This is a genomic window from Paenarthrobacter sp. OM7 (assembly GCF_029873575.1).
GTDB lineage: Bacteria > Actinomycetota > Actinomycetes > Actinomycetales > Micrococcaceae > Arthrobacter.
Map to the genome: position 1 here is coordinate 397,102 of NZ_CP123579.1, position 54,829 is coordinate 451,930.

At 63.8% G+C, this 54,829-nt stretch carries 60 protein-coding genes (2 of these 60 running past the window's edge); 29 read left to right on the forward strand and 31 right to left on the reverse strand.

Annotated elements, in window-relative coordinates:
• Positions 1-45: the 3' end of a hypothetical protein gene (locus QEH68_RS01925; protein ID WP_207595925.1), read on the forward strand. Its footprint begins 411 nt before the window's first position; 45 of the gene's 456 nt are visible here — the last part of the coding sequence; its start codon lies off the left edge, out of view; it ends in the stop codon at positions 43-45.
• A gap of 37 nt (positions 46-82) precedes the next feature.
• Positions 83-1,261: a glutamate--cysteine ligase gene (locus QEH68_RS01930; protein WP_280626060.1), complete on the forward strand. Its 1,179-nt coding sequence runs from the start codon at positions 83-85 to the stop codon at positions 1,259-1,261.
• Between the two features lie 63 nt (positions 1,262-1,324).
• Here QEH68_RS01930 and QEH68_RS01935 read toward each other — a convergent pair whose 3' ends face one another.
• Both QEH68_RS01935 and QEH68_RS01940 read right to left on the reverse strand, forming a co-directional pair.
• Positions 1,325-1,726: a VOC family protein gene (locus QEH68_RS01935; RefSeq protein WP_207595927.1), complete on the reverse strand. Its 402-nt coding sequence runs from the start codon at positions 1,724-1,726 to the stop codon at positions 1,325-1,327.
• Between the two features lie 10 nt (positions 1,727-1,736).
• Entirely contained in the window at positions 1,737-2,204 is a 468-nt protein-coding gene (locus QEH68_RS01940; RefSeq protein ID WP_280626063.1) for a helix-turn-helix transcriptional regulator, read from the reverse strand.
• Between the two features lie 26 nt (positions 2,205-2,230).
• Between QEH68_RS01940 and QEH68_RS01945 the strand changes: the two genes are divergently transcribed.
• The 4 genes from QEH68_RS01945 to QEH68_RS01960 all read left to right on the forward strand — a co-directional run bounded on the left by QEH68_RS01945 (position 2,231) and on the right by QEH68_RS01960 (position 6,584).
• Positions 2,231-2,848: a phospholipase gene (locus tag QEH68_RS01945; RefSeq protein ID WP_280627952.1), complete on the forward strand. Its 618-nt coding sequence runs from the start codon at positions 2,231-2,233 to the stop codon at positions 2,846-2,848.
• 190 nt (positions 2,849-3,038) lie between these two features.
• The gene (locus QEH68_RS01950) at positions 3,039-3,386 is read left to right on the forward strand and encodes a hypothetical protein (protein WP_280626065.1); all 348 of its coding nucleotides are present in this window, start codon (positions 3,039-3,041) and stop codon (positions 3,384-3,386) included.
• 87 nt (positions 3,387-3,473) lie between these two features.
• Positions 3,474-4,199, forward strand: coding sequence for an HAD-IA family hydrolase (locus tag QEH68_RS01955; RefSeq protein ID WP_280626067.1), 726 nt, complete (start codon positions 3,474-3,476; stop codon positions 4,197-4,199).
• A 30-nt stretch (positions 4,200-4,229) separates the two neighbouring features.
• Complete coding sequence (locus QEH68_RS01960; protein WP_280626069.1) at positions 4,230-6,584, forward strand: glycosyl hydrolase family 65 protein; 2,355 nt, start codon at positions 4,230-4,232, stop codon at positions 6,582-6,584.
• A gap of 34 nt (positions 6,585-6,618) precedes the next feature.
• Here QEH68_RS01960 and QEH68_RS01965 read toward each other — a convergent pair whose 3' ends face one another.
• Complete coding sequence (locus QEH68_RS01965) at positions 6,619-8,268, reverse strand: helix-turn-helix domain-containing protein (protein WP_280626076.1); 1,650 nt, start codon at positions 8,266-8,268, stop codon at positions 6,619-6,621.
• Between the two features lie 128 nt (positions 8,269-8,396).
• Between QEH68_RS01965 and QEH68_RS01970 the strand changes: the two genes are divergently transcribed.
• From QEH68_RS01970 to QEH68_RS01995, 6 genes are all read left to right on the forward strand, one after another.
• Positions 8,397-9,698 carry an alpha-hydroxy acid oxidase gene (locus QEH68_RS01970; RefSeq protein WP_207595935.1) on the forward strand — a complete coding sequence of 434 codons (1,302 nt, stop codon included), beginning with the start codon at positions 8,397-8,399 and terminating at the stop codon, positions 9,696-9,698.
• Entirely contained in the window at positions 9,698-10,639 is a 942-nt protein-coding gene (locus tag QEH68_RS01975) for an ABC transporter substrate-binding protein (protein ID WP_280626078.1), read from the forward strand. Before QEH68_RS01970 ends, QEH68_RS01975 begins: the two co-directional genes overlap by 1 nt.
• Positions 10,640-10,666: 27 nt before the next feature.
• The gene (locus tag QEH68_RS01980; RefSeq protein WP_280626080.1) at positions 10,667-11,590 is read left to right on the forward strand and encodes an amino acid ABC transporter permease; all 924 of its coding nucleotides are present in this window, start codon (positions 10,667-10,669) and stop codon (positions 11,588-11,590) included.
• Positions 11,590-12,354 carry an amino acid ABC transporter ATP-binding protein gene (locus QEH68_RS01985; protein WP_280626083.1) on the forward strand — a complete coding sequence of 255 codons (765 nt, stop codon included), beginning with the start codon at positions 11,590-11,592 and terminating at the stop codon, positions 12,352-12,354. The genes QEH68_RS01980 and QEH68_RS01985 overlap by 1 nt, the downstream gene beginning before the upstream one ends.
• A 40-nt stretch (positions 12,355-12,394) precedes the next feature.
• On the forward strand, positions 12,395-12,775 hold the full coding sequence (locus tag QEH68_RS01990; RefSeq protein WP_207595938.1) for a Rid family hydrolase: 381 nt from the start codon (positions 12,395-12,397) through the stop codon (positions 12,773-12,775).
• A 163-nt stretch (positions 12,776-12,938) separates the two neighbouring features.
• On the forward strand, positions 12,939-13,748 hold the full coding sequence (locus tag QEH68_RS01995; protein ID WP_280626086.1) for a sigma-70 family RNA polymerase sigma factor: 810 nt from the start codon (positions 12,939-12,941) through the stop codon (positions 13,746-13,748).
• Here the strand turns inward: QEH68_RS01995 and QEH68_RS02000 are convergent.
• The 3 genes from QEH68_RS02000 to QEH68_RS02010 all read right to left on the reverse strand — a co-directional run bounded on the left by QEH68_RS02000 (position 13,719) and on the right by QEH68_RS02010 (position 16,177).
• Complete coding sequence (locus QEH68_RS02000; RefSeq protein WP_242703486.1) at positions 13,719-14,126, reverse strand: hypothetical protein; 408 nt, start codon at positions 14,124-14,126, stop codon at positions 13,719-13,721. The genes QEH68_RS01995 and QEH68_RS02000 overlap by 30 nt on opposite strands.
• Before the next feature lie 150 nt (positions 14,127-14,276).
• On the reverse strand, positions 14,277-14,606 hold the full coding sequence (locus tag QEH68_RS02005) for a hypothetical protein (RefSeq protein ID WP_280626089.1): 330 nt from the start codon (positions 14,604-14,606) through the stop codon (positions 14,277-14,279).
• 68 nt (positions 14,607-14,674) lie between these two features.
• Positions 14,675-16,177 (reverse strand): MFS transporter, encoded by a 1,503-nt coding sequence (locus QEH68_RS02010; protein WP_280626091.1) that lies wholly within the window; start codon positions 16,175-16,177, stop codon positions 14,675-14,677.
• Between the two features lie 161 nt (positions 16,178-16,338).
• Between QEH68_RS02010 and QEH68_RS02015 the strand changes: the two genes are divergently transcribed.
• The gene (locus QEH68_RS02015) at positions 16,339-17,586 is read left to right on the forward strand and encodes a glycosyl hydrolase (RefSeq protein ID WP_280626093.1); all 1,248 of its coding nucleotides are present in this window, start codon (positions 16,339-16,341) and stop codon (positions 17,584-17,586) included.
• On the opposite strand, the gene QEH68_RS02020 is transcribed toward QEH68_RS02015, so the two are convergent.
• Positions 17,522-18,052, reverse strand: a complete 531-nt coding sequence (locus QEH68_RS02020) for a MarR family transcriptional regulator (RefSeq protein WP_280626112.1) — start codon at positions 18,050-18,052, stop codon at positions 17,522-17,524. The two genes, QEH68_RS02015 and QEH68_RS02020, sit on opposite strands and share 65 nt — an antisense overlap.
• Before the next feature lie 64 nt (positions 18,053-18,116).
• On the opposite strand from QEH68_RS02020, the gene QEH68_RS02025 reads away from it, so the two are divergent.
• The 3 genes from QEH68_RS02025 to QEH68_RS02035 all read left to right on the forward strand — a co-directional run bounded on the left by QEH68_RS02025 (position 18,117) and on the right by QEH68_RS02035 (position 20,762).
• Positions 18,117-18,881, forward strand: a complete 765-nt coding sequence (locus QEH68_RS02025; protein WP_280626119.1) for a class I SAM-dependent methyltransferase — start codon at positions 18,117-18,119, stop codon at positions 18,879-18,881.
• Between the two features lie 331 nt (positions 18,882-19,212).
• Positions 19,213-20,331: a hypothetical protein gene (locus QEH68_RS02030; RefSeq protein ID WP_280626125.1), complete on the forward strand. Its 1,119-nt coding sequence runs from the start codon at positions 19,213-19,215 to the stop codon at positions 20,329-20,331.
• A 95-nt stretch (positions 20,332-20,426) separates the two neighbouring features.
• Complete coding sequence (locus QEH68_RS02035; protein ID WP_280626127.1) at positions 20,427-20,762, forward strand: hypothetical protein; 336 nt, start codon at positions 20,427-20,429, stop codon at positions 20,760-20,762.
• A gap of 39 nt (positions 20,763-20,801) precedes the next feature.
• Here QEH68_RS02035 and QEH68_RS02040 read toward each other — a convergent pair whose 3' ends face one another.
• Together QEH68_RS02040 and QEH68_RS02045 are read right to left on the reverse strand one after the other, a co-directional pair.
• Positions 20,802-22,226 (reverse strand): HNH endonuclease signature motif containing protein, encoded by a 1,425-nt coding sequence (locus QEH68_RS02040; RefSeq protein ID WP_280626129.1) that lies wholly within the window; start codon positions 22,224-22,226, stop codon positions 20,802-20,804.
• A 140-nt stretch (positions 22,227-22,366) separates the two neighbouring features.
• Positions 22,367-23,176: a tryptophan-rich sensory protein gene (locus QEH68_RS02045; RefSeq protein ID WP_207595945.1), complete on the reverse strand. Its 810-nt coding sequence runs from the start codon at positions 23,174-23,176 to the stop codon at positions 22,367-22,369.
• 148 nt (positions 23,177-23,324) lie between these two features.
• Here QEH68_RS02045 and QEH68_RS02050 point away from each other — a divergent pair, with 148 nt between their 5' ends.
• A complete protein-coding gene (locus QEH68_RS02050) occupies positions 23,325-23,861 on the forward strand; it encodes a MarR family transcriptional regulator (protein ID WP_207595946.1) in 537 nt (178 codons plus the stop codon).
• Here the strand turns inward: QEH68_RS02050 and QEH68_RS02055 are convergent.
• The 6 genes from QEH68_RS02055 to idi are packed head-to-tail and all read right to left on the reverse strand — an operon-like array spanning position 23,856 to position 29,631.
• The gene (locus tag QEH68_RS02055) at positions 23,856-25,067 is read right to left on the reverse strand and encodes a prenyltransferase (RefSeq protein WP_280626136.1); all 1,212 of its coding nucleotides are present in this window, start codon (positions 25,065-25,067) and stop codon (positions 23,856-23,858) included. The two genes, QEH68_RS02050 and QEH68_RS02055, sit on opposite strands and share 6 nt — an antisense overlap.
• Entirely contained in the window at positions 25,064-25,414 is a 351-nt protein-coding gene (locus QEH68_RS02060; protein ID WP_207595948.1) for a lycopene cyclase domain-containing protein, read from the reverse strand. Before QEH68_RS02060 ends, QEH68_RS02055 begins: the two co-directional genes overlap by 4 nt.
• On the reverse strand, positions 25,414-27,066 hold the full coding sequence (gene crtI / locus QEH68_RS02065; protein ID WP_207595949.1) for a phytoene desaturase family protein: 1,653 nt from the start codon (positions 27,064-27,066) through the stop codon (positions 25,414-25,416). Before crtI ends, QEH68_RS02060 begins: the two co-directional genes overlap by 1 nt.
• Complete coding sequence (locus QEH68_RS02070; RefSeq protein WP_207595950.1) at positions 27,063-27,983, reverse strand: squalene/phytoene synthase family protein; 921 nt, start codon at positions 27,981-27,983, stop codon at positions 27,063-27,065. Before QEH68_RS02070 ends, crtI begins: the two co-directional genes overlap by 4 nt.
• The gene (locus QEH68_RS02075) at positions 27,980-29,080 is read right to left on the reverse strand and encodes a polyprenyl synthetase family protein (protein ID WP_280626139.1); all 1,101 of its coding nucleotides are present in this window, start codon (positions 29,078-29,080) and stop codon (positions 27,980-27,982) included. The genes QEH68_RS02070 and QEH68_RS02075 overlap by 4 nt, the downstream gene beginning before the upstream one ends.
• Positions 29,077-29,631, reverse strand: a complete 555-nt coding sequence (gene idi / locus QEH68_RS02080; RefSeq protein WP_207595952.1) for an isopentenyl-diphosphate Delta-isomerase — start codon at positions 29,629-29,631, stop codon at positions 29,077-29,079. Before idi ends, QEH68_RS02075 begins: the two co-directional genes overlap by 4 nt.
• 104 nt (positions 29,632-29,735) lie before the next feature.
• Between idi and QEH68_RS02085 the strand changes: the two genes are divergently transcribed.
• A complete protein-coding gene (locus QEH68_RS02085) occupies positions 29,736-30,344 on the forward strand; it encodes a MarR family transcriptional regulator (protein WP_207595953.1) in 609 nt (202 codons plus the stop codon).
• Here the strand turns inward: QEH68_RS02085 and QEH68_RS02090 are convergent.
• A complete protein-coding gene (locus QEH68_RS02090; RefSeq protein ID WP_280626147.1) occupies positions 30,341-31,159 on the reverse strand; it encodes a CPBP family intramembrane metalloprotease in 819 nt (272 codons plus the stop codon). The two genes, QEH68_RS02085 and QEH68_RS02090, sit on opposite strands and share 4 nt — an antisense overlap.
• A gap of 173 nt (positions 31,160-31,332) precedes the next feature.
• On the opposite strand from QEH68_RS02090, the gene QEH68_RS02095 reads away from it, so the two are divergent.
• Entirely contained in the window at positions 31,333-32,427 is a 1,095-nt protein-coding gene (locus QEH68_RS02095) for an EAL domain-containing protein (RefSeq protein WP_280626162.1), read from the forward strand.
• 202 nt (positions 32,428-32,629) lie between these two features.
• Here the strand turns inward: QEH68_RS02095 and QEH68_RS02100 are convergent, their stop codons facing one another.
• From QEH68_RS02100 to QEH68_RS02120, 5 genes are all read right to left on the reverse strand, one after another.
• Positions 32,630-33,511 (reverse strand): SGNH/GDSL hydrolase family protein, encoded by an 882-nt coding sequence (locus tag QEH68_RS02100; RefSeq protein WP_207595958.1) that lies wholly within the window; start codon positions 33,509-33,511, stop codon positions 32,630-32,632.
• 47 nt (positions 33,512-33,558) lie between these two features.
• The gene (locus tag QEH68_RS02105) at positions 33,559-34,323 is read right to left on the reverse strand and encodes a maleylpyruvate isomerase family mycothiol-dependent enzyme (protein WP_280626180.1); all 765 of its coding nucleotides are present in this window, start codon (positions 34,321-34,323) and stop codon (positions 33,559-33,561) included.
• Entirely contained in the window at positions 34,323-35,159 is an 837-nt protein-coding gene (locus QEH68_RS02110) for a fumarylacetoacetate hydrolase family protein (protein ID WP_280626181.1), read from the reverse strand. Before QEH68_RS02110 ends, QEH68_RS02105 begins: the two co-directional genes overlap by 1 nt.
• The gene (locus tag QEH68_RS02115; RefSeq protein ID WP_280626183.1) at positions 35,160-36,287 is read right to left on the reverse strand and encodes a cupin domain-containing protein; all 1,128 of its coding nucleotides are present in this window, start codon (positions 36,285-36,287) and stop codon (positions 35,160-35,162) included.
• A 200-nt stretch (positions 36,288-36,487) separates the two neighbouring features.
• Complete coding sequence (locus QEH68_RS02120) at positions 36,488-37,303, reverse strand: IclR family transcriptional regulator (protein ID WP_089593360.1); 816 nt, start codon at positions 37,301-37,303, stop codon at positions 36,488-36,490.
• A gap of 48 nt (positions 37,304-37,351) precedes the next feature.
• Between QEH68_RS02120 and QEH68_RS02125 the strand changes: the two genes are divergently transcribed.
• From QEH68_RS02125 to QEH68_RS02135, 3 genes are all read left to right on the forward strand, one after another.
• Positions 37,352-38,641: an aromatic acid/H+ symport family MFS transporter gene (locus tag QEH68_RS02125; protein WP_280626186.1), complete on the forward strand. Its 1,290-nt coding sequence runs from the start codon at positions 37,352-37,354 to the stop codon at positions 38,639-38,641.
• The gene (locus QEH68_RS02130) at positions 38,634-39,884 is read left to right on the forward strand and encodes an FAD-dependent oxidoreductase (protein ID WP_280626188.1); all 1,251 of its coding nucleotides are present in this window, start codon (positions 38,634-38,636) and stop codon (positions 39,882-39,884) included. The genes QEH68_RS02125 and QEH68_RS02130 overlap by 8 nt, the downstream gene beginning before the upstream one ends.
• Before the next feature lie 78 nt (positions 39,885-39,962).
• Complete coding sequence (locus QEH68_RS02135) at positions 39,963-41,072, forward strand: DNA alkylation repair protein (protein WP_280626190.1); 1,110 nt, start codon at positions 39,963-39,965, stop codon at positions 41,070-41,072.
• A 22-nt stretch (positions 41,073-41,094) separates the two neighbouring features.
• Here the strand turns inward: QEH68_RS02135 and QEH68_RS02140 are convergent, their stop codons facing one another.
• Positions 41,095-41,922 (reverse strand): helix-turn-helix transcriptional regulator, encoded by an 828-nt coding sequence (locus QEH68_RS02140; protein WP_280626192.1) that lies wholly within the window; start codon positions 41,920-41,922, stop codon positions 41,095-41,097.
• Between the two features lie 85 nt (positions 41,923-42,007).
• Here QEH68_RS02140 and ilvD point away from each other — a divergent pair, with 85 nt between their 5' ends.
• Positions 42,008-43,870 carry a dihydroxy-acid dehydratase gene (ilvD, locus tag QEH68_RS02145; protein WP_207595965.1) on the forward strand — a complete coding sequence of 621 codons (1,863 nt, stop codon included), beginning with the start codon at positions 42,008-42,010 and terminating at the stop codon, positions 43,868-43,870.
• 127 nt (positions 43,871-43,997) lie between these two features.
• On the opposite strand, the gene hxlA is transcribed toward ilvD, so the two are convergent.
• Both hxlA and hxlB read right to left on the reverse strand, forming a co-directional pair.
• Positions 43,998-44,621: a 3-hexulose-6-phosphate synthase gene (gene hxlA, locus QEH68_RS02150; RefSeq protein WP_207595966.1), complete on the reverse strand. Its 624-nt coding sequence runs from the start codon at positions 44,619-44,621 to the stop codon at positions 43,998-44,000.
• Between the two features lie 59 nt (positions 44,622-44,680).
• Entirely contained in the window at positions 44,681-45,196 is a 516-nt protein-coding gene (gene hxlB / locus QEH68_RS02155; RefSeq protein ID WP_280627953.1) for a 6-phospho-3-hexuloisomerase, read from the reverse strand.
• Positions 45,197-45,414: 218 nt separating this feature from the next.
• On the opposite strand from hxlB, the gene QEH68_RS02160 reads away from it, so the two are divergent.
• Positions 45,415-46,695, forward strand: coding sequence for a LuxR C-terminal-related transcriptional regulator (locus QEH68_RS02160; RefSeq protein WP_280626196.1), 1,281 nt, complete (start codon positions 45,415-45,417; stop codon positions 46,693-46,695).
• Between the two features lie 183 nt (positions 46,696-46,878).
• Positions 46,879-47,616 (forward strand): GAF and ANTAR domain-containing protein, encoded by a 738-nt coding sequence (locus QEH68_RS02165; RefSeq protein ID WP_280626198.1) that lies wholly within the window; start codon positions 46,879-46,881, stop codon positions 47,614-47,616.
• Between the two features lie 37 nt (positions 47,617-47,653).
• On the opposite strand, the gene QEH68_RS02170 is transcribed toward QEH68_RS02165, so the two are convergent.
• Positions 47,654-47,938: a hypothetical protein gene (locus QEH68_RS02170; RefSeq protein WP_280626200.1), complete on the reverse strand. Its 285-nt coding sequence runs from the start codon at positions 47,936-47,938 to the stop codon at positions 47,654-47,656.
• Between the two features lie 38 nt (positions 47,939-47,976).
• Entirely contained in the window at positions 47,977-48,198 is a 222-nt protein-coding gene (locus QEH68_RS02175; RefSeq protein WP_280626202.1) for a hypothetical protein, read from the reverse strand.
• A gap of 208 nt (positions 48,199-48,406) precedes the next feature.
• Here QEH68_RS02175 and QEH68_RS02180 point away from each other — a divergent pair, with 208 nt between their 5' ends.
• Positions 48,407-48,787: an META domain-containing protein gene (locus tag QEH68_RS02180; protein WP_280626204.1), complete on the forward strand. Its 381-nt coding sequence runs from the start codon at positions 48,407-48,409 to the stop codon at positions 48,785-48,787.
• Between the two features lie 71 nt (positions 48,788-48,858).
• Here the strand turns inward: QEH68_RS02180 and QEH68_RS02185 are convergent, their stop codons facing one another.
• Complete coding sequence (locus tag QEH68_RS02185) at positions 48,859-50,163, reverse strand: MFS transporter (RefSeq protein WP_280626205.1); 1,305 nt, start codon at positions 50,161-50,163, stop codon at positions 48,859-48,861.
• A 74-nt stretch (positions 50,164-50,237) separates the two neighbouring features.
• Positions 50,238-50,402 (reverse strand): hypothetical protein, encoded by a 165-nt coding sequence (locus tag QEH68_RS02190; RefSeq protein ID WP_280626207.1) that lies wholly within the window; start codon positions 50,400-50,402, stop codon positions 50,238-50,240.
• A gap of 198 nt (positions 50,403-50,600) precedes the next feature.
• Here QEH68_RS02190 and QEH68_RS02195 point away from each other — a divergent pair, with 198 nt between their 5' ends.
• Genes QEH68_RS02195 through QEH68_RS02205 form a run of 3 tightly spaced genes read left to right on the forward strand, consistent with a single transcriptional unit; the run spans position 50,601 to position 53,034 of the window.
• Positions 50,601-51,434 carry a hypothetical protein gene (locus QEH68_RS02195; protein WP_280626209.1) on the forward strand — a complete coding sequence of 278 codons (834 nt, stop codon included), beginning with the start codon at positions 50,601-50,603 and terminating at the stop codon, positions 51,432-51,434.
• Positions 51,418-52,167 carry a 5-oxoprolinase subunit PxpA gene (locus QEH68_RS02200; RefSeq protein ID WP_280626210.1) on the forward strand — a complete coding sequence of 250 codons (750 nt, stop codon included), beginning with the start codon at positions 51,418-51,420 and terminating at the stop codon, positions 52,165-52,167. Before QEH68_RS02195 ends, QEH68_RS02200 begins: the two co-directional genes overlap by 17 nt.
• 54 nt (positions 52,168-52,221) lie before the next feature.
• Positions 52,222-53,034: a biotin-dependent carboxyltransferase family protein gene (locus tag QEH68_RS02205; RefSeq protein WP_280626213.1), complete on the forward strand. Its 813-nt coding sequence runs from the start codon at positions 52,222-52,224 to the stop codon at positions 53,032-53,034.
• A 35-nt stretch (positions 53,035-53,069) separates the two neighbouring features.
• On the opposite strand, the gene QEH68_RS02210 is transcribed toward QEH68_RS02205, so the two are convergent.
• The 3 genes in view from QEH68_RS02210 to QEH68_RS02220 are tightly spaced (at most 50 nt apart) and all read right to left on the reverse strand, a layout consistent with a single transcriptional unit that may run on beyond the window.
• On the reverse strand, positions 53,070-53,891 hold the full coding sequence (locus QEH68_RS02210) for an MBL fold metallo-hydrolase (protein WP_280626215.1): 822 nt from the start codon (positions 53,889-53,891) through the stop codon (positions 53,070-53,072).
• Between the two features lie 14 nt (positions 53,892-53,905).
• Positions 53,906-54,334, reverse strand: a complete 429-nt coding sequence (locus QEH68_RS02215; RefSeq protein ID WP_280626218.1) for a VOC family protein — start codon at positions 54,332-54,334, stop codon at positions 53,906-53,908.
• 50 nt (positions 54,335-54,384) lie between these two features.
• Positions 54,385-54,829 carry the 3' portion of a DUF445 domain-containing protein gene (locus QEH68_RS02220; protein ID WP_280626220.1) on the reverse strand. It continues 947 nt past the right edge of the window, so the window shows 445 of its 1,392 coding nt (coding positions 948-1,392); the start codon falls outside the window, past its right edge — the gene reads right to left on this strand; it ends in the stop codon at positions 54,385-54,387.

The following is a 54,829-nucleotide window of genomic DNA, read 5'->3' on the forward strand; positions in this document are numbered from 1 at the left end:
TGCCGTTGCGGTTTCCAAATGGAGGTTCCACGCCACGTTGGGTGACCGCCGTCTCTGAACAACCAACAGCGGGAGGGTGGCTATGCGCACGTTTGGTGTTGAAGAGGAACTGTTGATCGCGGATCCCGCGGACGGCACGCCATTGGCGTTGGCCGCAGACATCCTGGACGTTGCGGCTCCCCTCTACGGAGGAAGAACCGTAGAAACAACCGGCGGGAAGGCCGGCGCCGAGGAAGCCGGTGCCGGGAGCGCGACGTTGAAGTCCGAGTTCAAGCAGGAGCAGGTGGAGGTCAACTCGCGTCCTTGCCGGACTGCGGCCGAACTCAGGGCCGAGATCCGTGCCGGTCGGGCGTTGTCTGACAAAGCCGCACGGGCCGTGGGTGCGCGCGTCGCGGCGTTGGCAACCCCGCCGGTCTTCCACGCCACACCCACTCTGGGCAACCAGCGGTACGCGGCGATGGGGACGGAGTTCGGCTTGATTTCGCGTGAGCAGCTCACCTGCGGTTTCCATGTCCACGTGTCCATCGAATCACCGGAAGAAGGGGTCGCAGTCCTTGACCGGATGCGGCACTGGCTGCCGGTCCTGCTGGCCTTGAGCGCCAATTCTCCTTTCTGGATGGGAGCCGACACGGGCTTTGCCAGCTACCGCACGCAGATCTGGAACAGGTGGCCCACGGCCGGCCCCATGGACGTTTTCGGTTCAACGGAGGGCTACCAGGCGATGCTCTCCGAGCTGTTGGGCACGGGCGTTCCGTTGGATGAGGGAATGATCTACTTCGATGCCCGCCTCTCCAGGGGGCACCCCACCGTTGAACTGCGGATCGCCGACGTTTGCCTGTACGCCGAAGACGCCCTCACCATTGCCGTCATTGCCCGTGCCCTGGTGGAGACATCTGCGGCTGGGTGGCGGCAGGGTAAGCCGGCGTCAAGCACGTTGACGCCGGTCATCCGCATGGCGAACTGGAAGGCCAGCCGCTTTGGCATCAACCAGCAGTTGTTGCACCCGCTGGAGCAGCGGCCCTACCCCGCCGCGGACGTTGCGGGCGCCCTGCTCCGGCACGTTCGTGTGGCTTTAACAAGGGCCGGCGACCTCGCGCTCGCACGGGCAGGTGTGGCCAACATCCTCCGCCGGGGCACCGGCGAACGGCTGCAACGCCAGGCGTACAGCCAGCGACGCCGGTTGTCCGACGTCGTGTCCGCCGCCATCGCGTCGACCCATCAGGATGACGAAAGGTCCGACGCCGGACTGCTGAGTCTGTGACAACCGGCCCGCTGGGCCTGTGGCAACCGAGCTGGACAGCAGCGGCCTGCCGGTGGGCCGCCGTCAGCCCTGATTGATGCGGATCATGTTGCCGGAGGGATCGCGGAAGGCGCAGTCGCGCGGACCCCATGGTTGGTCGATCGGTTCCTGGAGTACCTCGGCTCCGGACGCGCGGAGTTTCTCGAACGTGCCGTCCAGATCATCTGTGGTGAATACCAGCATGGGCATGACGCCCTTGGTCAGCAGTTCCTGGATGGCGTCGCCGTCGGCCTGGGAGCGGCCGGCGTGCGGCGGGGAAAGGACCAGTTCAAGATCCGGCTGGGCATCGCTGCCGATGGTGACCCAACGCTGGCCGTCCGAGCCGACGTCGTTCCGGACGTCGAAACCCAGGGCATCGCGGTAGAAGGCGAGCGACTCATCCACGTCGTTGACAGTGACATGTGCATACTTCAATGAAATGTTCATGAACCACACGCTATTGCAGCTGTGACGTGGGCGCTTCTTCAATCCTGCTCAGTGTTTCAAGAGCGGGAATCCTGCCTTTGCTGGTTCTTTCAGGGCGGGTGTGTTGTTTCGCGATGCAGTTGGGCATGGCCTTGACGGCGTGGTGTTCGCGGGAGCGGTATTCGCTGGGGTTGATGCCTACGATTTCCGTGAAACGCGTGCTGAAGGATCCCAGCGACGTACAGCCCACTTCCATGCAGGCGTCCGTGACGCTGGTCCCCGCCCGGAGCAGGGCCATGGCCCGCTCGATCCGCCGGGTCATGAGGTAGTTGTAGGGCGATTCCCCGTAGGCGGCCTTGAACTGGCGGGAGAAATGCGCGGGGGACATGAGGGCGCCGGCGGCCATGGTGGGCACGTCCAATGGACGCGCATACTCGCGGTCAATGAAGTCGCGGGCGCGCCGCAGATGGGCCAGATTGGCCAGTTCCTGCGGAGTCATGGCGCCAGTCTACTAGGCTCATGCCCATGGAATCAGTGGTGTGGTCAAAGCCCGAAAACCAGCGCGAGGGCACTCCGCTGCTGGTGATGATGCACGGGTATGGAACCAGCGAACAGCGGATGGTGGAACTCTTCCCGCATCTGCCAGGCGAGTTCACGTGCGCTGCGCTTCGCGGTCCCAAAGTGATCGGCGACCATTACGGTTGGTTCCTGCTGGACTACTTCCTGACCAACGACTTTGCTGATGTCATCGCGTCCACCAACTCGGTGTTCAACTGGATCAACTCCGTCAAGGACAACCACAGCAGCGTCAGCTTGCTGGGGTATTCGCAGGGCATGGCCATGGCCAGCACGCTCCTGCGTTTGCGGCCCCACGCTTTCAAGGCCACGGTGGGCCTGTCCGGTTTTGTGCTGGACAACGACCTCCTTGCCCTGAGCGAGTCCTTCGACACCCCGCCGCCGTTCTTCTGGGGCCGGGACAAGGCCGATCCCGTGATCAATGAGGACGCGATTGCCCACACTGCCGAGTGGCTGGAAGCCAACGTGGCCCTGACCGCACGGACCTACCCGGGCATGGGCCACAGGATCGAGCCGCCCGAGCTGGTGGATGTCAGCGCCTTCTTGAAGTTCTACGTGCTGGGGTAAAGCTCTGGGTGGGAGCCCGGATTAGAAGGCATCCGGGCTCCGGAATCAACCTCGTGGTGCGATTCTCGTCACAATTTCGCATTCGACTGCACACTATTGAATGACAAAATTGTAAGCGCTTACACTTTTGGCTGGTGATCCGGTTCGGGTCTCGTGAAGGTGCCAGGCGAACAGGGAAAGGGTTGAGGCTGTGGTGCATTGCAGGGCCTCGACCGCCTCAGCCTGGTTCTTCGCCCTGGAGGCATCCGGGCTGGCTACAGGCAGCGTGGGCATGGTAAATGTTCCGTGGGACAATGAAGGTATCGATGACGAACACGCAGCCCGGCAGGCACCCCAACACCTGCTGGGGCTGGGCCATGGGGTCTTGGCCGTTCTCTCAAGCTATCAACACCCCGTTGTGACTGAGCGGGCACTTACGGAACCCATTGCCCGTGGCGCGAGGCCCACGGCGGCTTTATCCCATGGCGATGAATCCGCGTTCGGTGCGTTGACGGCGTTTCCGGAAACGCGGTTTATCTGCCCGGGAACGTGCCAGTGAATACTGAAACCCCGCCCACCACCTGCTCGATACCAAGCTCATCGAACGCAAAACCATGCGCCGCAAGCGCTGAACGGAATACTGCACATGACTGATCTTCGTAATGCCTGGACGGGTGCTTCGGCCCTGTTGTTCGACCTCGACGGCGTGCTGACGCCTACTGCCGTGGTGCACGAGCAGGCGTGGCAGGAGCTGTTCGACGGTTACCTGGCCGAAACGGGACACCCGCAGGGGTATCAGGAGAGCGACTACTTCGACCACATCGACGGCAAGCCGCGCTTCGACGGTGTCCGGGACTTCCTGGCATCCCGCGGCATCACTTTGCCCGAAGGCCCGGTCCACGACCACCCGGACAACGTCACGGTGCAGGGCCTGGGCAACCGCAAGAATGCCATCTTCAACGAGATCGTGAACTCCCGCGGCGTGGAGCCGTTTGAAGGCTCGGTCAAGTTCATCAATGCCGCGGTGGAACTGGGTCTCAAGGTAGCCGTCGTGTCCTCCTCACGCAACGCTCCTGCCGTCCTGAAGGCCGCCGGCCTGGACCACCACTTCGAGGTGGTGGTGGACGGCCAGGTGGCTGCCGGCGTCGGGCTTCCCGGCAAGCCTGACCCTGCCACCTATGTCTATGGAGCAGGCCTGCTGGGCGTCCCCGTGGAGGAATGCATCGTGGTGGAGGATGCGGTGTCCGGGGTGCAGGCCGGCGCAGGCGCCAACTTTTACGCCGTGATCGGCGTGGACCGCGGGGCGGGCCGCCAAAGCCTGCTCGACGCCGGTGCCACGTTGGTGGTGGACGACCTCAACGATCTTCTCTGACCCTACTTTTTCGAAGGATTTCAACCGCCCATGGCACTCATCAGCTCCGATCGGCTGCGCTTCCCCTGTGAGCCCTGGAAGCTCGTGGAGAATATCCACGTCCCTGGTGACGAGGGAACGCTGGAAACGCTGTTCGCACTTGGCAACGGCCACCTTGGTATCCGCGGCTCGCACTCAACAGCGGGCGACGGCGAACTGCCCGGCACGTTCATCAATGGCTTCCACGAGATCTGGGACATCAAGCACGCCGAGAATGCTTATGGTTTCGCCAGAACCGGCCAACGGATTGTGTACGTTCCGGATGCCAACAACTTCACCGTGTCCATCGATGGCGAGGCCCTGAGCCTGGCTGAGTCCACGGTGACTGACTACAGCCGCAGCGTGGACTTTTCCACCGGCGTCTACGAAGAGAGCATCACGTGGGCCTGCCGTTCGGGTGCGACCGTCACCACGGTGGAGCGCCGGGCGGTGGGGTTCGATTCACGCGGATGTCTTGGCCTGGAGCTGTCCCTGACTGCTGACCGGGACGTGTCCGCGGACATCACTTCCGGCGTCGTGAACCGTCAGGACCAGCCTGTGGAGGACCAGTCGGCCCACGACCCCCGCCGTTCGGGCCGGCATGCCGGCCGGGTCCTGCTGCCGTTGCATTTGCAGGGTGCTGACGGCTCCCTGCGCCTCGCATGGGAAACCGCCGAATCACGCCAGCGCGTGGCCATGGCCGTGGATCACTGGATCTCCGCGGAAGGCCAGCCATTCGAGACGTTGGTGGGCGAGGACGACTCATCCGTCCGCTACGTTCTGGCAATCCACCACGGCGACACATTCCGTTTGGAGAAAACGGTCAGTTACCTGGTGGCAGGTTCCACGGACGCCGAAGACCGCGGAGAAAGCCTGGCGGCGGAAGCCGAAGCGAAGCTGGTACCGTTCGCCGACATCCTGGCCCAGAGCAAAGCGCACTACGACGAATACTGGACCACGGCCGACATCCTGATCGGTGGCCAGCCGGAGATGCAGCAGGCGGTCCGGTGGGGACTGTTCCAGCTGGCGCAGGCAACCGCGCGTGCCGGTGTTGCCGGAATCCCCGCCAAGGGTGTGAGCGGCTCCGGCTACGAGGGCCACTACTTCTGGGACCAGGAAATCTACCTCCTGCCGTACCTGACGTACACCAATCCTTGCGGAGCCCGGAAGGTCCTGGAATCGCGGCACGCGATGCTGCCCGACGCGCGGGTGCGGGCCAAGGAGCTCAGCGTGGACGGAGCGCTGTTCCCATGGCGGACCATCAACGGGCTTGAAGCCAGCGCCTACTATGCCGCCGGTACGGCCCAGTTCCACATCGCCGCGGCCATTGCATTCGCCGCCAACCGGTATGAATGGGCCAGTGCAGATCCCACCTTCCGCGCGGAATTGGGTGCCGACCTGCTGATCGAGACAGCACGCATGTGGGCTTCGCTGGGTTTCTTCGGCAAGGACGGAATGTTCCACATCCACGGTGTCACCGGCCCGGATGAGTACACTGCCGTGGTTAATGACAACCTGTACACCAACGTCATGGCGCGCTTTAACCTCCGTGCCGCCGCGGCGTTGGAGCACGAGGGCATTGCCGGCACCGAGCGTTTGGTGTGGCGTCAGGCAGCCGAGCGGATGTTCCTTCCGTACGATCCGCACCTCCAGCTCCACAGCCAGGACAACGACTTCATGACCCTTGAGCCGTGGGACTGGAACACACCCAAGTCCAAGTACCCGCTGCTGCTGAACTTCCACCCGTTGGTGATCTACCGGCACCAAGTCCTCAAACAGGCCGATACCGTGCTGGCAATGTTCCTTCAATGGCAGGACTTCTCGGCCGAGGAGAAGCAGCGCGCTTTCGACTTCTACGATCCCATCACCACAGGTGATTCCACCTTGTCCGCCTGCGTGCAGGGCATCATGGCCGCCGAGGTGGGGTACGGCGACGTCGCGCTCCAGCACTTCACCGAGGCGCTGTTCATCGACCTCGACAACTCGCATGGCAACACGATCGACGGGGTCCACATCGCCTCCACCGGTGGGATCTGGAGCTCCTTGGTCTGTGGTTTCGCCGGCATGCGGGACCAGGGTGAGGTGCTGCGCTTCGATCCACGCCTCCCCTTGGAATGGGAAGGCCTGTCCTTCCGCCTCAAGGTCCAGGGACGCCTGCTTGCAGTGGACCTGGCGCAGGGTTCCATCGAGCTCACACTCATCCCCGGGCCGGACTACAGCGACGAACCGTTGCACGTGAACGTGCGGGAGCAGGTGGTCACTGTCGGTGCGGATACCGTCTTGGTTCCGCTGGAAACGGTGCCGGTGCCACCGCCGTCGATCTTCCCCAGCGTCTTCCCGACGGCGGGACTTCCGATCATCCGGTAGCCTTCAGGCTTCGCGGGGTCAATATCGCCGGGAGTTACGTGGAGGCAAGGTCCATGGTGGTCAGGCGCAGCCACAACCACAGCCGTTTCTGCGGATCCGCCAGGTCCAGGTTGAAGTCCTCGGCCAGGCGGGTCACGCGGTAGCGGACTGTGTTGTTGTGGACATGGAGTTGGGCGGCCATGGCCGAGATATTACCGTTGCTCGCAAGGTAGGCGCGGAGGGTGTCCAGGTAGTCAGTTTGCTGCTCGGCGTCCCGGGCCTGGATCCTGGCGATTTCGTCTGTTCCGCCCAGTCCGTTCTCCTCAATGAATGCCCCGATCTTCAGCAGGTTCAACGGGATCTGGAAGTCCTCATAGAGGGCTACTCCCGGTGCCTTCCCGGCGCCGGCCGTCTTTCCGCCGCGCGCCTGCAGGTTCATCAGATGGTTCAAGGTCTGGATGGCCTCGGACCGGGACCGGGGAAGGTCCTCGATTCCTTGGGCTATGCCCCCTACGGTAGCGATGACCGGGAACGGGCTGATGGTGTGTGAGTACGCCTCAATTTCCTGGATGATCCGCCCATGCACGGCCCGGGGCGGGTTCCCCTTGCAGGGCAGGAGCGCGTAGACCACCGAGCCGAGCAGGGCGCTGTGCCCGGTGCCGAACTGCACGTTGCAGACCGTGGTCACCAAGTGCAGCAGCCGGTGGATGTCGCGCACCGATTCCAGGCTTCCGGTCTCCGGGCGGACGATCGAGAAGGCGGCCACGGCCAAGCCGTTGGCGGCGTCCAAGCCCAGTTGGGCAGCGGCGAACGAGGCATGCGGAGCGTCGTCCATGACCGTACGGATGAGGTCCGCATTGCGGCGCTCCCCGAAGTCCGAGGCGGAGCGGGCATGCAGCATGTGCAAACCGGCCAACGGCGCCATCCGGTCCAGTGCATTCAGGGCCGCAGCCCGGTTTTCCTCGCCGGGATCGATGATCCAGATGGAACCGAGCAGCTCGCCCCCGGCCCGGACGGCCAGCGCAAGGCGGGCCATGCCGTCGTCGGGCGCTGGCACCAGCACCGCTCCCGGGGCGGCGTAGACAATCTTGAAATCCTGGTCGAAAGCCGGTGGTGTGGTTTCCTCGAGGGTGAGTGTGGTGATGCGCCGGAGCTCATCGATGGGTTGGCCAGGCAAGGTGGAATAGCCGAGGATCCGGCCAAGCGGATCCACGATGCTCGCGGCGCCGTTGGTGATGGAGGCCGCTGCGTTGGCAAAAGCGTAGAGGTCTCCCAGTCGGACCCCGGCCACCGAGTCGGCCGCTGCACCCATGACTGAGGCCCTGGCCAGTGCCACCAGCTTTGTCCAGTCTGCGTCGTCCGGCGCCACCAGCACGGACATGCTGTATCCCACCGCTGCCGATCGCAGCTGCTCCATCTTTGCGCCATGCGCTTTCACGATCACCGCGGCTGCGTTGCTGTTTGCTGCCCTGTGGAGGAGTTGATCGAAATCCGGTGAGCCGTAGGTGCATCCGACGGCCAGAATGATGCGGTCATCCACGCTGGACCAGTGGTCCAGGGGGTCGTACATCAGCACGTCCGAGACAGGGTGCCCCAGGTTCTCGGGCGTGGGGTTGGCATGTACCAGGTCCGCTTGCATCAAGTGGATGCAATCGGACAAACGAACCGCGGATTGCTGGATTCCTGATTGAGGGCCCGTCTCCATATGTGGACGTTATCACAAGGCCAATCGGCATCTTATAGAGGAATTCACATATGGCGCGGGGGAGATCTACGTCACTATTGGGAAAGGAGCTGGGCGGCTAACCCAGCAGGAACGCAGAGGACCAACCCATGAAACTCAAGGACATCAAGGCGCTCGCCTCGGTGCAGGGACCAGCCCGATCCATCGCGGAACGACTGTCCCGGAAGTGCTACAGCGTGGAAGACATGCGCAAGCTGGCTGCCAGGCGCCTGCCCAAGAGCATCTTCGAGTACATCGAAGGTGGAGGCGAGGACGAGGTCTCACTGCGCCGCAACCAGTCCTCGTTCCAAGACTGGTCCTTCCTCCCCAAGTGGGGATCGGTGGAGAACTTCGACCTTAGTTCAACCCTCCTGGGCGGACCGGTTTCCATGCCGGTGACCCTCTCGCCCACAGGCGGTACCCGGCTGTTCCACCCGGAGGGAGAGTCCGCGGTGGCCCGGGCTGCGCTCGCTGAAGGAATTCCCTACGGACTGGCCCACCTCAGCACCACCACCATGGAAGATGTCAGCGCTGCGGCGCCGGGACTCCGCCGGTGGTTCAACCTGGAACCCACCCAGGACAGGGGACTGCTGCAAGCCGTCCTGGACCGCGTGTCCAACGCCGGTTACGAAGCCCTGCTGGTCAACGTTGATTGCCGGGCCATCGGCCACCGCGAGCGCGACTACCGCAACGGGTTCACGGCACCCCCGTCCATCAAGCCGAAGACGGTGGTGGAGGGCATGTTGCACCCCGCCTGGGCCCTGGGATTCCTGGCCAACGACGCCATCGCCTTCCCCAACCTGGATGCCGACGTTCCGGAAGGACCGCTGGCCAGTTCCCCGGACATGTGGCGCACGCTGCTGGCAGGGTCCTATGAGCCCACGGATTGGGACGACATCCAGGATCTGCGGGCCCGCTGGAACGGACCGATCATCCTCAAGGGCGTCGTCAACCCGAACGACGTCGCGCTGGCCGTTGCGCTGGGCATCGACGCCATCCAGGTCAGCAACCATGGCGGACGGCAACTGGATCACATGGCCGCTCCCCTGGATGTCCTTCCGGACATCGTGGAAAGGGCCGCCGGCCAGGTGGAAATCATCGTCGACGGCGGAATCCGCCGCGGTTCCGACGTGGTCAAGGCGCTGGCGCTGGGCGCGGATGCCTGCTCCATTGGGCGACCCTACCTTTACGGACTGGCCGCAGCCGGCGAAGCCGGCGTGGCGCACGTCCTGCAAATGTTCCGCTCCGAAATGACCCGCACCATGATGCTCCTCGGAGTGTCAACCATCGAAGAACTGCGGACGGAAGGCCGGGACTTGATCCGGCACCGCAACGAAGCGTTCGCCCGCACCCAACCCACCCGTATTCACAAGGCCGCCCCCATGGGCCTTGCACAAATGAGGACTCCCTAATGAACAATGTCCCAGCCACCCGGCCAACCAAACGTGGCTTGCCTGCCGTCGTCCTGTCGGCAGCGCTCATGCTGGCGGTAACGGCTTGCAGCCCCACCGGCAACGCCTCGACGTCGGGCCCATCCGGCGGTTCCGCAGCAGGAGGCACGGGCGTGCCTGCGCTGGAAGTCAACCAGGCCGCCGTCGACCTCCTGCCGGAGTCCATCAAGGCGTCCAAGGTGCTGCGCGTGGCCATACCCACCAACGAGCAGCCGACGCAGTTTTACCGTGAAGGCACGCAGGAAATGACCGGAACCAACCCGGACGTGGCCCGTCTCATCGGTGAGGCGCTGGGTGTCAAGGTCGATATCCAGGTGGCCAACTTCGACTCCATCATTCCCGGCCTGGCGGCCAACCGTTACGACATGACCGTGTCCTCCATGACCCCCACGGAGAAGCGCATGGAAGTCCTGGACTTTGTTGACTACATGCAGATTGGCAACGCGATCGCCGTACCCAAGGGCAACCCGGCAGGCATCAAGGATGAAACCGCGCTCTGCGGCAAGAAGGTAGGGCTGCTCACTGGTTCGTACCAGCTGACCGTGAACGTTCCTGACTACGATGCTGCCTGTGCTGCCGCCGGGAAGGACGCCATCCAGAAGAGCGAATTCCAGGACACCCGGCAGGCGATCTCCGCGCTGACCAGCGGACGTCTGGACACGGTGCTGGCCGATTCTCCCATCCTGAACTTCGCTGCCACCCAAAACCCGCAGATCGAGATTGCGCGGACGTACGAGTTCGCTCCTGTGGGGGTGGGCGTGCCCAAGGAGTCCGGCCTGGTGAAATCCGTCTCCGCCGCCCTGGACGCCGTGATCAAGAGTGAGTCCTACATCAAGGTCCTCGGGAAGTACGGGCTGGAGACCAGCGCCATCAGCGAAGCCCGCGTCAACTTCGCCCAGTAAGTATTCGCCCAGTCAAAGGTGACAACCATGCAAAAGCAACCCTCAGTTCCTGATACCAAGGAGCCTGTTACAGCGGCTTCGAGTGAATCGATTCCCGTGGTGCCGCTGAAGCATCCGGTCCGTTTGGTCCTGGCAGTGGTCCTCATCCTGGTGGCGCTCAGCGCCGCGTGGGACGTCGCAGTGAACGAACGGTACCGGTGGGACGTGGTGGTGTCCTACCTGTTCGCCCCGCAGATCCTGGCCGGGGCCGGGCTGACCATCCTGCTGACTGTGGTGTCCATGACCGTCGGCATAGCCCTGGGGACGTTGCTTGCCATCATGAGGCTCTCCGACAACCCCATCCTGAGCACCATCAGCCGCGGCTACATCTGGTTCTTCCGGGGCACACCCCTGCTGGTCCAGTTGATCTTTTGGTACAACATTGCGGCCCTCTACCCGGTCATTGCCTTCGGGCTTCCGTTCGGTGGACCGTCCATGGTCCTGGGCTCCGCGAACGTCCTGATTTCCCCGTTGGGGGCAGCCCTGCTGGGGTTGTCCTTGAATGAGGCCGCTTACATGGCGGAGATCATCCGCGGCGGAATCGGTTCCGTGGACAAGGGCCAGTACGACGCCGCCCGCGCTTTGGGGATGAGCGGCGGGAAGCTCATGAACCGGGTGATCCTCCCGCAGGCCATGAGGGTGGTGCTGCCGCCCACCGGCAACCAGGTCATCTCCATGCTGAAGGGCACGTCCCTGGTGAGCGTCCTGGCGATCTCGGACCTGCTCTACTCGGCGCAGATCATCTATGCGAACAACTACCAGACCATTCCGCTGCTGATTGTTGCCAGCGTCTGGTACCTGCTCATGACCACCGTCCTGAGCTTCTTCCAAAACAAACTCGAACGCAGGTACGGCCGCGGTTTCGATTCGGCACCGCGACGGACCCGCAAGCCCAAGACAAGGACAGCATGATGACTACCGCCATGGTGGAAGCCCGGGGAGTCCGGAAGAACTTCGGTGTTATCGAAATCCTGAAAGGGATTGACCTCAGGGTTGAAAAGGGATCCGTGACCTGCCTGATTGGCCCGTCCGGTTCCGGCAAGACCACGTTCCTGCGGTGCATCAACCACCTTGAAAAAGTTGATGCCGGCAGGCTCTACGTCGACGAGCACCTGGTGGGCTACACCGAGCGCAACGGGAAGCTTTACGAGATGAAGGAACGCCAAACCGCCCGCTCACGGCTCAACGCGGGCATGGTGTTCCAGCGGTTCAACCTCTTCCCACATATGACCGTGCTGGAGAACATCATCGAAGCGCCGGTGCACGTTCTGGGGCGGCCCCGCCGTGAGGTGGTGGTGGAAGCGCAGGCCCTGTTGGACCGTGTTGGCCTGGGCAACCGCGGAGACTCCTATCCGCAGGAGCTCTCCGGCGGGCAGCAGCAGCGGATCGCGATTGCCAGGGCGCTGGCCATGAAGCCCAAACTGATGCTCTTCGACGAGCCCACATCCGCTCTTGACCCCGAACTGGTGGGCGAAGTCCTGGACGTCATGAAGTCCCTGGCCGAGGCCGGGATGACCATGGTGGTGGTCACGCACGAGCTTGGGTTCGCCCGACAGGTAGCCGATCAAGTGGTGTTCATGGACGGCGGCGTGGTGGTGGAAAGCGGCCCGCCCGAGCAAGTGTTGGGCAGCCCCCGGCATGAACGGACCAGGGCGTTCCTCTCCAAGGTTTTGTAAGCAGCAGGGTTCCTTCAGCACCACGAAAGGCATCACCATCATGACCCGTCTCCACGTCGCAACAGACCTGGCACCAAGCCCGGCCGGCCCTTACTCCCAGGCAATTGTGGCCAACGGGCTCCTGTACACCGCCGGCCAGACGCCGCATGATCCCATCACGGACGAGCGCGTGGGGATCACCATCGAGGAACAGACCGTTCAAGCCATGGAGAACCTGGGGCACGTCCTGGGTGCGCACGGCCTGGACTTCTCCCACGTGATCAAAGCCACCGTCCACCTGCACCACCCGCGTCGCGACTTTGACGGCTTCAATGCCGTCTACGAAAAGTACGTCGTGGCCCCTTACCCGGCGCGGACCACCGTTGGTTCATTCCTGGGTGACTTCCTGGTGGAGATCGACGTCGTGGCCGCCATCCCGTAACAACCGCCCCCGCAGGAACGTCACAAGAACTTTCCCGCGGCCCCGCCCGATGCATGCCAGAGCGCATTGGGCGGGGCCTTCCTTGACTGCGCCCTCAACACGGCCGCATCACGTCAATTCCTGCAGATCCGTCCAGGCGTGTCCATCCCTTGAAAGGCCCGTTATGTCAGTCCGAACAATGCCATGCCCAAACCGCGGTGACCCCGCTGCCACAGAACCACTGAGCGACCAACAACTGCTGGCGATGGTGCGGGGAGGTGATATTGCCGCCTTTGGTGAACTGTTCATCCGGTACCGGCGGGTAGGAGGTTTCGTGGCCCGCATGGAATCAAACAACCCAGGTGACGCCGCGGACATAGTGGGTGAAGCGTTCGCCGCCGTCTTGCAATCGATCATCGCGGGTGGGGGCCCTGTGGAGTCATTCCGGCCCTACCTCCTGACCACTATCCGCAGGATGGCCCACCGAAAGAACCAGACGTCCGCCCGGATGGTCCTCACCGACTCACGCACGGTGGATGCCCGGGCCTTTGCCGGCGACGATCACGTCCTGGGGACCCACGAGACCATCATTTTGGTGCACGCCTTCCGTGAACTTCCCCGGCGCTGGCAGGATGTGCTCTGGTATGTGGACGTTGAGGGCCTCAAGCCGGCACAAGCCGGCCCGTTGCTGGGGCTGACCCCGAACGCCTTGTCCGCCTTGGCCATGCGTGCACGCGAGGGGCTCCGGCAGATGTACCTGCAGAAGCATGTGGGCGAGCCCGCCATTCGGTCCTGCGCACCCTATCTGAGGCATTTCGGCAGGTACGTCCGCAACGGGTTGAGCGGAAATGCGCAGGCCAAAATAAGGCGGCACACGGATCAATGCACCCACTGTTCAGCCGTCCTGGCGGAACTCCGGGAGCTTCAGGCTCCCATGGGCGCCAACGCCATGGGCCAGCCGGCGTTAGGCGACGTCCTTGTCCGGGGCGACTGATGTCTGGCCTGCCACCACTGCGTCGCCTGCCGGCGGCTTTCCCGTTGCTTGTTTCGCCAGCAGACGTCGACGCTCCAGCTCGCAGTTGATCAAATCCAGCAGGGCCTGCGCTGGTTCGGATAAGTGATGAGTGTCGGGTGATCCGAGTTGGTCGCAATGGACCAGTACGTGGCGGATGCGTTCCAGCTCCCGCGACGGCACCAACGGCCAGCGGTGGAACAACTGCCGAACGGCTATTGCTCCGAGGAGGGCGTCGGGTTTGTTGGCCACGCCATGGTTGCCGTGTTGAGCGGCTGCCCGTCGCCTGGCGATGGTGGCCGCCGAGAGCGCGACGCCATGGGCCATGAGATTCTCGGCCTTGAGTGAATTCGGGGCCATGGGGGACCTCCCCGGGTAGGGCGAAGGAAGCCGTATGCCTGACTTTGAAATTAGCTTACAGAATGTGACTTATGTCATGTCAATAATGACGCGGGATATCCGCCGTCGTGATCTGAAATTCCGTTCTGCGGCTGCGGCCGGCGGACCTCGTCACGGGATGCGCCGGACCGCCATTTTGTTTTGATCGAAGTGATGGCGCGCCCGGCGGAGAAAGCTGCCGAGCGCCTCTGTTTCCGACTCGGTGCGAAGTATTGAGAAGTCCATGATCCCAGCGCGCTCGTCAGTGTCCCACACGCGCCAGCCCGTGCCGTCATGGTCGATCCAAGCCGAAAGTTCGGCGCGGCCGGTCCGACCGAACCAGTTTGCGGTTGCCACGCGAACTGTGGCGAGATATTCCGCTACCCTCGCCATGGTCAGGGATTCGGGGTCCGCCAGCAACTCGTCCAAGCCGTGCAGATAGTGCAGCTCTTGATTGTGCATGGTCCCAGTATCTATCGGAACGGTCCTGGAGACGGCGCCGCCACCCAGGCAGGTGGCGGCGCCGTTGTTCAGCCCAGGTGGACGTGCGGGGTATCGCTTGTTCCGCTGAAGCTTTTGCGGTCGATCCTGATCAGGAGAAGCGCGAGTGGGGATATCAAGACCGCCACCCCGGCTGCCCAAAGGAACACCATCGAATAGCCCGAGGTCAGCGCCGCAAGGGGCCCGCCACCGGCGGCTGTAGTGGTCGCTGCCGCGGTGGCAGCCGCTGCGATGGCACTGAAGAGTGCGATGCCCAGCGATCCGCCGATCTGCTGCGAAGCGTTGACCAGGGCGCTCGCCACGCCGGCGTCGTCCTTGTCCACGCCGAAGAGGGCCAGGTTCTGCATGGGGACGAAGACCAGGCCCAGCCCAATGCCCATGAGGATCAATGCGGGCAGCATGTTCACCGGATAGGTCCCATCCGCCGTGACCTGGGTGAGCCACAGCATGGCTGCGGCCATGAAGACCGGACCAAGTGCGCTGGGGACCTTGGCGCCCAGCCGGGGCAGGTTCTTCGCCACAACGCCCGCCGTGATGATCAGAACCACCGTCATGGGCAGGGACGCGACTCCGGCCGCGAACGGGGCGAAGCCCAGGACGATCTGGAGGTAGAAATTGATGAACAGGATGCCGCCGATCAGCACTGCTCCGGCGAGGAAGGACGCCAGGAACGCTGCGGCGCGGTTGCGCTCGGTGGCGACGCGCAGCGGAAGCAGCGGGTTCTTGACCTTGCGTTCGACGGCGACGAAAAGTACCAGCAACAACGCACCTGCCGCAATGAAGCCCCAGGATTTCACCGCACCCCAGCCGTGCTCGGCGTTGGCGAAGCCGTAAACCAGCGAGCCCAGACCCAAGGCGGCGAGAACGACGCCGGGCCAGTCGTATTTGGTGGAGCCTCCCGCTTTGCTTTCTCCCACCAAAATCCACACACCGATCAGCGCGATGATTGCGATGGGTACGTTGACGAAGAAGCACCACCGCCATGAGACGAATTCGGTGAGGAATCCGCCCAGCAGAACTCCTGCCGCTGCACCGACCCCGCTGATGGAGCCGAAGATGGCGAAGGCGGTGCCGCGATCCTTGCCGCCGGGGAAGGCCACCGTCAGGAGTGCCAAGGCCGCCGGTGCGAGGAGGGCGGCGAAGATGCCCTGGAGCGCGCGGGCTCCGATGAGTTCCCAAGGCTGCTGGGCCAAGCCGCCGATGAGTGATGCCGCCGCGAAGCCTGCCGAGGCCGTGATGAAGGTCCGCTTCCGTCCCCAGAAATCGGAGATGCGTCCGCCCAGTAAGAGGAAGGCGCCGAAGACCAGGGCGTACGCAGTGACCACCCAGGAGCGGGTGGAGTCACTGATGCCCATTTCCAGCTGGAGGCGGGGGAGTGCCAAGTTCACGATGGTGCCGTCCAGAACCACCATGAATTGGGCCAGGGCCAGGAAGGGCAAAGCCCGCCAGCCGATGTTGGCCTTAACGCCCGGTGGGGCTGGTGTGTTTGCTTGGGCTTGTCCGCCCGATGTCTCCAGTAGTTGCGATGCCACGCGTCACCCATTCTTCAAAGTAATAATACTTATAAAAGTATAAGTATGTTGATGGGCGTGCATAACCCTGTCGGGCGTGACGTTCGTCCCAGTGGGGTCGTTCGGGGGATACGTACCTAGGATGGAACGAAACTGCAGGTCGGAGAGGATTGGTGGCTGTTGTGGGGGAACAACCCGAAGAGAGCGGCGATGCCCGCAAGGCCAACCGGACGGAGCTCAGGCGGGCCTTCACGCTCCCTGCCGTGATTGGCCTGGCCGTGATCGGCATCGCGGGAGCGAACTTTGCCAACGGCCTCGCGGAACAAAAAGCGCAATCGGGTTCCAGCGTGAAAACCTGTGAAGTCCTCCCACGGGCAGCCCTCGCCCCTGGCACCGGTGCCCTGTTCGGTGTGAACCTGGACTGGCATTCCAAACCGCTGGCCGCCTTCGCCAACGACCTTGGCCACAAGCCCGCAGTCAGCGTCTCCTTCACGGGGTTTCCCCTCACAGCCAAGGACGAAGACGATCTCCGGCGGGCAGTGGAGCAGATTCGAGCCGACGGGCACATGATGCTGCTGACCCTGGAACCTCACAACGGACTCTCCACTGTGACTGAAGAAACGGCTACGGCACTGGCGAAAGACCTCGCCGGATTCAACGACGACGGCGTACCCGTGGTTGTCAGGTTCGCCCACGAAATGAACGGCTCCTGGTACGCCTGGTCCCAGCAGCCACAAAAGTACAAAGAAGCTTTCCAAACGCTGGCTAAGGCGGTGCACTCCACCGCGCCGGGTTCCGCCATGATGTGGGCTCCCAATTACGGGGGCGGATATCCTTTCGCGGGCGGAGAGTTCGAAGCTAAACCAGGCACACCCGAATTTCTGGCGCTGGATACCAGCGGCGACGGCGCCTTGGCCATGGACGACGACGCTTACGCCCCCTACTACCCGGGAGACGAGGCTGTGGACTGGGTTGGCATGTCCCTCTATCACTGGGGCAGCACCTACCCGTGGGGTGAAAATGAACTCCCTGAGCCCAACAAGTTCGCGGATCAGCTCACCGGCGACTACAAGGGTGCCAACGGCGACGACAGTCTGCTTCCGGATTTCTACGGCATGTACGGCACGCAGCATGGCAAGCCGGTAGCCATCCCCGAAACGGCCGCACTGTTCGCTCCAGGAGCAGGCGGCGAGCCGGAGAGGGCTATCAAAGAAGCCTGGTGGAATCAACTCTTCAGCCCCACAACACACCAGGAATTCCCGCAGCTGAAGATGATCAACTGGTTCGAATGGGACAAAGACGAGGTGGAAGTCAAAGGCCGGGTGGACTGGACCGTGACCAACACCCCCGAACTGCGCGAGGCCTTTACCGCGGCGCTGCCGGACTGGTTCCGCTACGGCCCGAAGGAGTCGTGTCGGCCGCCGCAGTAATGGTGGGCCCGAATACGTGTTCAGGTTCCGAAAGGAACGAAGCCAACCGCTGCAGCGCCGGGAGGCTGGCTGCAATTTGTTCGCGTTCCTCCGGGAGCAGCCGGGCGCTCGCCGCGATGATCGCGTCAGCCCATCCATCCTCCAGGAGCGCCTTGATCCGTCTGGATTCGTCCGTGGGATGGAGGGAAACGTAGCGCTTGTCCGAGGCATCCTTGACACGCGTGACCAAGCCGGCAGCTACGAGCTCGCGCAATTGGGAGCTGACGTTGCTCAGCTGCCGCCCGAGCCTGCCCGCCACCTCGGCAACGGTGACACCGGGGTGGCCTTCAACAACGCGAAGGATTTCCAGCACACCATTCGAGATGGGGCGGAGGCCTGTCTCGTTGAGTGACTTGCGGCGAATGTCGGACGAGATATCAATCATGCAGACGGCCAAGGCCTTGTGGTCCACAGTCTCTTCTCCCATCCCCCTAGCATAGGTGGGGCCTCGCCTCTTCAACTCCCTGGCCGTCGGCTGCAATAGTGGCAGGATGATCAACCAGCAACAGCTTTGGGACCACGACGCAGCGGAGCAGTACGACACTCCCGGGGAGGGAATGTTCTCACCCGATGTTCTTGGCCCCACCGTGGAGCTCTTGTCGGAACTGGCATCGGGAGGTCCCGCCGTCGAATTTGCCATCGGTACCGGACGCGTGGCCATCCCGCTCCTTGAGGCCGGCGTGCCAGTCAGTGGCATTGAGCTGTCCCACGCCATGATCGCCCGCCTGCGTGACAAGGTGGGGGAGGACCGGATTCCCGTGGTCCAGGGCGATATGTCCCAGGTTTCAATAGGGTCCCATTACACGCTGGCGTTTCTGGTCTTCAACACCATCGCCAACCTTCTAACGCAGGAGGAACAAATCCGGTGCTTCCAGAACGCGGCCCGGCACTTGGCTCCCGGCGGCCGCTTCGTCGTCGAGCTCTGGGTGCCGCAACTGCGTTCACTGCCGCCCGGGCACGGCGGAACAGTGGAGGTGAGCCAGCCCGGATACCTCTTGGTGGACACCTATGACGTGCTCCGCCAACACGTTATCTCACACCATGTGCGGTTCGGCCCCGACGTTTCGGATGGGCGCGAAGCGCGGATCGGGCGGACACCCCACCGATACATCTGGCCGAGTGAACTCGACCTCATGGCACGCATTGCTGGATTCGAGCTGGAACACAGGTGGGCCGACTGGGACCGCAGCGAATTCACCGCGGAGTCCCGCAGCCACGTGTCGGTATATCGGCTCACCGATCACCGGATGACCTGAGTCTGCCGGGCGGTAGTCCTTCCTGCGGGCTTGTTGGCCTGTACGCATCAGGAAGTTTCACCCGGCCCGACCACTCCGGCGACCGCCGTCGTCGTGCCTTCTGCATCGGCGACGCCTGGTTCCGACGCCGGCAAACGGCCCCTTAGGGGCATACGGTGGGGCCTGTGCCTTCGCGGCGGACAGAGGTAGAGTCGGCCCATGCTCTCCGTGCGTCGATTTACTTGCCCCCGACCGGTATCCGGTCGCGAGGGCACTAAGGCGCGCGCCTGGGTCCTGGCGTCGGAGTGAGTCGGGGGAGAAACCCAATCACTCCGAAACTTAAGGACCAGAAATGCCTGTTTATTTAAGCCCTGCCGAGCTTCACCATGCTTTGACCATCAGGGACCTCGCCAACCCCGACCATGGTCCGCATGCCATGCAGAAACTCCTGCGTGACGTGGTGGACGCCCTTCGGACGCAGTGGAGCGTGCCCGGCAGAACCATACGTCACAGCCCCTTGGTCAGCGTTGCGGATAACTATGACCGTTTGGGTTTCAGCGGGGCGGACATTACCCGCGACCAGCGATACTCCCGCTATGTCAGCCCCACCGTCATGCTGCGCAGCCATACCTCGGCGTCCATCCCCACGCTCTTGCGGGCGATTGATCCAGCCGAGGTTGTGGACGAGCTCTGGGCGATCCCCGGCCTCGTCTACCGGCGGGACTCCATTGATCGCACCCATGTGGGCACGCCCCACCAGGTGGACTTGTGGCGTGTGAGTTCCACCGGAAAGCTGCACGGCGGGCACCTTCAGGAAATGATCAGCGTCTTGGTGGCTGCTGTACTCCCGGGCGCTGAGTGGCGTGCCGTTCCGGCAGCCCACCCCTACACGGCGGAGGGCTTGCAGCTTGACGTTCTGATGGGTGGCGAGTGGCTGGAACTCGCGGAGTGTGGGCTCATGGCACCGCAGCTTTTCCTGGACGCGGGCCTTGATCCCGGAAAATGGTGCGGCCTTGCTCTGGGGATGGGTTTGGACCGCGCCCTGATGCTTCGCAAGGGCATTCCCGACATCAGGCTGCTGCGGTCTGCGGACCCGAGGATTCAACGGCAAATGCTGGACCTGTCGCCGTGGAAAGCTGTCTCCCGGATGCCTACCATCAGCAGGGACATCTCAATAGTGGTTGCAGAGGACATGGACGATGAGTTGCTTGGCGATACGGTTCGTTCGGCTCTGGGGGAGCAGGCTGAGGATCTGGAAAGCGTGGAGCTGTTGGCGCTGACTCCCTGCCGACAGCTTCCGGCCGCGGCGCGGGACCGGCTCCGCATTAGACGCGGGCAGGCCAACGCCCTGATACGGGTGGTGATGCGTCCGCTTGGCCGGACAATGACCGATCCAGAGGCGAACCAGATCCGGGACGACGTTTACCTTGCCCTGCACGAAGGCCCGGTCAATGAACTGATTGCAGGCTAGGTCTGCTGCGCTGTGTCGGTGGTCGCCTCAGGCACTGCCGGCACAGCGGAGCCACGCCGCGGCAGGCTCTGCTGCAGGATTGCTAGGCTGGACCCATGACCCGTCGACTTGCAGCCCTGTCCGCCGTCCCTGTTCTGCTGCTGCTCGTGGGCTGCGGAGCCGTTGAGGAAGCAGCCGGAAGCGCTGCCAGTGAGGCCGCATCAAAGGTTGCCACCGCCGCTGCCGACGAAGTGACCAAACAGATCTGCGCCGTTGTCCAAGACGGCTTGGTGGGCGCCGAGGACAAGCAGGTACTCGCCGGCTTGGTGACAGCCGCCGATGCCGCAGGCGTCCCCTCCGATATCACCACGCCCCTCCGTCAGATCGCCGACGCCGGCGACCAAGTACCGGCAGAGTCCGTTCAGGCATTGAAGGATGCCTGCCCGGCATAGCAGCTGTTGCGACGCGGCTGTGTATGACTTTGTCGTGGATTACGTCTGCCGGGCATGCTGCAGTTGTGGCTCCCAGTGTCGTTCCGACGCGCGTGGCCTGTCCGGCGGAGCAGGTGGCGACGCATCCTCGCGCCCAGGCAGAGGTGGCGCCTTCGATTGATAGATGTGCCCGGTAGGGGTGCGGACTTCCAAGGTGTGCGTTTGGCCGTGCGGCACACCGGCGCTCCAGCCGGGGTTTTCCTTGGTGTGATTGCATGCCTCGCATAGCCCCGCGCCATTGTTCAGGGTGGTGGTCCCGCCGTTGTGCCAAGGGACCACGTGGTCCATATGCCTAATAGGCGCATCGCAGTACGGGGTTCGGCAGGTGGCGTCCCGGACCTCGATGAAGCGCCGTAATCGTTGGGGGAAGACCCTCGCTTTGGAGTCCATGGCCAGGAGTTCGCCGCTTCCCGGAGCAGTGTAAAGTCGCCGGATCATCACTCGGAATTCTTGGCGCTGTCCCTCTGGCTCGGTGAGCCCGTCGGCAAGCAGAACTCTAGCCCATTCAGCGGGGACGATTCCGTAACCCTGGAGGCGGGCCGGTTCGCTGTCGCTTTGGAAGAGCGTGCGGTCGGTCATGACGAGTTGGAGGTCGATCCCTGCGACCCCGCCAGGTGTTGCGGTGACCCGTTCTACCAAGGTGTCGGCCATGATCTGTCCACGGTTTCGGACGTCGCCGGACGAGCGGGCTGAATCTGCGTGTCGGCTAAGGGCAGCGTAGGCGGCGACGCCTTGAGCCACTGGTAGCAGAGCGGTGAGGATTGTCATGGTGTCCGGAGCCGGGCGAAGGCTGACCCGGCGTTCTGCGGCGGCGTGACTGGCCCGCTGGGTGACCGAGCGGGGGTCGCGCCGGTAGGCTGCGGCCTTGGCTGCGGCGATGATGGACCGGTCCCCGGACCCGTTGAACGTGCCCTTGTCCGGCGCCAGTTCTTCATCCACAGCGGCACGGTCTTCAATGCTGAGGCACGCAGTTTCCTTGACCAACAGTGTGGCACGCCATTCGTTGAGCTGACCTGTTTCGAGGGCGGCCATGGTGTGCGGCATCTCGATGACAAGCGCCCGCGCAAGTCCGAGCAGCCGGGATCCACGGTTCGGCGATTCGCGTCGGGCGAGGGCCACCTGGGCGGCGACACCGCGGCCTTGCTCTGCCGTGGGAACGCCTGCTTCGGCCTGCTCCCGGCGCTGAGCCAGATCCAAAGCGACAGCGGCCCTGGCCTGACGCGCAGTGATCGCGGATTTCAGGTCCTCCAGGGCACGAATCTCATTGACCAGCCCACCGCTGCTGGTGCTCGCGGGCAAGGAACCAATAACGGCCGCGAGGCCCGCCAACGTAGCACCGGGCTGGGCAGACTCCCAGGGCGTCGAGGCATCGACCGGTAAGGGCATCGCGTTGTTGCCCGCCTGACTGGTCCGAATCCGCTCCATGTCCCAACTCTTCCACTCGGGAGAATCGGATATCAGGCCTGACTCCGCCTATGTGGAAAACCGCGCAAGTATCCGGCATCGCCTGCCCTGCCGCCTGCTGGCGCGAAGCAAGGCAGGGTTTACCGGCTACCGGCTACCGGCTACCGGCTACCGGAAACCCCGGCCCCAGCCAGCACCACCCGGGCCCTTACCGTGATCGCTGCACCGAGAACCAGCGCAGCAGCGACAGCCGCCGCGACCGCCGTCGGGAATGACTCGGGTGAATCGGCGCTGCGGCCGACTGTGATCCAGGCCAGGCCCCACGCAATGGCGGCTGCGAGAGCGAGGCGGCCGTGTCCCTTGATGGCCAGAGCGATGCCCACAACGGCCACCACTACCAACACAGCCACTGACCAGACTTCGGGCCGCAACCCGAAGCCTGAGAAGCCGGAAGCCTTCAAAGCGGCGGCAATGTTGGCGCACACTGCCACGCTGGTCCAGCCGAGGTACAACCCCAGAGTCCCGTCCACCGCTACAGCCTCAAACCACGAAGTGGCGCGGCTCTGGCTGTACCGAAGGAACGCCAGGACAAGTGTCACCAGCAGGGCCAGGATCACCAGCACGCTGACAAAGAGCCAGCCAGCCTGGACAGACAGGATCCACGCGGCGTTCAGGACCATGGACAAGGCCACGATCCAGCCGAGGGAGCGCTGCCGCGGATTGGCCCGTTGGGACGGCAACCACTGCCATACCGTGTAGGCAACCAGGCCGGTGTACACCACGGACCAGATGGAGAAGGCGGGGGTTGCGGGGGCGAGGAGCGTGGAGTCGGCGGACAAAGCACCGCCCGCTGCCTGGGCGATCGGGGTTCCGCCGAAGACTCCGACGCCGATCATCGAGCCAACGATGCAGATCACCAAGCTCACGGTAACCGTGATCTGCCGGGCGAGGTCCGGGCTTACTGTTGCCATGTGCAAAGCCTCTTTCCTAGGGGACGTGCGTGGGACGTGCTGTGGACGAGCGGGGCGGCGGATGTGCGGCGTCATGCATTCGCGGGGTACGTGACTTACTATCAAATTGCTAGCAAGACAAGCTTTACGTTTATCAAAGGACCGTCGGATGGACTCGGAAGGCCACGCAAAGGGCTACTGGTACGGCAAAGACCCAGGTCAGAAGGCCATTGCCATTGACGTGCTGAATGCCCTGCGCGATTACCGTGCTTCCGAGCAAGCGATGCGCCGCAGGACCCGTTCCTCCATGGGGATGGGTGAGAAGGACCTGCTGGCCCTGCGCTACCTGTTCGAAGCTGAAGCCGCGGGCAAGGTGATGAAGCCGAAGGATCTGGGCGACAAGCTAGGCATAACGTCGGCGTCCATGACCACGCTGATCGACCGTTTGGTGGAGTCCGGCCACATTCGCCGCGAACCCCATCCCACCGATCGTCGCGCGCTGATACTGAAGGCAACGCCGGGGTCGGACCAGGAAGTGCGGCACACGCTCGGCGGAATGCACCGGCGGATGCTCGACGCTGCCTGCGCGTTGAGCCCGGACGAGTCGCAGATTGTGGTGAACTTCCTGCAGCACATGCGCGAAGCACTGGACACCATCGACGAAGAGCCTGTGGTCCCTGAGGCCGGGAAACCAGCCCAGTCATGACGTGAGGCTCCACTGCAGGATCACGATGAGCGTCACCAGGAATCCTGACCCGTAGTTGAGCCAGATGAACCGTCGCCATGCCACGTTGGTGCGCGCCGCCGTCGTATCCGTCACGTTCCAGTACGGCGCGCAATTGGCGATGTACGGGACAGCGATGATCGCCGCGAGCGGTCCGGGCCACGGCGTGGCCAGCATCGCCAGGCCGGCAACAAACCAGAGCACGACGGCGAGCCGCACCGTCCGGCGGGCACCGATGACTGTTGCTATGGAGCCGATGCCGGCCTGCCGGTCAGGCTCAATGTCCTGGACGGCGCCGAAGGCATGGGCGGCCATGCCCCACAGGAAGAACGCGAGCAGCAGGATGAGGAGACCAGGCGTCACCTCGGCACCGGCCAGCGTCAAGCCGACGACGGCGGGACTGACGAAGTGCGTACTGGACGTCAGCGAGTCCAAGACCGGGCGTTCCTTCAAGCGAAGCCCGGCCACGGAGTAGGCCACAACCGCGAAGGCACTGACGGCAAGGCTCAGCCACCCAGCAGGACCGCCCGCGACGGCGAGGACCACCAGGAACGGCACGTTGGTGATCGCTGCGAGCCACAGCATGGGGCGGTGAAGATGGGGTTGGAGGAGTGCACCCTCCATGCCGCCCTTGCGGGGGTTTTTCAAGTCGGATTCGTAGTCGAAGACGTCGTTGATCCCGTACATGGCCAGGTTGTAGGGGATGAGGAAATAGAAGGTGCCCACGACCAGGACCCAGTCGATCTCGCGGGTGGTCAGGAGCATGGCCGCGGCAAACGGGTAAGCGGTGTTGATCCAGCTGACCGGGCGGGAGGCGAGCAAGGCCTGCGGGACGAGGCCCTTGCGCCCCGGTTCCGTGCGGCTCTGGCTGGATTGCGTGCGCTTTCGCGTCAGCCACATCCACAGCCCGGGAAGCGCCACGACGCCGGCCAGCGGGTACGCAAAGTCCTCGATCGGCGCGAGCCCTACTTTGACGCCGAGGATGTGCGAAGCGTCGTAGTGGAAGAGTTCCATCCCGATCATGACGGAGTCGAACACCGCGGTCAGGACGGCCAAGGCCGTGAAGGCCAGGCCTACGGCTTTCCAATGCCTGCCGGCCTCGCCGGGATACGCGCCCCGGCGGGCAAAGATCACGCCGGCTGCTCCTGCCGCGACGATGAAGGCGAGCGCGAGCCATAAGTACGTCATACGTGCTCCCGCTGTTTCGCACTGCGTGTGGCCGGTGCCCGGTCAAGCAGCCGCCGGGCGCCTGTGTAGAGGACCATGGTGCACAGCACCAGGAAAAGCAGGAAGACGGGTTCCTCGATGGGCAGCTCCGGGGCGATCAACAGTCCCGTGGCGATGGTGCCTTCACCTCGCAGGAAGATTCCCAAACCGATCCCGGCCAGGTCCCAGGCGAGAAGGAACAAGACCCCGACGGCGGTGACGATCGCCGCTGCTTTAGGATCCCGCCAGAAGTACAGACGGAAGCGGTGGTCGAGCAGGAGCATGCAGGTGATACCCAGCAGCAACGACACCAAGTAGAGAACACCCATCAGCCAATCCTGCTAGCTACGGGCCTCACAGTGGTAGGGCCGGCACTGTGGTCGCCGCGGATCCGTTTCAAGACCAGCTCGGCACTGATGAGGCACATGGGCACGCCAACCCCGGGGGCTGTGGTGGCACCGGCGTAGTAGAGGCCCTGCACACGCTTCGAGGCGTTCTGCGCCCTGAACATGGCGCTCTGTCCCAGCGTGTGCGCTGGTCCCAGCATGCCGCCGCGCCAGGAGTTGTACTCATCAGCGAAGTCAGCGGGTCCGATGGTGTGCCTGACCACCACACGGTCGCGGAGGTCCGGGATGTTGGCCCACTGGGCGATCTGGTCGATGGCGGCGTCCGCGGTTCGTTCGATGAGGACATCGCCGCTGCCGTCGGGGCCGCCTGCCCCCAGCTGCGGATCGGCCGGGACGGGAACGAGGACAAAGAGGTTCTCGTGCCCTTGTGGCGCGACCCCGGCGTCGGTGGCGCTGGGTTTGCAGACATAGATGGAAGCAGGATCCGGGATCTTGGTCTCCTCGCCAAAGATGGCTGCGAAATTCGCCTCCCAATCGCGGGTGAAGAACAAGGAGTGGTGGGGAAGTTCCGGCAGGGAACCCTTGATGCCCAGCATCACCAGGACGGCGCCGGGTCCGCTGGTGCGGCTCTGCCAGTACTTGCTGTTGTAGCTTCGGTCCCTGACGCCCAGCAGTTGAGTTTCGGTGTGGTGCAGGTCGGCGCCGGAGACCACCAGGTCCGCAACGATGTAGTGCTCCGTGCCCGAGTTGTCGCGCCACTTGACCCCGGTGACTTCACGGCCATCCTTCCCGGACAGGGCAGGCGGGAGCTTCACGCCATCGAAGCGGCCCACCTTCCTGGTCCGGGGCGCCTCGCGGGTGGTGATCTTCAAAGCTTCGGCACCGGTATGGATCCTGACACCGGCATCCACCGCCAACGACTCCAGTCGCCTCACGAGCTCCCAGAATCCGCCGATCGGATACTGCACGCCGTCGCCCAGGTCCAGGGCACTCATCAAGTGGTACATGGCGGGAGCATCGGAAGGATTGGTGCCAAGGAACACCGCCGGGTATCCCAGGACCTGCCGGAGCACGGGGTGCTGGAACCGTTGGGATACGTATTTATCCAACGGTGTCAGGAGCAGTTGCGCGAGTTTGGGCAGGCTCCGCAGTACTTCCGGATGAAGCAGCCCTTGCAGCCTGGTGAACGGGTTGTAGAGGAAGAACCGTTCAGCCATTTCAGTGGTGTGGCGCGCGGACGCGAGGTAGGAGGTCAGTTCCCTGGCGCTGCCGGGCTCCACGCTCTCGAAGGTTTCCAGAACCTGATCGCTGCCCAGCGGCACTGTCAGCGGGACCGGCCGTCCGCCGTCGTGGTCCGGCTCGCTGAAGATGCGGTACGCGGGACTGAGCGTCCGCAAGTCCAGCTGTTCCGCCGCGCTGGTGCCGAGCAGCTTGAAGAAGTGGTCGAAGACGCCGGGCATCAGGTACCAGGAGGGACCGGTGTCGAAGCGGAAACCGTCCCGTTCAAGGCTTCCGGCGCGTCCGCCCACCTGGTCACGCTGCTCCAGGAGCTGGACCTCGTGGCCCTCGTGGGCAAGGAGTGCAGCGGTGGCGAGCCCAGCTATGCCACCGCCGATCACTACAGTCCGCGTCATCGGTGCAGCTCCATCCAGGTTGAGGCGACGGCCCGGGCGGCAAGCCCGGCTTTAACGGCATCCGGCACCCGGACCCTTGATCGATACAGCTCGTCCACCGTGGTCTGTTCAATCCGGTCCGTGAGGGCCTGGAACAGCGCCAACGCGCTCCGGACAGCGGCCCTGGCATCGCGCGGTAGCATCGGAATGACGGCGTTGGCGTCGGCCAGCTGGGCCCGGACTGTCTTGACCCACTCCACCCGGTCGTGCTCCTCGAGGTGGTCCGCAGTGCTGAGGTAGTTGCGGCCCAACCGGGAGGTATCGTCCGCCAGATCCCGGAGGAAGTTGATGTTCTGGAACGCAGCGCCCAACCTGCTGGCGCCATACTGCAAAGCTGCGGCGTCGCCGTCGTCGATGTTTTCATCCCGCATGAAGACACGCAGGCACATCAGCCCCACAACCTCAGCGGAGCCGTGCACGTAGCCATCATGGGCATCGGCGTCGAAACGGAGTGGTGCCGGCTGTTGCGCAGAAGTGCCCGCTGACGTGCGCTCGCCGAGGTCCGTTCGCATGGAAGCGAAGAAGGGATCGATGAGGGTTTCATCAATGCCCGCCGTCCGGGCGGTCTGGGCAAAGGCGTGGATGATGAGATCGCTGCTGTAGCCAAGCTTGACCGCGCGGTGGGTCTCATCGATGAAGTGGGCCAAGGCGTCGCACTGTTCCTGGTAGCTGAGCCCGGCTTCCGCGGTGACGCCGTCCACGAGCTCGTCCGCCACCCGCACCAGGGCGTAAATGTTGCGGACGTGCTGGCGGTGCCGGGGCCCCAGCAACCTGCATGCCAGGCCGAAGGACGTGGAATAGGCGGCGATGACCTGGTTGGCGGCCCGCTCGGCCGTCCGGGTGAAATGGGTGAAAGAGGTATCGGTGGCGACGCTCATGATTGCCGTCCTTCCAACTGCCCCGCAAGGTCAAGCAGGACATTCCGTGCGTCCTGCGGAATGGTACTTGTGAGCTGATGATTAAACGCTGCCATTTGTTCCTCGATGAGGCCCTGGACAAATGCTTCTGCTCCGCAATCGGTGAGGTGGCGGCGGACGTGCTCGCCTTCCTCACCGTTGAGTCCGGGCCTGCCGAAGAGGGGCGCGATGTGCGGCCACGTGCTGGTGGTCCGCGCATGGGCGATGATGGCCGTTTCCTTGCCTTCCCGCAGGTCCGAAAAAGGATCCTTGCCATGGCGGCGCGGATCCCCGAAGGTGGACAGGAGGTCGTCCTGGAGCTGAAAGGCCAAGCCAAGATGCCGGCCGGCGGTTGCAAGCGCAGTCTCGACGGCGAAGTCCGCACCGGCGAGCGCGGCGGCGGCACGCAACGGCAGTTCGAAGGTGTACGTGGCGGTTTTGTATCCACACATCACCAGGATGGTCTCGAGGTCCGGGGCAATGACGCCGTCGCCCAGGCCCACGTCAAGTTGCTCGCCGGCTACGGTCTCGTTGATGGTGTGTTCCAGGAGATCCAGGAGGCGGAGCCGTAATTCGTGGGGGAGATCCGCGCGGGCGAAGGCTTGGTGGGTTGCGGCGAGCAGCATGTCGCCCATCAGGATTCCGCCTGTCTGGGCCCAGTGAAGGCCGCCATCGGGACGGGGGAGCTCGCCGGTTTCGGCGAGGAGAGACCCGATGAGGTTGGGGTGTCCGCGTCGGACGAGGTCTCCGTCGATTACGTCATCATGCAGGAGGAAGGCGTAGTGGAGGAGTTCGATGGCGGCGGCGATGCTGATGGCGGTTTCGCGTTGGCCGCGGCCTTCTTGTTCGGGCCGTGATGAGCCGCGCTGCAAGAGGGAGTCGTACGTTTCCATGAGCAGCAAGGGGCGGACGAACTTGCCCCCCAGCACGTTCTGGCCGGCCAGTCCCCACAGCCTGGCGAAGTTGGGGCCGTAGGCGGTTGCGGCGCTGGCCCTCTTGCCGATCAGTCCGGTCAGCTCGTTTTCGATCGCGCCGCAGAGGTCGGTGCGGCTTCGGAGGGATCCGGAGGTGACGGTCATGCTTTGACTCCCTCGTGTGAAGGCAATGCCCGCGCCTCCAGAAGCTGGGGGAACTGCAGACCAAGCCACGGGCTGAAAGCGGACGGCGTGTGCGCCAAGGCATCCTCGAGCAGGGCCGGGGATATCCACGCCCAGTCAGCAACCTCGGCTGGATTCGGCTGCAGGGGGCCACTGATCCGGGCCATGAACACCGGGCAGACCTCATTTTCGACGATTCCAGTGGGGTCAACGGCTCTGTAGCGGAAATCCGGGAGAACCAGTTCGATCCTCTTGGCGTCCACCCCGAGTTCAAACTGCGCACGCCGCATCACAGCGTCCTCGAATTCCTCGCCTGGTGCCGGGTGGCCGCAGAAACTGTTGGTCCAAACTCCCGGCCAGGTCTTCTTTTCAGGTGAGCGGCGGGTCAGGAGGACCTCGCCGGCATCGTTGAGCAGGTAGCAGGAGAAGGCTAAATGAAGGGGTGTGTCCAGTGTGTGCACCCCCGCCTTTGCGGCCTCCCCGATGGGTGTTCCGGCGTCGTCCAGGAGGACCACCATCTCTGTCGCGTTCATCCTGCGCCTACCTCCTACACCCGGTGCCTTAGAGAGACTTGAATATTGCTAGACAAGCTAGAAGAAAGGCTACCATGTAGGAAGTTGGGTGTAACATACTCATCATGTCCAGTCCTGAAGAGATTCCTGAAGAAGCCGGGACCCCGGTTTCCTCCGGCGTTTATCATCTGGACGCCAACGATCCTCACGCGGAATTAGTGGACCGATCCGGTCTCTCCGACGAGGATGTCCAGCAGATCAGTGACCTCATGGCTGCCCTGGGGCGGCTGCGAGAGGCAGAACAGCGGCTGTCCGACGCCTCCCTGAGGTACATGAAGCTCAACCAATCAGACATGCGTGCACTGCACTATTTGATTGTCTGCGCGAACCATGGCGTGATTGCCACCCCCGGCGCAATAGCCTCCCGCCTCAGCATCTCGACGGCGTCAACCACCAAGTTGCTCGACCGGTTGGAACGCGCGGGACACGTCACGCGACGGGCCCACCCGTCTGATCGGAGGGCCCTCGCCATAGCCATCACCCCCGAAACGCACGAGGCTGCGATGCGGACGGTGGGACGGCAGCAAGCCAAGCGTTTTCTGGCGGCTGCCCGTCTCGCTCCGGAAGAACGGATGATCGTGATGCGCTTCCTGGATGACATGGCACAGGAAATCGAGGTTTCCGAAGAGGCGTGGGCAGGTGCTGCGGGCTCCCCGGTAGCGGACCATCTCTAGTACAGGAAGATCGGCAGCCAATCCCGGTTGTGGGCGTGGACCAGTGCCAGGAACAACACGAAGTCGAACAGCAGGTGCACTGACACCACGTAGGTGAACGACTTGGTCAGCTTGAAGGTGTACCCCTGCAGCAACGCGAACGGGAACGTCAGCAAGGGACCCCAGGACTGATATCCGATTTCCCACAGGAATGAGGAGAAAACCACAGCTTGCAGGAGGTTCGCCAGCCAGTCCGGGAAGTGTTGTCGCAGCAGGGTGAACGTGGTGCAGATGAAGAACAGTTCGTCCCAGATTCCTACGGCGTTAACGCCCAGGAAGAGCCGCCAGAAGATGTCGGGATCGGAGGCGTCGGGCCAGTTTTGGTACACGCCGGTGCTGATCAGGTAGACGGGCAGGATGAAATAGCCCAAGGCAACGACGCCTATCAAGTACAGCTTTGCTGCCAAGGGCCATTTCCTGCCGGTGTTGATGGGGAATTTGATGATGTCTTCCCGATACACAAAGCGGGACACCAGCCACGGCACCAGCACTGCCAGCGCGAGCGCCCCGCCCATCAGGGCCATGTGCTCCGTACTGAGGTCGGCATTGAGAGGCACCAGGCTGAAGATGGTCATGCCGGCCGCGATCAGCGCGAGGTGCTGCATCAGCCGGCTGTCAATGAAGGCGGCGGTGACAACACTGGCCAGCAGCAAGCCGTAGCCGAGCAGTTCATTTCCCATCGCAAAGAGGGGAATGCCGGACAGCGAAAGCAGCGCCGCCGGTAATAGTTTCCAGCTGAGCGCGGTGCGGGGTGCTTCCGTTGAAAGGGACGTCACCCCCTAAGCATCTCAGGCCTGCAGCCGCGCGACACTGTTTTGCGCGACTGGAAAAGCGCACCGGCACAACGGCGAAGTGTTCTTCTGTATTATTCGTGACAGGGCCCACAGATGGGCCGGTCAGGTAGTTTGTCTGGCTCTGCCAGCGGGGGATACACATAAAGGAATAGCTGATGGCTCAAGAAGAGGGCTCTCTTTCACAGGATGCCGCCAACGCGTCACCGCCTGCCGAAACGTCGCCGCCTGCTAAGGCGACCATGCGCGAGCAGGTGAACGACATCATCGAATCCATCCTTGCCGATACCGAACCGCGCAGCGAAGCCGCCAGAATCAGGCTGGGTGCGTTGTTGGAGGCACATCCCGAAGACCCTCAGCGTGCCTTGTTGGAGCATCTGCTGGAAACCCGCAAAGAGGCCGCGCCGGCAGCTACGGTGCCGGTTCACCTCGAATCCGCCAGCGTGCACCTTGAGTCTGTTGACGCAGCGCGGACCGTGTCGGTTCCCGTCAGCCACGAAGTCCGGGAAGGAATCCAGGCGGTCCTGGCGGACAAGCTTCTGCTGACCGCCTTCCAGCCTGTCCATGCACTCCCCAACGGCGACGTAGTGGGTGTTGAAGCACTCACCCGGTTCGTCGGTGAAGACGGCGCCGGCGCCGATGTCTGGTTCAGCGAGGCTGCTGCCGCGGGGCTGGGAACCGAGTTGGAGATCGCTGCCCTCCACTGCGCCCTCACCGCGGCGCACGACGTCCCGGAAACCATGTCCGTGGCCCTTAATCTCACCCCCGCTACCTCCAGCGACCCCAGGGTCCGGAACCTGCTGGCCGCTGCGGCACTCGCGCCGGACCGGATCATTGTCGAACTCACCGGCAGCCTGGCCGACGTCGGAGGCCAAACCGGCCGCGACGGACTCGGGCCGCTGCGCGCCTTGGGTTTGCGCCTGGCCGTCAGCGCCTCCGGAGCAGCGTTGGTCGCATTGGAGCGGGTGGAGCAACTGCGACCGGACATCATCAAGCTGGACCGCCACCTGATTGAAGGCATCGAAAGCAGCGAAGGCCAAAGGATCCGGGCCAAGGCGATCGTTGAGCTCGCCAGGGAGCTCGGGGCGGAAGTCATTGCTGTGGGCATCGAGACGGCCGAAGAACTCGAGGAAGTGACGGCGCTCAACATCACCGCAGCCCAGGGATATCTCTTGGGACGCCCCTCGGTTCACCCGCTGGACTGGTCGGCGTGGAGCATCCGGGCACAAACAGAATCCCAGCCTGCCGGCTGACAGTCTTCACAACAACGACGGCGACCCTCACCTCAACGGTGAGGGAGAGGCTTTCGGGCTGCTGTACGACCGGCACCACGGCAGGGTTTACCGGCATGCGTATCGGCTCAAACCTTCCACGTGCCGGTCTATGAAGCTGACGGGAAGTCGGTCATTGGCGAGTTTGAGATCTCTGACGGGAGCGATCCTTCGGCTCCGTGAGTCAGTCGGTGATGTTCCGGGGGTCGTTGCCGACGAATGTACCGGGGGGCATCCCGGCGCCGAACACCGGGCCGGGTTCAGGTCGCTTGGGGTGCCGGCCGTCGTCGGCGTTCCGCTGCTTCAGGCGACGCACGACCCAAGGGAAGAGGTGCTCGCGGGCCCAGACGATGTCTCCGGCCCGGGCCTCGCGCCAGTTGCGCTCCGGCAATGGTTTGGGTGTCAACGGCTCCAGGGAGTGGGGAACGTTGAGGGTATTGAGCACCATGATGGCGATAGTGTGCTGGCCAAGCGGCGAGAAGTGGAGTCGGTCCGGATCCCACATTCTGGGGTCGGTCAGCTCACGCAACGCCCATAGATCGGCCACGACGGCATCGTGGCGGGCAGCCACTACCCGAATGTTCTCGTTGTAGATGGCCACCTTGCCGCGGGCCAGGCCCAACACTGGGGTGGCGCCCCAGTCCGGACCAGTAAACAGCAGGATGGTGGCGCCGGTGGAGGCCAACGCTGCCACTCCTGCATCCAGCTCCATGGCGAGTTTGTCAGGATCGCTCCTATGGAAGAGAAGGTCGTTGCCGCCGGCGTTGAGGGTGATCAGATCTGGTTTGAGGTCCAGTGCCGGGCCAACCTGCTCCGCCATGATCTCGTGCAGCAAGCGTCCACTGATGGCCAGGTTGGCGTAAGCGAAATCCTCGTGGCCGGTGCTCAGTTCTTCCGCCACCCTGTCCGCCCAGCCGCGCAGGCCTCCGGGGCTTCGCGGCTCGGGGTCGCCCAACCCTTCGGTGAACGAGTCGCCCAACGCCACATAACGGCTCCACGGGTGCAGGCCAGGCCCGAAGCTACCGGAACCTCCCTGCACCCAATCATCGGCGCTGGAGGCGTTCATCTCCCCATAGTGCGCTTACTGGGCGCGCATCGCCATGGGTGGGCTGGCTAAATCCACTTCGGGGCGGCCAGAACGGCACTTTCGGCACTGGGTCCGGTGGCCGTGACACCGGAGGTGCCGCGGCCCGTGGCCCATTCGACGACGGCGGGCAGGGGACCGGTGATGATCGTTGGGTTGGTGGCACTGGTGTCGCCGAACGTGAGTGCGGCGCCGTTTCCGGCGGTGTCGTTGACGTTGATGAGGAGTCCGGTGTCTGTGCCGCGGGTTTTCCAAGCGCCGGTGATGTCTTTGAGCAGACGTTCGAGGACGGGGGCCGGGATGTCGTTGAACGTGGCTCCGTTGTCCAGGTCCACGGCGTGGACCCAGACTTCGCGGGTGCGCATCCACACGGTCTCGGACGCCGGGACGGTCCTGCCTTGGGCGGTGCGGACTTCGTGGGTCCAGTTCTCATCCGGGAGGTCTCGCCATTCGACGGACAGGTGCACGGCGGAATGGTCGAACAGGTTCCGCAACGCGATCGGGGACAGGGTCGCGCCGAAGCTGATCTCGTGGTTCCGTGCCTCGGGAGAGGAATACATGGGCGTCTCCACCCCGGTGGCAGCCCATTCGAGCAGCCGTGCGATCGCACGGGCGTTGTATCCCACGTGCGCCACCACATGGCGGCGCGTCCAGTCCGGAAGGAGGGTGCCGCCGTCGAGCTCTGCATCGGAGAGTTCGTTCAGTTTGCGGGCGAAGAACGCGGTGCCCCGCCGGGCCTGCAGGAGGTCTGCCTGCAGGCCCGGATCGGTGGCGAGATCGTGGCGGGCGACCATCAGGCTTCCTTGACCACGCGGTTGTTCAGCTGGCCCAGGCCCTCGATGGTGGTGACCAGGAGCTGGCCTTCCTGCAGGTACCGCTTAGGGTCTTGGGCGTGGCCTACGCCGCCGGGGGTGCCGGTCGCGATCACGTCACCGGGGTTCAGGGTGATGATGGTGGAGATGTAGGAGACCAGGAATTCGGGGGTGAAGACGAGGTCGCCGGTGGGGGTGGACTGCTGGATTTCACCGTCCACGGCGGAGGTCATGAGCGGCCCGGCGGTGAATTCGTCCTTGGTGACCAGGGCCGGGCCGAATGGCGTGGAGTTCTCCCAGGTCTTACCTTGGAGCCACTGGATGGTGCGGAACTGGTAGTCGCGCATGCTGATGTCGTTCAGGACCGCGTATCCGGCGATGTGGTCCGCGGCGTCGGCCTCGGCGATGCGGCGGCCCTTCTTGCCGATGATCACCGCGAGTTCGGCTTCCCAGTCCACGGTGTCCGATTCCTGGGGCAGGGCGAGGTCATCGTTCGGGCCGATCAGCGATTCCTGGTACTTCGCGAACAGGGTGGGGTGCTCGGGGATTTCCCGGCCCATTTCCTTGATGTGGTTGCGATAGTTGTGGCCCACGCAGATGATCTTCCCGGGTGCGGGCACGACGGCGGCGAGGTCGGCGCCGTCGAGCGCGTGCGTTGCGCCGTTGGCCGCCTTCGCCTTTTCCTCCCAGGCGGGGTCCGCGAGCAGCGCGCCGACATCGGCGAAGCCGGGGATCTCCGTGAGGGTGTCGCCGTCCTGGCGGACGGCCACGGTGCCTTTGCCGGCGGCGTTTTCGGTGCGGAGGGTCAGGAGTCTCATTTACTTGCGTCCTTCGGTGTAGCTGCGGTTGAAGTTCAGTCGTTCAAAGATGGGGGCGTCGCTGAAACGGAAAAGATCAAACTCTGTCTCGGACTGCAATGACCATTCCTGCCAGGACGGGACCACGAACAGGTCGCCCTTGGCCAGGGCCTTGGTTTCGCCGTTCAACACCACGTTGCCGGTGCCCTCGAAGACCTGCCACACACTGGAGCCCACCTCACGAAGCGGCTCGGTGGTGGCGCCGGCGCGCAGGCGGTGGAACTCGGCCCGGATGGTGGGCATAACGTCCCCACCGGTGGTCGGGTTAGAGTACCGGATGGCGGCATGGCCCTGCGAGACGGTTGCAGGGTGGCCCTCGTCCTCCAGCAACAACTGCTCCCGCAGGGCTGCGTCGGTGTGTTCCCAGCGGTACGCGGCGATGGGGGAGTTGGTGGTGTCATCGAGACCGGACAGGGGTCGCAGGCCCGGGTGGGCCCATAGCCGTTCGGAACGGGAAATGTCCGGGGTGGCTTCGTCGGTGACACGTTCGGTGCCGAACTCGAAGAACCCGGCATCGGCATAATGCACGAACGGGATGTCCAGCCCGTCGATCCACGCCATCGGCTGGTCGGTGTCATTGTGGTGGCCGTGGAAGTTCCAGCCCGGGGTGAGCAGGAAATCGCCGCGGCGCATCGCTACGGGGTCCCCGTTCACGACGGTCCAGACGCCTTCGCCCTCGACGACGAAACGGAACGCGTTCTGCGAATGCCGGTGCTCCGGAGCTACCTCGTGCGGGCCCAGGTACTGGATCGCTGCCCACAATGTTGGGGTCGCGTAAGGGGTGCCAGCAAGGCCGGGGTTCGCCAGGGCTATGGCCCGCCGCTCGCCACCCCGGCCCACCGGAACCAGATCGCCGGCGCGGGCAGCCAGAGGATACAAATCATTCCAGCGCCACACATGCGGGACAGCCTTAGGGGCGGGGACCATCGGCATCAAATCACCGATCTCAGTCCACAAAGGAATCATGTTCCCGGCAGCGAAGTCCTTATACAACTGCTCCAACTGGGCAGCTTCCTCCGGAGTGGGCTCCGGCAAGGCGTGGCTGGCGGCCACAGATTCATGAGTCGTGTTCTCGGCGCTGATGGACACGTAGGCCTCCTGGATAGGGTCCGAACAGTTCGTTGGCGTAGTTCGACCCTAGGGATGCTTGAGCATCAGTCCGAGAATATTCTGCTGTACAGAATTAGTTCCTGCCTTGTGAGGCCTGCTCTGCACCCTTCGCGGGATTCTTTTCGCGCAGAGCGGGCCTCGCAAGGCGTGGGTGGAGGCTGCTTGACGTGATGCGCTGCTCAGTCGGTGGGGTTCGCCGCTATGTCTACCTCCAACTGCCGGCAGGTCTCGCGCATCGCGGTGACCAGGCCGGCGTCGAACACCTTACGGAACCGTGTGGCAGGCGTGGCGACGCTGAGCGCCCCCACCACCGAGCCATGCCCGTTATGCAGGGCCATGCCCAAGGCGCTGACACCCTCCTCGGTTCCCTCAAAATTGGCAGCAAACCCGTTGCTCCTGGTGGTTTCCAGTTCGCGGAGGAAGGCCGGGAATTCTTTGTCCGGGATGGTGTCTCCGCCGATCTCCGCGTTATGGCTTCGGAACAGTTGCTCGATCATCACGGGCTCCAGTTCTGCAAGCATCGCTTTTCCGCCGGAGGTCCTGTTTGCGGGCATGACGGTGCCTTGGCGGTCACCCACGCGCAGCACGTTGCTGCCCTCCACGGTGGACAGGAAACGGACCTTGGTACCCACGCGGACCATGAGGTTGACGGTCTCGTTGAGTTGACCGGAAAGAAGTTCCATGTGCGGCTGGGCGAGGTCGCGGAGCAGCCGCGTCCAGCTCAGGCCAGCGGGGCCGACACCCATCGCAGGGCCCGGAACGTAGCGGCGGTTCTCGTCCTGAACGGCGAATCCACGGTAAACCAGCATTGCCAAAAGGCGATGGGCCGTTGACGGGGCGACGCCCAACTCCGCGGCGGCGTCCTTGAGCCGGAGTGCGCCGCCATCCCGTAGCAACTGCAGGAGTTGGAGGGCGTTATCCACGGCCTCAATGGAGTAGGTAGGCCGTTTCTGTACCGGCTTACGGCTGGATGTGGAAGTCGGATTATTCTGCACAACAGAATTCTATGGTGCTCTATTGCCGATGGACAGGACAGTGGTGGGATGAATCACACACTTCCCGCTGCAGCGTCGCAACGGCCCACCGCCGGTATTGAGGGCCACACCCCGCGCTTTTCCAAAGGGTCGGCCCTGGCTGTCCTGGTCTGCTGGCTGCTGGTGGTCTTCGACGGCTATGACCTGATTGTCTACGGCACCGTGCAATCGTCCCTGATCTCCGACACCGGGTGGGGGCTCACCAAAGCAACGGCGGGCACCATCGGTTCCATGGCGTTCCTCGGCATGATGATCGGCGCCATCTTCGCCGGCCGCATGGCTGATTCCTGGGGCAGGCGCAAAACCATCCTCGGATGCGCGGTTCTGTTCTCTGTCTTCACTGTCCTCTGTGCCTTTGCTCCCAACGCCGCGATCTTCGGTGCCCTCCGGCTCCTGGCCGGAATTGGCCTGGGTGGTCTGGTGCCCTCAGCCAATGCACTGGTTGCCGAACTGGTCCCTGCAAAGTGGCGTTCCACCATTGCAACGTTAATGATGTCCGGGGTGCCGATCGGCGGGTCCATTGCTGCGCTGGTGGGGATTCCCATGATTCCAGCCTTCGGGTGGCAGGCAATGTTCCTGGTGGCCGTCCTGGCGCTGGTGATCGTCGTGCCACTGGGTATGAAGTACATCCCTGAGACACTACCGCCGGGCAAGGCCTCGGGGACCCCCCAGTTCCAGGGCCCCAAACCCGGCTTTGGATCCCTCCTGCGCGCGCCTTACCTCGGCGTCAGCGTACTGTTCGCCTTGGCCACCATCGCCACCCTTTTCGCCTGGTACGGCTTGGGAACCTGGCTGCCCAACCTCATGCAACTGGCCGGCTACAACCTCGGCTCGGCGCTGACGTTCGCACTGGCCCTGAATCTCGGAGCCGTTGCCGGATCGGTGATTACCGCGTGGGCCGGCACGCGCTTCGGCCCGATTCCGACGGCGATAGCGGCAGCCGCTGTGGCCGCCGTCGGGCTTCTGGTTCTCTTGACCGGGCCTTCAGTGGCCGTGGTGTACCTCGCCCTGGTGCTGGCCGGCGTCGGAACGCACGGCACGCAGTGCCTGATCATCGCCGCGGTAGCCAGCCACTATCCCGATCATCTGCGCGGAACCGCGCTTGGCTGGGCGCTGGGCACCGGCCGCATTGGCGCCGTCATCGCACCCCAGGTGGGTGGGCTCCTGCTGGCAGCCGGGCTGGGCGTCAACTCCAACTTCCTCGCGTTCGCCGGCGCCGCCGCCCTCGCAGCGGTCCTTCTGGCCGCCGTCGGACTCAACATCAAATCAAAGATCTCCCAAGGAGCAAACAATGTCTGAGTACACCACGTCCACTGATGTCCTGGTTGTGGGAGGGGGAATGGCCGGGCTGGCCGGCGCATTGGCCCTCCGCGAAAACGGTGCGAACGTCACGCTGGTGGAACGCGCACCCGAATTCGGCGAGGTGGGAGCCGGCCTGCAGATGGCGCCGAACGCCTCGCGGGTCCTGAAACGCTGGGGCCTGCTGGAGAAGGCGCTTGAGGTCGGCGTGCAGCCCAAGCACCTGGTATTCCGCGACGCGACCACCGGTGAAGAGCTCACGCGCCAGTCGCTGCGCGGCGAGTTTGAGGAACGCTATGGCGCCCCGTATTTGGTGATCCACCGCAGCGACCTGCACCGTGTGCTCCTGGAAGGATGCGAAGCGGCGGGCGTGAAACTGGTCAACGACGTCATGGTGGACAGCGTGGAAACCGTCAACGGCCGCGGCGTGGTGCACACAGCAGCCGGTGTGGACTATGAAGCAGATGTGGTGATCGGCGCCGACGGGCTGAAGTCCACGTTGCGGCCACTGGTGGCATCCGATGAGCCTGTCTCCTCCGCCTACGTTGCGTACCGCGGCACCGTCCCCATTACCCCTGAGACCCCGGCAGCCGACCTCGAGGACGTGGTGGTCTACCTCGGCCCCGACTGCCACTTGGTGCAGTACCCCCTGCGCAAGGGCGAACTGCTGAACACCGTGGCCGTCTTCAAATCGCCGTCATTTGAGCGCGGTGAAGAGCAGTATGGGGGAGTGGACGAGCTCCAGGCCGCCTACAAGGATTGTGTTCCCGCCGTGCAGGCAGCCCTCGCGAACCTCGGCACGGGCATTCGCTGGCCCATGTACGATCGCGATCCGATCGAAAACTGGATTGCCGGCCGCATGGTCCTGATGGGCGACGCCGCCCACCCCATGCTGCAGTACCTCGCCCAAGGCGCCTGCCAGGCACTCGAGGACGCCGCCGTGCTGCAGGACGTCAGCGCCGGCACGGTCTTCACAGCTGACGGCGTCAATCCGGATGCGTGGGATGAGGCAATTGCCGCGTTCAACACTGTCCGAGCAGCCCGCACTGCCCGCGTCCAGCGCACCGCCCGTGTGTGGGGCGAATCCTGGCACGTCGCCGGACTGGCCCGGACGCTGCGAAACCTGCTCTTCAAGAGCCGCAGGGACAACGATTTCCAGTACAACGACTGGCTCTACGGTCAAACCGGTGAAGGCTTGCCGGCACCGGAGGCGCCACGGGTTGCCAGCCAGCTGCCAGCCTGACGCTTGGCGCTTGTGCATGCCCGCTTTCGATGTCTCTCCCGTCGCCTACGATGACAACACCGGCGAAGGAGGAAATGTATGGGCACCATGGATGAGCTGATCAATTCCAAGGTGGTGACCGAGCTGCGGTCCCTCCTCATGAGCGCCGGTCCCGGCATTGAGCTGCCAACGCTGGAGCGCTCACATGGCGCCCTCGACGGGCAACGGCTCCGGCAGCGGGTGGATGTTGTGAGGGATGCCCTCCTTCAGGACTTACCGGCGGGATCCTCCGATGTTCAGAGGATCATGCTCGATGCTCTCGATGACCCCCGGTTTACGGGATGGATGGTCTGGCCGGCCACCGAAGTCGTGGCCGCCAGGGCGCTTCAATCGGGGTCGCTGACCGACTTTGACGCTGCGCTCACGGTCCTGGCCCGCCTTACTGGGAGGCTCACGGCAGAGTTCGCTATCCGCGACCTCATCGCTGCCCGGCCGGAACGTGCCCTGGCGACGATGCAAACCTGGACGAATCACCACGACGAACACGTCCGCCGCCTCGCAACGGAGGGCTCCCGCGCCTACCTGCCATGGGCTAGGCGGGTACCTTGGCTGGTGGCCAATCCCGCCGCGACGCAGGGAATCCTTGATGCCACCTATCTGGATCCCACCGACTATGTCCGACGCTCCGCAGCGAACCATCTCAACGACCTGAGCCGGATCGATCCCCAGCTGGTGCTGGCTACCGCGCTCCGTTGGTCAGGCAAACCTGATGACACCACACCCAAGGTGATACGGCATGGACTCAGGACCTTGGTTAAGCGAGGCAATCCGGAGGCGCTCGCCCTCCTGGGCTACACCGGCGGCCAGCTCGTCGTCAGGGAGCCCCAGCTCAGCCACACGGCAGTCGCCTGGGATGGAACTGTGGAATTTTCAGCCGAGGTAGTCAACCAAGGCCCCCAGCCCGCCAACGCAGCCATTGACTATTCCATCGGGTTCCAACGGGCCAACGGCACGGTCAGCGCCAAGACCTTTAAGCTCACGTCCCGCCGCATTCCTCCCGGCGAGACTGTCACTGTCACAAAAACGCACTCGTTCCGCCCCATAACAACCCGTTCCTATTACCCGGGGCAGCACTACGTTGTGGTCCAGGCAAACGGCGTCGCGTCGACGCCTGCGCACTTCGTCCTGGACAAGCAGGAGCTCAGCTGAACCGGGTGCCCGGCACCGTGCTTCAGATCCCCATCAACCGCTGCATCTGCTCCCCGGCATCGCTCCCGGGCGCGGGCGTGTAGACCACGATGTGCAGGTCCGGCCGGTCCGACGGCGAGACCTGGTGGTGTTCCAGATGCAACACGCCAACAGCAGGGTGGTGGAACTGGCGCTCACGGGATTCGAAGCCCAGGATGTCGTACCGGTCCCAGCTTTCCTGGAACTCCGCGCTGGCTTCCTTGAGTCGGCCTACCTGGTACTCCACATCGGGGTCACCCAACCGTTGGCCGGTTTCCGCCCTGAACTCCGCCAAAAAGCGCTTGCTGGTCACGTCCCAGTCGGGCAACAGGTCGCGGATGTAGGGATCGGTGAAGACGAGCCACAGGAGGTTCCGGTCCGAGGCATCGAACGTCCCGATGTTGGGGTAGAGCGCTTCGTACGCGCGATTCCATCCGGCGATTCCCCAGTCCGGGGACAAAGCGTAAGAAGGGTTCGGGTCCAAAGCGTCCAAGAGACGTTGCACATGTGCGGGAGCATCGGCGGCCACCGGGCCCTTCGGTGGAGTGGATGAATATCCACCCAGCGACAGTACATAGCCCAGCCCGGTGTCGGAGAGATGCAGCGCCCGTGCAATGGATTCCAGCACCTGGCGCGAGGGGCTGATGTCCCGCCCTTGCTCCAGCCAGGTGTACCAGGTGACACTGACGCCGGACAGGAAAGCGATCTCTTCCCGGCGCAGCCCGCGCTCGCGGGAACGTCCCACAGGCGGCAGGCCGTAGTCGGAACGAAGGGCTTGGTTGCGCCGCGTCCGGAGGAAGAGTCCCAGTTCCTTGCGTCTCTCATCTTTCACGGACCCAACACTATTACTCTGGTACTTTCACTACTAGTAGCAACACCGTCTTCCACCCGCTGTAGAACAACAGCAGGATGGTTTCATGCCTGCACTACGCTCAAGAACAGTTACCCACGGCCGCAACATGGCCGGCGCCCGCGCACTGCTGCGCGCCTCCGGCGTCGCCAACACCGACATCGGCAAGCCGATCATCGCCGTGGCCAACTCCTTCACCGAATTCGTCCCCGGCCACACCCACCTTGCCCCCGTGGGCCGGATCGTCTCCGATGCGATCCTCGCCGCGGGCGCTGTGCCGCGCGAATTCAACACCATCGCCGTGGATGACGGCATCGCCATGGGCCACTCCGGCATGCTGTACTCCCTGCCGTCCCGCGACCTGATCGCCGACTCCGTGGAGTACATGGTCAACGCCCACTGCGCCGATGCCTTGGTCTGCATCTCCAACTGCGACAAGATCACCCCGGGCATGCTCATGGCCGCCCTGCGTTTGAACATCCCCGTAGTGTTCGTCTCCGGCGGCCCGATGGAAGCCGGCCGGGTTACGCTGACCGACGGTTCCGTGCGCTCCCTGGACCTGGTGAACGCGATTGCCGACGCCGTGGACGAATCCATCTCCGATGAAGACATCAACCTCATCGAAGAGAACGCCTGCCCCACCTGTGGTTCGTGCTCCGGCATGTTCACCGCCAACTCCATGAACTGCCTCGCCGAGGCGATCGGCCTGGCCCTGCCGGGCAACGGCTCCGTACTGGCGACCCACACCGCGCGCAAGGCGCTGTACGAGAAAGCCGGCGCCACCGTCGTCGAGCTCGTCAAGCGCTATTACGACGGCGACGACGACTCGGTGCTGCCGCGTTCCATCGCTACCGCCGAGGCCTTCGATAACGCCATGGCCCTGGACATCTCCATGGGCGGTTCCACCAACACCATCCTGCACCTGCTGGCTGCAGCCCAGGAAGCGGGCGTGGAGTACGGCCTGGCCGAAATGGACGCCAAGTCCCGCCAAGTGCCGTGCCTGGCCAAGGTGGCGCCGAACGTCGCTGGGGACAAGACGTATTACATGGAAGATGTCCACCGCGCTGGCGGCATCCCCGCCCTGCTGGGCGAGCTGAACCGCGGCGGCCTCCTGCACAAGAATGTCCACTCGGTGCACTCCAATGATCTGGATGGCTGGCTGGACGACTGGGACATCCGCGGCGGCAAGGCCACCGAGGAAGCGCAAGCACTGTGGCACGCAGCCCCCGGTGGCGTCCGTTCCTCCACCGCTTTCTCGCAGTCGAACCAGTGGACCTCCCTGGATACCGACGCTGAGGGTGGTTGCATCCGATCCGTCGAGCACGCGTTCTCCAAGGACGGTGGCCTGGCTGTGCTGCGCGGCAACGTCGCAGTGGACGGCGCTGTGGTGAAGACCGCAGGCGTGGACGAGTCCATCTGGATCTTCGAAGGCCCCGCAGTTGTGTGCGAGTCACAGGACGAAGCCGTGGAGAAAATCCTGAACAAGACCATCAAGGAAGGCGACGTGGTGGTCATCCGCTACGAAGGCCCCAGGGGCGGCCCGGGCATGCAGGAAATGCTCTACCCAACCTCGTTCCTCAAGGGCCGCGGCCTGGGCAAAAAGTGCGCCCTCATCACGGACGGCCGCTTCTCCGGTGGCACCTCCGGCCTGTCGATCGGCCACATCTCACCGGAGGCTGCCTCCGGTGGCGCCATCGCCCTGGTGGAGGATGGCGACATCATCAGCATCGACATCACGCAGCGCTCCCTCCAGTTGCAGGTCTCCGACGAGATCCTGGCCGAACGCCGGGAAAAGCTTGAAGTGAACGGGGGCTACAAGCCGAAGGACCGCGAACGGCACGTCTCACCTGCGCTGCGCGCTTATGCCGCCATGGCACTGTCCGCGGACAAGGGCGCCGTCCGCGACGTCTCCCTGGTGGAGAACCTCTAGAGGTCCCGTAGCCAGCGAAAGCCGCCTGCCGCCGTCGTACTTCACTGCCGTACGACGGCGGCGCGGCGCCAGCACAAACGTCGACCTGCCCGGATGGGCAGGTCGACGTTTGCGGTAGAGGGCTGAACTAGTTGATGGCTGCCTTCAGTTCCTTGGCTGCCAGCTCGGGATCCGCGGCGCTGTAGATGGCGCTGCCTGCGACGGCGACATCGGCACCTGCCAGCTGGACTGCTGCGATGGTTCCAGCGTTCACGCCGCCGGCAACTGAGAACGGGACGCGTGCTTCCTCGCCGGCGTTGAGCAGGCTGCGCAGGTTGTATCCGGGCTGTGCCTGCTCATCCAGGCCTGCGTGGAACTCGACGAACGTGGCACCCAGCGCGCGGGCTTCCTTGGCGCGGGAAGCCTTGTCTGCCACACCAATCAGGTCCACAACGATGCCTTTGTTGTGGGCCTTTGCAGCCTTTACCGCGCCGGCAATGGTGGAATCGTCGGCCGTGCCCAGGACGGAAACCAGGTCCGCTCCGGCGTTGAACGCGATGTCGGCTTCAAGCTCGCCGGCATCCATGGTCTTCATGTCGGCGAAGACGATCTTGGTGGGGTGCGCTTCCTTGATGGCAGTGACAGCCGAGAGCCCGGCGGCCTTGATCAGCGGCGTGCCGAGTTCGATGATGTCCACGTGCTCGGCCACTTTGCCGGCCAGTTCAAGGGCGTCCTCGACGGTGAGGAGATCCAGTGCTACCTGAAGTTTCATGGGTTTTTCTTTCTTTCGGAGGGTTTGTTTTGGAACGGGCGGTGCAGGCTTGGGTCGGGCTACTCGAGGTTGGCGTGGCGCAGCCAGAGTTGTTCGGCAGGCTCGTCCGTGTTCTCCCAAAGGGTTTGGAACACTGCCTCGGTTGCGAGGAAAAGGGATTGCTCGAACAGGCTGCCGGAGTACTGGCGGGAAAGGCTGGAGCCATGATCGGTCTTCTGGGCGGCGGGAATAATCACCAACGCATCGGCCAATCCCGCCAGGGGTGATCCCGGGTTGGTGGTCACGGCAGCGACGTTTGCACCGGCGGCGATGGCTGTTTCGGCTGCCTTGACCACTCCGGACGTGGTCCCCGAGCCGGAGGCCAGCACAAGGAGGTCGCCGGCGGCGATGGCGGGTGTTGTGGTGTCCCCAGCGACGTGGACCGTCAGGCCCAGATGCATGAGGCGCATGGCTGCCATGCGGAGCACCAGCCCGCTGCGTCCGGCCCCGGCGAGGAAGACCCGTTCCGCCCTGCGGATTCTTTCGGCGAGGACTGCCAACTGACCAACGTCGATCGCGTTGGTGGTGCTCACTATCTCGCCCTGGATCAGGGACAGGTTGAGGGCGGCCTGGGCTGGTGTTTGGCTCAGGACGTGCTTTTCTGCGACAGCGTCCACACTTTCTCCTTCAGTTGCCGTGAATGTCTTCCGTTCCAGCTTGGTGCAGTTGATGGGTGGGCGGAACGCTGTTTTGTGACAGCTTTTCCTACCCCTTTGGGTAGTGCCCGCTCTTCACTGGAACGTATGCTGGGCCGATGCAGAACTGGGACCTCCTTCACGCCGTCAGCGACCTCGCTGCCGCGCCGCTGAACCGTATTGCCGAAAGCCTCCGCGGGGCCACGCTCCCGTTCCTGGCGGGCAGCGCCCTGGTCATCTTCACTGAGGACTGCACTGGCCGGCCCCAGAAAAAGGCGGGCGATGAGGGCATCGTCAGCCGTGTTTCCATCACAGAATTGGACCGGCTGAGGGCAGCGATGCCGGGGGAGGATCCGTGGCGCACTTCTGCGGTCATCGCGGGTAGGGAGCGGGAGGTTCTCGCCTTGGGCTACGCGCCCAGCCAAGCGCTGTTGGTCCTGACAGACCCCTCCATGACTGCCGGACTGGAAGGGTCGGACGGTTCGGAAGCGGAAGAGGAGGCTCTCCGTCTTCTCACCTACCTATGGCGATTAACCGCCCGACGCATCCATGAAAAAGTGACCGACGCGCCGCCGTCGTACCTTTTGGAATCGCGGGCCGCATCCGCTGAGCGGATCCGAGTGACGGCCGAGTTGGTAGACCAGCACTCCACCACCCTCGAAACCCTGCTCGCTGCCCTGCGGTCGACGTCAATGAACGACGCCGCGGCGCGCGCCTCCGTGACTGACCTCGCCGTCAAAGCCCTGGTGGATCTGCGCACACTCAGCGACCGCACCAGCGACCTGGTGGAAGAACCGGTAGCGACGGCTTTCGAGCGGCTGCGCGAGGACCTCCGGCCCCTGATGCACTTCAGCAATATCGACATCCAGTTCATCGAGCCACCCGCCAACGGTCGTGCACTCCCTGGCGAAGTGGCCCATGCCGCGCGTGCCGTTGTCCGCGGGCTGGTCCTGGCCATTGCGGAGCAACCGGACGTCCGGAGGGTCCGCGCGCAGTGGGATTGCGATGGCGGGAACCTGTTGATCAACGTCCGCGACGACGGCCTGGGCGCACTCTCGCCGGATTCGCCCAGCATTGCCCGGCTGCAACAGCGGGTGCAGGCCGTTGACGGGCGGATGTCCCTTGAAGTGATGCAGGGCTGGGGCGCGGACATTTCCGTCGTGCTGCCGCTGGATCCACCGCCAGCCCCCGGCGGCGATGTAGCCGTCTGGGATCTGGCACCACGCGAGCTGGAGGTCCTGCAGTTGCTCACCGCTGGGCAGCGGAACAGGAGCATCGCCGGTGCCCTCCACATCAGTGAAAACACAGTGAAGTTCCACATCCGGAATCTCTTCCGGAAACTCGACGTGCGTTCCAGGGCGGAGGCAATTGCCTTGGCGCACTCGGCAGGGCTGCGGTAATTGAATGTAGTTCGAAAGCGCCTGCGAGCTGGTTGCGTTGTCCGGGAATACCGGCTGATGCGCAAGATTTTGCTGCAAGCGCTCGACGGACGGAGGTACCCGCCGTCGACCGTTTCACTTTGGACACCGTGCCACTCGGGACAGCACGTGACGGGAGGCCCAACACTTCCTACGATTAGGCCTATGGAACCCAACGGGAGTGCCGAACACATCCGAAGCTTGCATGAGTTGGTGGTTGGCAGCTCGGACATCCACGCGATCCTCAACGGTGTGACCGGCTTCGCGGCCGATGCGATGAGCAAAGTTGCCGGTGAAAATATCGACTGCGCACTCACGCTGCGCCGCCGCAAGCGCACCGCCACCGTTGCGGGCAGCAGTGCGAGGGCGGTGCATCTGGACAAGATCGAACAGTCCCTGGGGCAGGGCCCCTGCCTGGAAGCGCTGGACGCGGGCCGTCCGGTGCTGCTGGCAGACGTTGCCACCGACACCAGTTGGCCGGAGTACAGCCGGGCCTTGGCTGCTGAGGGTATTCACTCCGCCTTGGGCGTACCCATGGACCTGGGCGAAACATCCCAGGCGGTCATTAACTTCTTTGCTCCCAACGCCGGTACTTTCACGCAGGCTGTGATCGACGAAGCTGCCGCTTTTACGGAGGTTACCGGCAGTACGTTGCGTCTGGCCATCAGGATCGAAACCGTGGAGCAACTCAACGCGGACCTGAAGACAGCAATGTCTTCCAGGACTGTTATCGACCTGGCCTGTGGGGTCATCATGGCCCAGAGCCGATGCACCCAGGACGAAGCCTTCGAGTTCCTGACCAAAGCTTCCAGCCACAGGAACCAGAAACTGCATGCCGTCGCATCGGACATCATCGCCCACTTGAGTGGCAGCACCGAAAACCACCTGCGGTTCGAGGACTAAACCGTGTTTGGTGAATGAAGCCAGCGGTACAACCCCATCAGCAGATCCACAATCTGCTCCCGCTCCCGCCGTCGGGCGTATTGTCTTGGAAGGGGATGGGGCCAGGCGCAGCAGGCGCAGTGGTACTTTCGAGGATCTTTTTCGTCCGGGGCCGGGCCACCAGCAACGCGGCGAAAGGTGCCAACAAGAGCAGGAGGGTCACCGCGCCAACCCCGGCCACACCGGCCAGGAACACCAATCCCGCCATGAACAAGAGGTGGATATCCGGTGCGTCGGTAAACGCAGGGGAGGCCGTCATGGCCATTCCGTTGGGTGACTTCACATCATGCTCCTGGGCGCATCCGTTGGGTGTTTTTCTGTCTACTGATATGTGGGCGGGTCAACGGAAATGTGATGCCGTTCCTGGAAGCGTTGTTGTTCAGTGGTAAGGATCTTCGGGCTGGCGCTGAATGCGAGGCAGCCCTTGTCAAGAATTTCTCCAAACGCCGCGTCACGTTTCCGCAGGTCAACGCACATATTGAGTGCCCATGTCGTTGAACCGCGGACTGCGCCGTTGCCCTTTTCGGCTGCGTTGCGGTTCACCGACGGAGTTGGCAGCGATGGGTGTGGCGGGTTCTGGGGCCCGCCCGGGGCGCCGTCGCTGCGTAAACCGGGCTAGTGCGGTCGGTCGTCTGAGTCGCGACCGGCCGCACGATCCGGTTATCAGCAGCATTGTGAGCGCCACCGGAAGCCCACCGCCAGCGGGTCCGGACTATGGTGCATGGTCCTGCAGTGAACCTAGACTGACCGCATGGCGCAGACCCAGACCCGCATTGTCCGCGTTGTTTCCCTGGCATTCTTGGCTGCTGCTTTCCTGGCGGGCTGCGTGGGAAGCGGCACCAGCCCGTTCGTCGGAGTCTGGGGTGATACCAGTGACGCCAAGCAGCCCTCCCTTGACATGAAGTCAGACGGAAGTGCCACCGGAACGGATGGTTGCAACAGGCTTGTCGGCTCCTGGAAAGAGGACGGAAAAACCGTATCGTTCGGAGGTTTTTCGTCTACTCGGATGGCTTGCCAAGGCGTTGACACATGGCTCTCGAACGCTGCCACCGCCAAGATCCAGGAAGACGGAAAACTGGCTGTTTTCGGCCAAGGCGGGGATCAGATCGGCACGCTGGCTGCCGGCAAGTAGCACGGGCTGGGAGCAGGCGCCTGCTGACGGTGTACCCGGCAGGGCGGTAGAGCAACGTGGTGGTGCCCACGCTACACAGCGTCTGGCTGGGTGTCTGCAGTCTCAGCATCGGAGCTACCCGACGTCAAGGGATGCTGGATCTCATCCGTCATCATGCGTGCCACGAAGAGGGCAACAAAGGCCATGATGGGGCACGCCAAACCACCGACGAAGAAGATCAGCCAGATCGGAACCACTTCCGCCATGGGGCCGGCGAGGGCCATGGAAACCGGCATCAGAGCCAGGGAAACAAAGAAGTCCAGGCTGGAAATCCGGCCCAGTAGATGCCGTGGCACGCGACGCTGCAGCAACGTTCCCCAGATGACGGTGCCGATCCCCTCTGTGACTCCGAAGATCAGCATGGCAGCGCCGAGCATCCAAAAGCTGTTCATGAACCCAATGGCCGCCACGGGCAGGCTGCCGAGGCCCCACGTCAGCACCATCACTGTCAGGTAGCGGCGGGGCAGACGAAAGGATGCGGTAGCCAGCGCGGCGATGGCGCTTCCTACGCCCATGATGGCCAGCAGGAACCCGAACATCCTCGAGTCGCCGCCCAATTGGTCCTGGACAACGAACGGCAGCAGGACCTCGATGGGTCCGATCAGGAACAGCACTGACAGGCAGGCCCAGATCAGGGTCCACAGCAGCCAAGGGGTGCGGATGGTGTAGCTGAACCCTTCCGCGAGGTCCTTGAAGAGGGACGACTTCGCTGGTGTCCCATCGGTACCAGCCGCGTCCGTTCCCAGAGTTTGCCGGCTCAGGAAGTTCACGATTCCGAACGCCAGCAAATGACACACGGCAACTCCCGCCACAGCGTGTGCCGGTGACAGCGCTGCCACCAGGATTCCGGCAAGTGCCGGGCCCGCTGCCTGTTGCAGGACCGGCCGCACGGTGCCCTCCAAGCCATTGGCGGCCAAGAGATCGTCGGCGGGCAGGATACGCGGCAGGATCGCCGAGTACGCCGGAAAGAAGAACGCCTGCCCCACACCCAGGACAAAGGCGCCGATGGCCAGATGCCACAGCTCAAGCACGTCAAGCATGGCCAGCGCCGTGATGGTCGCGATGACTGCCAGGTTGGCGCCTTCTACTGCAATAATCAGGAGCCGTTGAGGGAGCCTGTCGGCCGCAATGCCTCCGGCCAGCACGAAACCCACCAGGCCCAGGCTGGCAGCAGTGGCCACCAGTGACAGTTCCAACGGACCGCCGCCGAGGTGAATCACCTCGTAGACCATCGCCACTGCCCACATGCCCGATCCAAAAATGGAAATGGACAGCGCGGAAATCAGCACACGGAATTCCCGGTGCGCAAACGGACGCAGCGCTCTTAACGCAGCCATTTCACCAGCCTAGACCTGGGCGTTGGCGCTGTGGAAGGCGCGCCTGCCAATGGCGCGTGCGGTAGGAACCCGGGTTATGAAGCGCCCGACGGCGGCACGTCGTCGTCGATATCCGGGCCTTCCGCCGGATCCTGGCTGTGGATGCCGGTATCGTGCGAAACCCAGCCTTCGGTTTCACCCTCCGCCGGGGCGTCGGTGTGGTGTCGGATAACGTGGTCGTTCTTTTCCGAGGCGTTCATAACGGATACTTCCTGTCCTGGGTGGACTGCTTCCGTGAGTGCCCCCAGTCTACGCCGCGGGAGCTCTGCTGGGACGTCCGCTGTGCGCGGAATAGTATCCACATAGCACCCCGTGGAGGTCTCGCAGGTCAGGGGCGTGGCATAGGCTGAATCCAGCAGTTCCCAGTATGACGACCCAGCTGCCAAGGAGAGGTGAAGATGCCCAAGCGACCCAACCCGGCGGTGAAAATCGCCCAAGAGACAGCCCATAACGCAGTCTTTGATCAGGAAGGCAACACCAAGCCCGGCGTCCATAATGTCCTGCTGAAGGCTGTCGAGGTCCAGCGCCCCTTGGTGCTGGCCAACCTGCGCAGGCTGCAGCGCAGACACCCCCATGACACCCCGGCCCAACTCGCAGCGAAACTGGAGCGCCACTACTTGCTCGCCATCTCCGGTGGAGGTGCAGCGGTGGGTGCAACGGCCGTCGTTCCCGGCATCGGAACTGCAGCGTCCCTGGGACTTTCCGCGCTCGCCACCGTGGGCTTCCTGGAGACTACCGCCCTCTATGCGTCGTCCTTGGCGGAGCTCCACGGAATCCGGCTTACTGATCCCGTACGTGCGCAAACCATGGTCATGGCCATCATGCTGGGCGAGGAAGGCACGTCCATGCTCGGGGCACTGAGTGGCCAATCGCTCGGCCGCGGAAAGGGCGTAACCAACGCTTGGGGCAGGACCCTCACCAAGAAGATTCCGGGAAGCGGCTTTGGCGTCATCCGCGACTCCATCCAGCGGGCCTTCCTCAAGAACCTTGTGAAGCGCCAGGGGACCGCATTCCTGGGCCGTGCCCTGCCTTTCGGCGTGGGCGCTGTGGTGGGTGGTGCCGGCAACCTCATGATGGGCCGCGCCGTGGTCTCCACCGCCAAGGAAGCCTTCGGCCCCCTGCCGGATACCATCCCGGGTGAGTTGCTTCCCAATGCACCAAAGAATGGCGTCGCTCCCGAAGCGGCAGACACCCTCACGCTGGAAGGCGGTAACAGTGGACCTGAACGCTGACCTCGGGGAGTCCTTCGGCTCCTGGACCATGGGTGATGATGCCTCGATGTTCCGCATCGTGAGCAGTGCCAACGTGGCGTGTGGCTTCCACGCCGGTGATCCTCTCACCATGTTGGACAGCTGCCGGGCGGCGTTTGAACTGGATGTCCGAGTAGGAGCGCACGTGGGCTACCGGGACTTGGCGGGCTTCGGCCGGCGTTCCCTGGACATGACCTTCGACGAACTCTTCGGCGACGTTTTGTATCAACTCGGCGCCCTCGATGGAATGGCCCACGCTGTGGGAGCGTCGGTGGATTACGTGAAGCCGCATGGCGCGCTCTACAACCGGATTGTCCGTGATGCCGAGCAGGCCGAAGCCGTGGTCGCGGCCGTCCACGCTTACGATCCCGGGCTGCCCGTGCTTGGCTTGCCGGGCTCCGAATGGCTGAAGCTCGCAGAAGAATCCGGTCATCCAGTATTCCGCGAGGCGTTCGTGGACCGTGCCTATCTTCCGGACGGCACACTTGTACCCCGTAGCCAGGACGGCGCAGTGCTGCATGACCCCGCTGCGGTGGTGGCTCAGGCCGTAAGGCTGGCAACGCGCAAGGAAATCCTCGCCATCGACGGAACTGTTGTCCCAGTAGTGGCTGATTCCTTGTGCATTCACGGAGACACACCGGGGGCTGTCAATATGGCCGCTGCTGTCCGGGAAGGTCTTGAGCAGGCCGGTGTTCCGATAGAGGCGTTCGCTTAGGCCTGATGCTGTGTAGGCAACGTTCTGCTGGTTCGTGAAGGAGGAGTCTGCCGGATGAGTGCAGTGGTGGTGGTCCCCGGAACACTGACGCTTGCCCTCAAGCCCGATCAAGCCCTTGACCGGAGGTCCCTGCACCTGGCGAACGCCTTGCTGGGAAATCCTGAACATGAGGCCGGACTCGAAGTGCTGGTGGGCGGACTGAGGCTCAGGTTCGTGACGGGATCGGCTGTCGCAGTCACAGGCGCCGAGGGTGTGGTGACGCTCAACGGTTCAGAATTTCCGCTGAACAAAGCTGTCAGGGTAGCTCCCGGAGCGGTGTTGGATTTCGGGCCGGCGTTGTTTGGGATCCGTTATTACGTAGGGGTCCAAGGTGGTGTGTCGGCGCCCAGCCAGGCGCTGTCGGCCGGTGAGTACGTGACGTTCGGAAAGCCACACGGCCAGGGTTTCCCTGAGGCCAACCACCCCGCCCGGCGGGCACTGGACCCCGAGAGGCCGGTAGTTGCCAGGGTTTCGCGTGTGCCAGAGGGGCCGGATTACCCGCAGGCTCCGAATATCGACGCCGGCACGTGGCTTCGATTGACCACGGAACCGTGGACTCTCTCGCCGAAATCGGACCGCGTGGGTGCGCGATTGATGGGTCGGCCCCTTGAGGTTGTGCAAACGGCTCCAGCTGCCGAAACCCAAGCAGCCCATCCTCAACCGTTGGCCTTGGGCGCAGTGGTGCTGCCGCCGTCGGGCCTTCCCGTCATTGCGTTGGCCGGCCGTCCGGCAGCGGCCAAATCGCCGGTGATTGCTATGGTTCGCGACGAAGACCTGGACTTGGTGGGCCAAGCAAGGCCAGGGCAGATGGTGCACTTGCTCGGCTGAGAAAACGTGGTGTCGATTTTCTCAAGACCGGCATTTCATGAGAAATCTCTGCCCCGCCGTTTTTCGGCGAGCCGTTGCACCTGCCACCCATGCACGTCGGCCAGCCACTCCAAAGGCGCGGACGGGCCAACCCTCGGATCCTCGGACTCACGGTCATCTTGCAGCGCCTGCACGTAGGCGCGATCCAGGGCAATGCGTTCCCGCAACTGCCCGGCCAGGCCCACGGAACCGTGGCCAGGGACGACGGCAACAACATCGCCGGCCACGGAATCGAAGAGCCGCAGCGCTTCAAGGTAGTCAGTGAGCGGATCCGCTGCCTCGAGGTCGAGGAACGGCATCAGGATGTCGGACAGCATGTCGCCGCCTACCAGGACGCCGGCCCCCTCGATCAGGAGCGCTGCGTGGCCAGGGGCGTGGGCTTGATGCTCCAGAATGCGGACGGTGGGTCCGTCCCATGGGACCTTGACAGTGTCGGCAGGCAGTCCTGAAATGAGGCCGAGCAGTTCCATGGGGATCTCATCGGCATGCTCCGGAGGCAGCCCCTCGGCTACCTGTTCTTTCCAGTCAGCAGCGGCCAGGACCGACTGGATGGAGGCCGCGCAGCGTGCCGTGCCGTAGCGGGGCGGGTTGCCGAAGTCAGGATGCCAGAGCACATGGTCCCAGTCGGGGTGTGTGGAGAAGCCGGCCAGGACAGGCTGGCCCAACCCGCGGAGGTCGTCCGCGATGGCGGCCATTTCGTTGACCGTAATGCCGGGATCGATCAGCAGGACACCGTCCCGGCCCTGCACCACCGTGCAGTTGCTCTGGATGAATTCGCTCTCGTGAACCAAAACGCCCTCGGCGACGTGCTTCAGCATGGAAGCGCCTCCCTCTAGAGCTTCTGTGCCAGCATGACCAGGATCCCGCTCGGCCCGCGGAGGTAGGTGAGCTTGTAGGCGTCACCGTACGTGGCAACGCCGCGCAGAGGATGGCATCCGTGCTTGGCAGCGATCTCCAGGGCATAATCGATGTCGTCCACCGAGAAAGCAACCCGGTGCATGCCGATCTCGTTGGGAAGGGTGGGGTTTGTTTCGATCGCGTCAGGGTGGAGGTACTCAAAAAGCTCCAGTTGGCCGTTGCCATCCGGAGTTTGGAGCACCGCTATTTTGGCGTGGTTGCCGTCCAGCCCTACGGCCGTATCGGCCCACTCGCCGCTGACCGTGTCACGGCCCAACACTGTGAGGCCGAGATCCGTGAAAAAGGCGATGGTTTCTTCAAGATCCCGGACCGCGATACCAACGTTTTCAAGTTTGATCGGCATGCGTTGAAGGTACCAAGGCCCACGGGATAGCTCCAGAGGGCTGTCGCCAACTAGCCGAACAGCAGGTGCGCCACCGTAAAGATCGCGAGCCCGGCCAGGGCGCCCACCACGGTGCCGTTGATGCGGATGTACTGGAGGTCCTTGCCCACCTGCAGTTCGATCTTCTGGGACGTTTCCTCGGCATCCCAACGCGCCACGGTGTCAGAGATGACGCCTGCGATGTCCGAGCGGTACGTGTTCACCAAGTAGCCCGCCGCGTCTCCGATCCAGGTGTTGACCTTGCCGGCCAGTTCGGCGTCGTTGACCAGCCGGGTACCGAAATCACGGACGGCGCCCTTGAAGCGCTGGCTCAGTTCACTGTGCGGATCGTCGACGGCGTTGAGCAAGGCAGTCTTTACGGTTCCCCATGTGCGGGACGCCAGTTCGCGGACCTCGGGGTCGCCGAGGATCTGGGCTTTGATGGACTCCGCGCGCTCGATCATGGCGGGATCATGC

Bases quoted from the DNA above. Each gene is read 5' to 3' on its own strand.
- QEH68_RS01930 (WP_280626060.1), top strand. From the start codon at position 83: ATGCGCACGTTTGGTGTTGAAGAGGAACTGTTGATCGCGGATCCCGCG.
- QEH68_RS01935 (WP_207595927.1), bottom strand. From the start codon at position 1,726: ATGAACATTTCATTGAAGTATGCACATGTCACTGTCAACGACGTGGAT.
- QEH68_RS01940 (WP_280626063.1), bottom strand. From the start codon at position 2,204: ATGACTCCGCAGGAACTGGCCAATCTGGCCCATCTGCGGCGCGCCCGC.
- QEH68_RS01945 (WP_280627952.1), top strand. From the start codon at position 2,231: ATGGAATCAGTGGTGTGGTCAAAGCCCGAAAACCAGCGCGAGGGCACT.
- QEH68_RS01955 (WP_280626067.1), top strand. From the start codon at position 3,474: ATGACTGATCTTCGTAATGCCTGGACGGGTGCTTCGGCCCTGTTGTTC.
- QEH68_RS01960 (WP_280626069.1), top strand. From the start codon at position 4,230: ATGGCACTCATCAGCTCCGATCGGCTGCGCTTCCCCTGTGAGCCCTGG.
- QEH68_RS01965 (WP_280626076.1), bottom strand. From the start codon at position 8,268: ATGGAGACGGGCCCTCAATCAGGAATCCAGCAATCCGCGGTTCGTTTG.
- QEH68_RS01970 (WP_207595935.1), top strand. From the start codon at position 8,397: ATGAAACTCAAGGACATCAAGGCGCTCGCCTCGGTGCAGGGACCAGCC.
- QEH68_RS01975 (WP_280626078.1), top strand. From the start codon at position 9,698: ATGAACAATGTCCCAGCCACCCGGCCAACCAAACGTGGCTTGCCTGCC.
- QEH68_RS01980 (WP_280626080.1), top strand. From the start codon at position 10,667: ATGCAAAAGCAACCCTCAGTTCCTGATACCAAGGAGCCTGTTACAGCG.
- QEH68_RS01985 (WP_280626083.1), top strand. From the start codon at position 11,590: ATGACTACCGCCATGGTGGAAGCCCGGGGAGTCCGGAAGAACTTCGGT.
- QEH68_RS01990 (WP_207595938.1), top strand. From the start codon at position 12,395: ATGACCCGTCTCCACGTCGCAACAGACCTGGCACCAAGCCCGGCCGGC.
- QEH68_RS01995 (WP_280626086.1), top strand. From the start codon at position 12,939: ATGTCAGTCCGAACAATGCCATGCCCAAACCGCGGTGACCCCGCTGCC.
- QEH68_RS02000 (WP_242703486.1), bottom strand. From the start codon at position 14,126: ATGGCCCCGAATTCACTCAAGGCCGAGAATCTCATGGCCCATGGCGTC.
- QEH68_RS02005 (WP_280626089.1), bottom strand. From the start codon at position 14,606: ATGCACAATCAAGAGCTGCACTATCTGCACGGCTTGGACGAGTTGCTG.
- QEH68_RS02020 (WP_280626112.1), bottom strand. From the start codon at position 18,052: ATGGGAGAAGAGACTGTGGACCACAAGGCCTTGGCCGTCTGCATGATT.
- QEH68_RS02025 (WP_280626119.1), top strand. From the start codon at position 18,117: ATGATCAACCAGCAACAGCTTTGGGACCACGACGCAGCGGAGCAGTAC.
- QEH68_RS02030 (WP_280626125.1), top strand. From the start codon at position 19,213: ATGCCTGTTTATTTAAGCCCTGCCGAGCTTCACCATGCTTTGACCATC.
- QEH68_RS02035 (WP_280626127.1), top strand. From the start codon at position 20,427: ATGACCCGTCGACTTGCAGCCCTGTCCGCCGTCCCTGTTCTGCTGCTG.
- QEH68_RS02040 (WP_280626129.1), bottom strand. From the start codon at position 22,226: ATGGAGCGGATTCGGACCAGTCAGGCGGGCAACAACGCGATGCCCTTA.
- QEH68_RS02045 (WP_207595945.1), bottom strand. From the start codon at position 23,176: ATGGCAACAGTAAGCCCGGACCTCGCCCGGCAGATCACGGTTACCGTG.
- QEH68_RS02050 (WP_207595946.1), top strand. From the start codon at position 23,325: ATGGACTCGGAAGGCCACGCAAAGGGCTACTGGTACGGCAAAGACCCA.
- QEH68_RS02055 (WP_280626136.1), bottom strand. From the start codon at position 25,067: ATGACGTACTTATGGCTCGCGCTCGCCTTCATCGTCGCGGCAGGAGCA.
- QEH68_RS02060 (WP_207595948.1), bottom strand. From the start codon at position 25,414: ATGGGTGTTCTCTACTTGGTGTCGTTGCTGCTGGGTATCACCTGCATG.
- crtI (WP_207595949.1), bottom strand. From the start codon at position 27,066: ATGACGCGGACTGTAGTGATCGGCGGTGGCATAGCTGGGCTCGCCACC.
- QEH68_RS02070 (WP_207595950.1), bottom strand. From the start codon at position 27,983: ATGAGCGTCGCCACCGATACCTCTTTCACCCATTTCACCCGGACGGCC.
- QEH68_RS02075 (WP_280626139.1), bottom strand. From the start codon at position 29,080: ATGACCGTCACCTCCGGATCCCTCCGAAGCCGCACCGACCTCTGCGGC.
- idi (WP_207595952.1), bottom strand. From the start codon at position 29,631: ATGAACGCGACAGAGATGGTGGTCCTCCTGGACGACGCCGGAACACCC.
- QEH68_RS02085 (WP_207595953.1), top strand. From the start codon at position 29,736: ATGTCCAGTCCTGAAGAGATTCCTGAAGAAGCCGGGACCCCGGTTTCC.
- QEH68_RS02095 (WP_280626162.1), top strand. From the start codon at position 31,333: ATGGCTCAAGAAGAGGGCTCTCTTTCACAGGATGCCGCCAACGCGTCA.
- QEH68_RS02100 (WP_207595958.1), bottom strand. From the start codon at position 33,511: ATGAACGCCTCCAGCGCCGATGATTGGGTGCAGGGAGGTTCCGGTAGC.
- QEH68_RS02105 (WP_280626180.1), bottom strand. From the start codon at position 34,323: ATGGTCGCCCGCCACGATCTCGCCACCGATCCGGGCCTGCAGGCAGAC.
- QEH68_RS02110 (WP_280626181.1), bottom strand. From the start codon at position 35,159: ATGAGACTCCTGACCCTCCGCACCGAAAACGCCGCCGGCAAAGGCACC.
- QEH68_RS02125 (WP_280626186.1), top strand. From the start codon at position 37,352: ATGAATCACACACTTCCCGCTGCAGCGTCGCAACGGCCCACCGCCGGT.
- QEH68_RS02130 (WP_280626188.1), top strand. From the start codon at position 38,634: ATGTCTGAGTACACCACGTCCACTGATGTCCTGGTTGTGGGAGGGGGA.
- QEH68_RS02135 (WP_280626190.1), top strand. From the start codon at position 39,963: ATGGGCACCATGGATGAGCTGATCAATTCCAAGGTGGTGACCGAGCTG.
- ilvD (WP_207595965.1), top strand. From the start codon at position 42,008: ATGCCTGCACTACGCTCAAGAACAGTTACCCACGGCCGCAACATGGCC.
- hxlA (WP_207595966.1), bottom strand. From the start codon at position 44,621: ATGAAACTTCAGGTAGCACTGGATCTCCTCACCGTCGAGGACGCCCTT.
- QEH68_RS02160 (WP_280626196.1), top strand. From the start codon at position 45,415: ATGCAGAACTGGGACCTCCTTCACGCCGTCAGCGACCTCGCTGCCGCG.
- QEH68_RS02165 (WP_280626198.1), top strand. From the start codon at position 46,879: ATGGAACCCAACGGGAGTGCCGAACACATCCGAAGCTTGCATGAGTTG.
- QEH68_RS02180 (WP_280626204.1), top strand. From the start codon at position 48,407: ATGGCGCAGACCCAGACCCGCATTGTCCGCGTTGTTTCCCTGGCATTC.
- QEH68_RS02185 (WP_280626205.1), bottom strand. From the start codon at position 50,163: ATGGCTGCGTTAAGAGCGCTGCGTCCGTTTGCGCACCGGGAATTCCGT.
- QEH68_RS02190 (WP_280626207.1), bottom strand. From the start codon at position 50,402: ATGAACGCCTCGGAAAAGAACGACCACGTTATCCGACACCACACCGAC.
- QEH68_RS02195 (WP_280626209.1), top strand. From the start codon at position 50,601: ATGCCCAAGCGACCCAACCCGGCGGTGAAAATCGCCCAAGAGACAGCC.
- QEH68_RS02205 (WP_280626213.1), top strand. From the start codon at position 52,222: ATGAGTGCAGTGGTGGTGGTCCCCGGAACACTGACGCTTGCCCTCAAG.
- QEH68_RS02210 (WP_280626215.1), bottom strand. From the start codon at position 53,891: ATGCTGAAGCACGTCGCCGAGGGCGTTTTGGTTCACGAGAGCGAATTC.
- QEH68_RS02215 (WP_280626218.1), bottom strand. From the start codon at position 54,334: ATGCCGATCAAACTTGAAAACGTTGGTATCGCGGTCCGGGATCTTGAA.